Genomic DNA, 54,738 nt, shown 5'->3' with positions numbered 1-54,738 from the left:
CCATCAGTGCCTCCGCCACGTGATTCCACGCGATCACGTCGTAGCTGGCCGCGGTGACGATCGCCGCCGTGTCCGGCATCCGCTCCAACAGGCTCGCCACGTAGGGGCGGACCCGGCGCGGGGGTCCGGCCGGTGCCGGCAAGGCCACGCCAGCCAGCCGGAACACGTGTGCCCGCTCCGCACGCGTCAGCCGCAGCGCGTTCGCGACGCCGTCCAGGACCGGTGCCGACGGTCGCGGCCCGCGCGCCTGCTCAAGCCGCGCGTAGTACTCCGCCGATATGTTCGCCAGCCCCGCGACCTCCTCGCGCCGCAGGCCCGGCGTACGTCGGCGAGCACCTGCGGGTAGGCCGACGTCAGCCGGGTGTAGCGCCTCCCGCCGGTCGCGTAGGAAGCTGGCCAGTCCCTGTCGTGCCATCTGCCATTCTCCTGACCGATCAGCCGCCCAGCCTCGTACCAATGATGCCTGGATGCGCGACCAGACCATGGGCACCCTGGATCACATGAACAAGTCGATCGCACTGGTCAGCGGGGCTAACAAAGGTATCGGCAAGGACATTGCCCGGCAGCTCGCGGCGGCGGGGCACACCGTGTACGTCGGCTCGCGGGACGCCGAGCGGGGCAAGGACGCTGTCGCGGACATCGACGGCGACGCACGGCTGCTCGTCCTCGATGTCACGAGCGCCGACGGCATCGCGGCGGCGGCACGGCAGGTGCCCTCCCTGGACATCCTGGTCAACAACGCCGGTATCTCCTCCGGCGCCCCGAGGCAGGTGACCGAGGAGGATCCGGACACGTTCCGCCGCGTCTATGAGACCAACGTATTCGGCGTGGTGGCCGTCACCAACGCGTTTCTGCCAGTGCTGCGGCGCTCCGCGCACCCCAGGATCGTGAACATCTCCAGCGGCACCGCCTCGCTCGCGGCCTCCGCCGGCCAGGCTGAGGGCATCATCGTCTTCGCGAACAGGCCGACGGGCGCTCTGGGCGCATACCGGTCGTCGAAGACAGCGCTGAACGAGCTCACCGTCCTGTACGCCAACGCCCTGGCCGACGACGGGTTCAAGGTCAACGCGCTCGCGCCCGGCGCGCGGCGCACCGACCTGAACGGGCCAGGGCGCGCCTCGTCCCGCGCCGGCGACCCGGCCGAGGGCGCCGCTGGTGCCGTCCGCCTCGCCCTGCTGCCCGACGACGGCCCGACCGGAGGCTTCTTCTCCTGGGACGGCACCCCCGTCCCCTGGTAACCCCGCGCCTTCCGCAGCCGCATCCGTCTGCGGCGGGACCCATTCCCCGGCATCGGCAGGTAGCGGTTGCAACGACGAGGCGACGAACGTGACGGGTGCCGCGGCCGGTCGCGGAAGAATCGCCGATGTGCCGCTCAGCGTTCCCTCTCCGCTCCTCGCAGCCTGGCTGACCACGGCGGGCCGGGACCGGCAGCCATGACGTCCGTAGCCGACAGTGAAACGACGTTGGAGATGACGAGGTATCTCAGCCTCATCGGTGATCGCGACGACAAGATCTCGGCAGGCTGGCCTACAGGGGGTTCACCCCCTGTAGGCCGTCGGGGTTCCGGCCGGACTCGCTGATCAGCGGAAGCGACGGCCGTTGCGTTCGTAGCGCGGCGTCAGCCGGCAATAACAACCCAGGGTTCTGTCGGCCTTCCATCGGTGTCGGCCGAGGCGTTCGGTGGACTGGCTCCGCTCAGTTGACGGCAGGAATCAGTCCCCCGTCGATGCGGAGATTGGCGCCGTTGATGGAGGCGCCGAACGGGCTGGCCACGAAGGCCACCAGGGCGGCGATCTCCTCCGGAACGGCCAGCCGGGCGGCGGGGCTGGCCAGCGGACCGTCGATCAGCATACGGATGGCCGCGGCCTCGTCGGCAAGCCCGTGGTGGCGGGCAAACGTCCGGGCGAACTCCCGGAACCCCTCTGTCAGGGTCGGGCCGGGGCTGACGGTGTTCGCGGTGATCCCGGTGCCGGCGAGTTCCTTGGCGAGGCTCACCGTGAGATTGGTCAGCGCCGCCTTGGCCGCGCTGTAGGCGGCCCGGACGGGCAGCGGGTGGGTGCCCGCCGCGCTGCCGATCTGGATGACGCGCCCCCAGGTGCTTTCCCGCATCCGCGGTGTCAGCGCGAGGATCAGACGGACCGCACCGACGACATTGGCGTCATACAGGGTGCGCCAGTCGGCGGCGGTTACCCCGACCCAGCCGGCGTCGTAGGCCGCGCCGGCGTTGTTGACCAGGATGTCGATACCGCCGAGGGCCGCGGTGGCCTCGGCGGCGACCCGGGTCGCGGCCGCTTCGTCGGCCAGGTCGCCGAGCACCACCGCCGCCGTACCACCGGCGGCGACGATGGCGTCCGCGGTGGCCTGTGCCCGTTCGCCGTCCCGGCCGTGCACCACGACGGCAGCGCCTTCCTGGGCCAGAACGAGCGCGATGGCTCGGCCGATGCCACTGGAGCTGCCGGTAACCAGCGCTCGTCTGTCACGCAACTGCAGGTCCATGAGAGCTCGATTCTTCCGTCGGAGTGCGAGAGCAGAAGGTGCGCGACGAGGCCCGCCGGCCACTCGACGGATCGCAAGCCCGGTCGGCCGTTCGTCAGCTGCGATGCTCACGGTAGGACCACCGGCATGCGACGAACAATGTCCGGAACGACCATATTCATGTCCGATCATCTCAGTGAGACATCCAGAACGGATATGATCGGCTGGTGGATGTCCTCACCGACGTGCTCGCGGTGTTGGAAAGCGGCCCGACCCTGTGCGTGCGTACCCGGGCACACGCCCCGTGGGGGCTCCGGTTCGGCGGCAATCAGGGTTTCGGCTTCCACGTGGTCCTGCGGGGCACCTGCTGGCTGACGGTCGCCGGCGAGCAGCCGCTGGCCCTGCGCGCCGGCGACGTCGTGTTGCTCACGGGTGGCGGGGAGCATGCTCTGGCCGACGACCCGGCCACCCCGGCCGTCACCTTTCGCATGGACCCCGACCGGCAGGCCAGGCGGATCGGCCACCAGCATCTCGCCGGGTCCCCCGCCGGAGCACAGACGGTCCTGCTCTCGGGCGCCTACCGGATCGATCCCCGCCGGCCACATCCGATGCTGGCCGCTCTTCCCGACCTGGTGTACCTGTCGAACCGGCGCCGGCACGGACTGCACACGGCGGTGGATCTACTCGGTGCGGAGGTCGAGGAGCAGGCGCCGGGCGCGGAGGCCATCATCACCACGCTGGTGGACGCCCTGCTCGTCTACATCCTGCGCGCCTGGGGGGACGAGCACCCCACCGGCTGGAGCCGGGCGCTGACCGACCCGGCGATCGGCCCCAGCCTGCGTCGCATCCATCAGGATCCGGCCCGCTCGTGGACGGTGGAGCAGCTGGGTGCCGAAGCCGGGCTCACTCGGGCCACGTTCGCCCGGCGGTTCACCGCGCTGGTCGGTGAACCGCCGCTGACCTACCTCACCCGATGGCGGCTGACCACCGCGGCCCGCCTGCTGCGCCAGCGGGACCTGCCGTTGTCCGCCGTCGCGCACCACGTCGGCTACACCTCCGAGTTCGCCTTCGCCAAAGCCTTCAAACGGGAGTACGGCCTCGCCCCCGGCGCCTACCGTCGCCTCGCCCGAAGCAGGGCCGAGCCCCACGAACCGCCGCCGCCTCGCCAGCCGCCGGCCGCCCCGGCGGAGATTCCCTGAGCCGCAGGACGGCGACGCCGTCCGCGCACCGGCTCAGGATGCTGCCGCGAGCAGAGCCCTGGCTGCGGCCCTGGCATCCCTGGCCGGCTGGTCGGAGCTGTCGCTCAGACCGCGCGCCTTGACGCCGTCGAACAGCACGAGCAGCTGACGGGCGAGCAGGACCGGCTGTCTCGCCCCGGCCGCCCGGCCCAGCCGCTCGAACTCCTCGATCATCCGGGCGTCCAGCGAGAGCAGGACGGCATGGGCCGGATGGTCCGTGCGCGGGAACGACGCGGCGGCGTTGATGCAGATGCAGCCGTGGTACTCCGGATCGGGCAGGCCCTTGGCCAGCAGGTCGAACGGGGCCAGTAGCTGTGCGACCGGATCGCCGTCGTGCCGCGTGACCTCCAGAGCGAGGTCAGCGAAGAACTCCTCGACCCCGCGGACGAGAGTGGCCTCGATCAGCGACTCCTTCGAGCCGAAGTGCGCGTAGACCGTCGGCTTGGCGACGCCGGCCTGCTGGGCCACCGCATCGATCGTGACGCCGTAGCCATCGGCGTAGAACAGCTGGCCTGCCGCCGTGATGACCCGGTCGCGCAGGGATGGAACCGCAGCGTCTGCCATGCGTCAAGACTAACCGGTGAGTTCAGGCCGTGCTAGCCTCTGAACTCACCGGTTAATTCAGGCGAAGGGTGGCTACCAGGCATGGATGTCGCGACACCGCAGGGGTCCGCCGTCGCTCCGGCGTCGCTGAGGGGTCGGCGGATGCTGCTTCTCGTGCTGTGCGGAGCGCTGTTCCTCGACGGGCTCGACGTGTCCATGGTCGGCGTCGCCCTGCCCTCGATCCGGGCCGACCTGTCGATGTCGAACGCGTCGCTGCAGTGGGTCGTCAGCGCCTACGTACTCGGATACGGCGGCTTCCTGCTCCTGGGCGGCCGGGTGGCGGACATCGTCGGCCGGCGCCACACCTTCCTCGTCTCACTCGCGGTGTTCGTCGTCGCCTCCGGTCTCGGTGGGGTCGCCACCGGGGCGGCGACCCTCATCGCCAGTCGTTTCGTCAAGGGCGTCAGCGCCGCCTTCACCGCACCCGCCGGCCTGTCGATCATCACGACGACCTTCGACGAGGGTCCCGTCCGCAACCGGGCGCTGGCGATCTACACGGCGACCGGCGCGAGCGGCTTCTCCCTCGGGCTGGTGATCGGCGGCGGGCTCACCCAGATCGCCTGGCGCTGGACGTTCTTCCTGCCGGTGATGGTCGCGGCGGCAACGCTGCTCGCAGCGGCGCGGCACGTCCCGCGAGATCAGCGGTCGACCGACGGCGGCCCCTTCGACGCGGCGGGTGCCCTCGCCCTGACCACGGCCATGCTGCTGGCGGTCTTCGCCGTCGTCGAGGTCCCGCAGGGACATCCGGTGCTCACCTGGGCAGCGGGTGCCGCTGCAGCCATCGGGTTCGTTGCCTTCGTCATCCGGGAGCGCAGGGCCGCACATCCCCTGGTACGCCTGGGGATTCTGCGGTCGGCCGATCTCGTCCGAGCCAATCTGGGCGCGGCGTCGCTGTTCGGCGCATGGGTCGGTTTCCTCTTCATCGCCACGCTCTACCTGCAGCAGCTCCGCGGCTGGTCGGCCATCGAGACCGGCGCCGCGGTGTTCCCCAGCGGCGTCGTCGTCGTGGCCCTGGCGTCGCAGATCGGCAGGCTTGTGGGCCGCTTCAGTACCACACCGCTGATCACTGCGGGTCTCACGTCCGCCGTCGCGGCCTACGCCCTGTTCCTCCGCATCGACGAGAACACCGCCTACCTGTCCGGCATCCTTCCCACCGTCCTGCTGGGCGGGCTGGGCTTCGCGCTCGCCTTCGGGCCGCTGAACATGGCCGCCACGAACGGCATCGTCCCGGCCGAGCAGGGCCTCGCCGGGGGCCTGGTCAACACGTCGTTCCAGTTCGGTGGAGCGCTCGTGCTGGCCGTCGTCACAGCCGTCGACAACGCCGCCACACACGGCAGTTCGTCAGCCGCACTGCTGTCCGGTTTCCGCGCGGGCATCGCCGTCACGCTCGTCACCGCCGCACTCGGCGTCATCGCTACCAACGTCAAGGAGCATTCGTGGACCTGAACCTGCAGGGCACAACCGCCGTCGTCACCGGCGGCAGCAAGGGCGTGGGACTGGCCACCGTGCGGGCCCTGCTGGCCGAGGGGGTGCGGGTGGTGAGCGGTTCACGGTCCGCGACGACCGAGCTGCTGGCGACGTCGGCGGTCCCGGTGCTGGTCGACCTGTCGACACCGCAGGGCGCCGCCGAACTCGTCCGACGGGCGCTCGACGAGCTCGGCGGGATCGACCTGCTGGTCAACAACGTCGGAATCGGGGATCCGGCCGAATCGGTCCGCAAAGCGACGGCGACAGTGGCCACGCTGCCGGACGAGGCGTGGGCGGACACCTTCAACCTGGTCTTCTACAGCGCACTGCGGATGACCAGAGCCGCGTTGCCGAGCCTCGTCGAGCGCGGCGGCACGGTCATCACCATCTCCTCCGCCGGGGCCCGGCTGGTGAGTGCCGGACCGTTTGACTACAACGTGTCCAAGGCGGCGCTCAACGCGCTGGGAAAGGTGATCTCAGAGCAGTACGCCCCGCAGGGCGTGCGGGCGGTGACCGTCTCGCCGGGCCCGGTGAGCACCGATGTATGGACCTCGCCCGACGGGTTCATCGCCCGCCTGGCGCAGGCCCAGGGGCTGGAGCACCAGGCGTTCGCCCAGCAGCTGATGGACACGATGGGCTCCTCGACCGGCCGGATCACCACCCCCGAGGAGGTCGCCCGACTCGTGACCTTCCTTGCCTCGCCCACGAACATCACCGGTGCGGAGTACCTGATCGACGGCGGTCTGATCAAGAACCTCTGACCGGGCCCCACGGGCGGTCCGATGCCGGTGCCGGCTGGATCACCGGTGGAGACCTGGGCCGGGTCGCCGGGGGCGACCGCTGTGACGACCCTGCGGCGCTACGCCAGCTGGTCGCGGCGGCGGGTCAGGTAGGCGGTCTCGGCGGTGTTGCCGGCCAGTTCGATGGCCCGGTCGTACGCGGCGCGCGACTGCTCGCTACGGCCCAGCCGGCGCAGCAGGTCGGCGCGGGTCGCGTGGTAGGCGTGGTAGCCGGCCAGGCTGTCCTCGAGCCGGTCGACGGCGGCCAGCGCCGCCTGCGGTCCGTCCAGTTCGGCGACCGCGACAGCCCGGTTGAGAGCGACGATCGGCGACGGGTCGAGGCGGACGAGCTGGTCGTAGAGCGCGAGAACCTGCGACCAGTCGGTGTCGCGGATGTCGCGGGCGCTGGTGTGCACCGCGTTGATCGCCGCGAGGATCTGGTAGCGACCAGGAGCCACCCCGGTGGCCAGGCGCTCACGCACCAACCGGTGCCCCTCGGCGATCAGTGTGCCGTCCCAGGCTCCGCGGTCCTGCTCGCCGAGGGCGACGAGTTCGCCGCTGGCCGACACCCGGGCAGCGCTGCGGGCCTCGGTCAGCAGCATCAGCGCGAGCAGTCCGGCGACCTCGCCGGACTGTGGCAGGAGGACACGCACCAGGCGGGTGAGCCGGATCGCCTCGGCGGTCAGGTCACGGCGGATGGGATCGGTACCGGGGCCGCTCACCAGGTAGCCCTCGTTGAAGACGAGGAACAGGACGGCGAGCACGCCGGACACCCGGGCCGGGAGATCCTCCGCGGACGGCACCCGGTACGGGATGCGGGCGGCCTTGATCTTGGCCTTCGCGCGGGTGATCCGCTGTCCCATCGCGCCCTCCTCCACCAGGAAGGCGCGGGCGATCTCGGGCACGGTCAGACCGCCGACCATGCGCAGGGTCAGTGCCACCCGGGTCCGCATCTCGAGCGCCGGATGACAGCAGGTGAAGATCAGTCGCAGTCGGTCGTCGTCGATGGCACCGAGGGGCTCGGGTGGCCCGTTGTCGTGCAACATCCGAGCTTCCCTCTGTTTCTGGTCACGCTTGTTCTCCCGCCGGATCCGGTCGAGGGCCTTGCGGGTGGCCGTGGTGGTCAGCCAGGCACCGGGGTTCGCAGGTATGCCCTCGGCCGGCCACCGCTCGACGGCGGTCGCAAACGCCTCGGCCGCTGCCTCCTCGGCGAGGTCAAGGTCACGGAATCGCCTGGTCAGGGCGGCGATCACCCACGCCCACTCCGCGCGGTGGACGTGGGTGATCGCTTCCCGGACGTCGGGGGTGCTCAATGGAACGGCCGAACTTCGATCTTGCGGTTGCAGGCCTTCGATCCCTCGGCGGCGAGCTTCAGCGCGACGTCGAGGTCGGGCGCGTCAATGATCCAGAAGCCGGCGAGGTACTCCTTCGACTCCAGGAACGGCCCATCGGTGACCACCGCCTCCTCGCCGCGGTTGTCGATGACCGTGGCGTTGTCGGGCACCCCGAGACCGCCCGCGAAGACCCAGTGGCCCTCGGCCTGCAGCCGCTCGTTGAACACGTCGATGGCAGCCTGCTCGGCAGCCTCCTCCTCGGCGGTGATCAGGTTGTGGGTGTTGTCGATCACGGAAACCAGGTACTGCATCTCGGCTCGTCTCCTCTGCTTCGGGATGCCCCCGCGGGCGCCGCTCACCACTCCTACGAACGCCTCCACCCCGATCCGACACCGGGCCCGAACTTTTTTCGAGCCCTCTTCGCCAGCCAGGCGGGGTGACTCCGAGTTGTTTGCCAAGCAGCGCCACGGAGGTCCTCGCCCTCCGCGCGGGCCTTGAGCGCATCCGCCGACGACGCCGACGCCCGTACCGAGACAACGATCCGTGGCAGTTGTGGCCACGCCCCGGAGGGCGGCGTCAAGGTTGACGGTGAAGCCAGACAGATCAGCAGTGATGGGGCTGATCAGCCAGTTGCCATCCCAGCAATCCCCGGCTTCCGGGTACATGCGCCCGACGACCCGGATCAGGAAATGATCAGATTCCCTCCGACCGAGGACGATTTCCAAAGGTTCGTCCTGCCTGTCGAAAGTAGGCCAGCCTACGACGCGCAGGGCATAACCCATGCCCTCAATTATCGCCGTGCAAAGAGTCAGTTCGGTCCGTCCGCCGATGTCCGGGCTCGTCCACAGGCAGCCGGGCCTGGGGCCGGTTCCGCTGCTGGCCGTCGTCGTCCGTGAATCTCCGCGGGCTTGGCTACATGGTTGGCTACCGCTGTTCGGTTAGCTGACGGTGGCCCTGACCAGCGGTCGCTGCTGCTCGCTACGGACACGCTCCGTCGTTCATCGTGCGCCGGCGTGCCGGGCTCCACTTCGGCAGGCCGATCATCCCGTCGTCAGTAGAGTCTTGGCGATCGAGCGCCTGTTCTCGATCGCCGTGTGAGCCTGGGAGGCTTGAGCGAGTGGGAACATCTGTCCGATGACCGGGCGTACCTGCGCGGCGAGCTCGGTCAGCAGGTGCCCGGCGAGGCGGGCTCGTTCGGCGGTTGAAAGCTGTAGCTCGCCAATGCCGGTGATCGTGATCCCGCGACCGCGGGCACTATCGGGGTCGACCTGGGTGAAGGCGCCGCTGGGTGCGCCATGGGCGGAAAAGAGGCCGTTGTCGGCGACCAGGGCAAAGGCCTCCAGGCCGAGCTTCCCGCCCACTCCGTCGAGGACCACGCCGGGACGCGTGCCTCCGGTCGCCTCCAGCATCTGGTCGGTCCAGGCCGGGTCGCTGTAGTCGACGACTGCCTCGGCACCGGCGGCGGTCACGGCATCCAGCTTCACCGTGCCGCGTGCCGCGCCGATGACGCGTGCTCCGCGGCGACGAAGAAGCTGAACGAGCAGGATGCCCATAGCTCCCGCCGCGCCCAGAACCAGAATCCACTGCCCCGGTTCGGCTCGGGCAAGCTCGGTGATCCTCAGGGCGGTCGGCCCGTCGTGGAGCACCGCCACGGCGTTGGTCAGATCAACGCTGTCCGGAACCGCCACAAGCTCGTTTACGGCGGCAACGGCCTGCTCGGCATAGCCTCCCCATCCGCCAGGCCCTCCCGTGTGCGCGATGACCCGCCGACCCAACCAGTCGGCGTCAACCCCGCCTCCCACCCCGACGACTTCTCCGCCGACACCGTTGCCTGGAATGTAGGGAGGCTCGATCGGGAAGATTCCCACTCCCGCGCCAGCTCGGATCATGACATCGACGAACATCACGTCGATGTCACTGACCGCGATGACGACCTCCCCCGAGCCCGGGACACGATCGGGAACCTGTGCGGGAACCAGGACCTCCGGGCCGCCAAAACGGCTTACCTCGATAGCACGCATCGGGTCACGCCCCCGCGGTCTGGTCGGTGACGTTGCGGGCATACAGACCGGGCTGGTCGGGACCAACATTGTAGGCGATCACGCGCAGCGGACGAATCCGGATAATCTCGGGATCGAGGTGCGGGTCGGTAGACACGTGCGTAACCGTCTCGGCGATGCCGCGGATCTCCAGGAAATGCGCGCCCTGAGCAGTCGGCTCGGTCACCTCGTCCACCACGAACGCGACGCGCGGAACGGCCTGGACGTTGCGGTACTTCGCGCTGCTGGCCATGGCGTACCCCGTGATGTCGATCGTTTCCAGGGCAGCGTTGTAGGCGAAGCCGAGCGGCTTCACCTGCGGCCAGCCCGCTGCGCCGATGGTCGACAGGTGGCCGCGTTCCTGGCGAGTCAGAAACCGACTCTCAGCATCCGTAAAGATCATACAGACGAGGTTAGGACTTCAAGCTAACTTAAGGTCAACACCCGACATCGAACTCACTGACCGCGACTTCGCGGTAGCGCGCTCGCTCCGGCTGGGGTGACCCTGGCTCCCGTCAGACCGGAACCGGGGAGCCGGTGCAGATCAGCAGCGCCAACGGGTCGTTGGTCAGCAGCTCGTCCGCCTCGGCGATCTGACTCAGGTGCAGTCCGACGCCTTCACCGTAGTCGACCTGTGTCGAGTCGGAGGCGATGAGGACGCGTTTGCGGCGGAGGCCGCATTTCGCTCGACCGTACATCTGTCGTGTGAGCGGCGTAGTGATGCAGGTGCGGCGGCGAGCGCGATCAGGCAGGCCCAGGCGAACCAGTCACCGAGCTTGGCGTACAGGGTGGGGGCGGCAGGGGAGGGCAGCGCGGTGACCACGGCGGCGATGGGGGCCGCGTCGCTGCGTGTCTCGCCCAGCACCCGGCCGGTGGGGTCGCTGACCGTCAGGTCGCCCCTGCGGGCTGCCCGGGCGACAGCGACGCCGCTCTCGACGCCCCGGGTGACGGCGATGCGGCTGTGCAGCCACCCGTCACTGCCGAAGTCCCACGCGGGCACGAGGACGCCCACCGCGCCGCGCCGCCGGTAGTCGCGGACCAGGGTGGGGAAGTCCATGTCCTTGCAGATCGCGAGCGCCCACTCCCCTGCGGGGCCAGGGACGAGAACCGGTTCGTCACCAGGACGCAGGTCGTCCTCGGCTCCGGGAATGAGGTGACGCTTGTGGTAAACGGCCGGCCGGCTCTGGCCGGCCTGGAACTCGATCGCGGCGTTGTGGGCTGACCCGCCGCGGGTGAGCACCAACCCGACGACCACGTCGACCTTCCGTTGCGCGGCGAGGCGAACCATCGGTTCCGAGAGCACGCGCAGGCTGCTGTCGTCCGCGGCGAAGACCTTCTCCGGGATGACCACGACGCGAACCCCGTTCGCGGCCACGTCCCGGACGCGGGCAAGATAACGGTCCAGCAGATCGCGACCGGCGGGAGTGGCGAGGGAGATCGGGTCGTCGGGCTGGTCGGCGGCGATCAGCGCCACCTTTCCCGGCTGCCGGCCGGGGGCCCGGGCCAGGTGCCAGCCGCCGTATCCCAGTGCCACGGCCAGCAGGGTCACGGCGACCGTGGCGACACGCACGCGGCCGGCCACGCCTGGCACGAGCAGTACCGCCGCCGCGCTCGGGACCAGCAGGACCAGGAAGGTCACGCCCCACGGGCCGGTAACCGACACGGTCTGCAGCACCGGGAGCAGGTCGGCTTGGGTGTAGGCCAGGCTCCACCACGCACCATGCGGCATCGTCAAGGACAGCAGGTACTCGAGGCCGACCCACGTCACGGGCAGGAAGCACGCCGCGGTCAGCGTCCGCCGCCGCACGAGCAGGGTCCTGGTCCCGACGACCGCGAGCCCGAACGCCAACGCCGTGCCGATGAGGATCGACGCGACCACGGGTGGCGGCATATCCAGCGTTCCCAGAAAGTAACCCCACAGTTGGCTTTCCCCGCCGAGCCACGCGATGAATGCGATGGCGAACGCTGCACGGGCGCTACGGCGAAGGGCCACCGAGAGCACCGGCAGGGGCGCGAGCCAGATGAGCCAAGGGTGGGGCCGCAACCCAGTACCCAGGTGGAACAGGAGCGCCGACGCCATGGCCGCCGCCACAGCGGCGGCCAGCCGACGCGCCGCGGTCATCGCGGGTGCCGACACCGGCGCCGTCATCGTTGTCGTTGTTTTCATCGAAGTCTTCATGGCGGCAGGTCCTTTCGCTGGAGCCGCCTTTGATGCTTCGTGTCCGCGGGCGCCGCCGCATCGCCGGTGCGAGCGGTCCAGCGGGTCATGCGTGCGGACTACTCGTCACCCGTCCCCGGGGACGACGAACCCCGACTCGTACGCGAACACCACCGCCTGCACCCGGTCGCGCAGTCCGAGTTTCGTGAGGAACCTGCTGACGTGTGTCTTCACCGTGTGCTCGCTGACGACCAGTTCCGCAGCGATCTCGGCGTTGGACATCCCGCTCGCGACCAGCCGTAGGGTCTCGGCCTCCCGGTCGGTCAGCTCCTTCAGCCGGACGGCCAGGCGCGGCACGACTCCGTGGCTGGGGCGCCTGATCAGACTCTCCACCAGACGTCGGGTTACCGACGGGGCGAGCAGGGAATCACCGGCGGCCACCACACGCACGGCCTGCACCAGCTCGTCCCGGCGGATGTCCTTGAGCAGGAAACCGGAGGCGCCCGCGCGGAGCGCGTCGTAGACGTACTCGTCCACGTCGAACATCGTCAACACGAGCACCTTCGCGGACGAGGCCGCGCAGATCTGGCGGGTGGCCTCGATGCCGCTCAGGACCGGCATCCGGATGTCCATCAGGACGACGTCCGGCCGCAGTTCGGCCGCACGGAACACGGCGGTGGCCCCGTCGGGGGCCTCCCCTACGGCGGTGATGTCAGGCTGGGCGTCGAGGATCATGGCGAAGCCGGCGCGGATGAGGTCTTGGTCGTCGGCTATCAGGACTCGCAGCACAACTCCTATCCAAGCGGCTCTCTATCCCAGCGGGAGTGTGGCTGTCACGACGAATCCCCTTTCCCGCGGGTTCTCCGGCGGACCCGCGCGCAGCGATCCACCACAGACCGCCGCCCGCTCACGCATCCCCGCCAGGCCATACCCGCCGACCGGGTCGCCCGGGCCACGGCCGTCGTCGGTCACCTCGACCGTGAGGGTGGTCTCGGTCCAACGTAGCCACACGTGCGCGTGGCGGGCGTCCGCGTGCCGAAGCACGTTGGTCAGGGCCTCCTGGGTGATCCGGTAGGCCGCCACGCCGACATGGGCCGGGACGGGCCGTTCGGGGCGGCGGCCCTCGGCCGCCAAACTGATCTCGAGGCCCGTCTGTCCAGCCCGTTCGACGAGCATGGGCATGCTGTCGAGACCCGGTAGTGGTTCGACGGCATGGGTCCCGCCGTCGTCTCCGGTGACGCGCAACGCACCGAGCAGGCCGCGGAGCTGCGCCAGAGCGCCTCGGCCGGTGTCCGCCACCGCGTCGAACGCGGCCTCCGCGCGATCCGGGTGCGACCGCACCACCAGGGGGCCGGCCTCGGCCTGCACAATCATCAGTCCAACCGCGTGCGCGACGATGTCGTGCATGTCCCGGGCGATGCGGACCCGCTCACCCGCCGCCGCGGCGGCGTGCTCCTCCGCCAGTCTGCGAGCGCGTTCGGCCAGTTCCGCCGCGTGCGCTCGACGCGCCCGGGCGCTGGTGCCCAGCGCATAGGCGGCGATGAACGCGGTACCGACGCCGCGATAGACATCGGCGTCCTCGTGCGGCAGCGCGAGCGAGACGAACACCGTCGACCCGATGACCGGCACGGCGGCCATGCGCACCAGGGGCGGGCTTACCGCGGCGATGGTGTAGACGCAGACCAGCGGCCCGAACGGAAGCAGCGGCTTCTCCCACAGCACCAGCAGCGTCATGGCCAGTCCGGCGACCAGCGCCGTCCGTATGGGGGCACGTCGCCGCCACCGGACCGGAACCGACGCGAGGACCGCCAGCCCGACGATCCACCAGGCTCGCGGGTGGGGGGCAACGGTGGGAACGACGGTCGCGGCCGTCACCACGAGGGTGACCGCGACGTCCATCTCCCGGGACCGCGACCGCCCGATCCGGTCCCACCAGTCGCGCGGCCCCGTCCGGTCCCACCATGCGAGAAGCCCGCCGGGTGACGACATCCAGCCCGATCGGATCAACCCACGTGGCGGTGACATCGGCATTTCGCCTAGTCTCCCGGACCGCCCACCACACGGCGTCCCTCCCACGAGGGATTGCGCGTATCACTCCGGCCACCGACGCGCGAGGGCGAGGACACGGTTCTCCCAGATGGGGCCCGCCGCGTCTGGGTGAGTGCTCTCCGCGTTCCGATCCGGGAGGCCGAAACGTCCGCCACGTCTTCACCCGGATGGCGATGGGGCGTGCCACCGGAACGTCGGCGCTCAGCCGGTGGCGGCCAGGTCGGTCGTGCGGGCGACGTCGTGGACCACCTGGCGCAGGGCGTCGAAGGCCGGTGGGGGCGGCGCGCCGGCGCGCCGGACGAGGACGACCTCGGTCTCCTCGCCGGCGAGCGGGACGAAGACGACCCCGCTGTCGCGCAGGGAACGAGACGAGCAGGGCAGACGGGTCACACCCACGCCCGCCGCGACCAGCGCCAACAGGCCCTGCGGGCTCGTCCCACGCTCGACGATCCGGGGGGAGAAGCCGGCCCGGCGGAAATCGTTCTCGTACATGCGGTGCCACGGCGGCCAGGAACTGCTCGGCGTGAGCACCCACGGCTCGTCGGCCAGGTCGGCCATCCGCACCTCGTCGCGGCCGGCCAGCCGATGGCCCACGGGCAGGACGGCGGCGACCGGCTCGCGCAGCACGACCTCGCTCTCGAGGTCGTCGACCAGCGGGGGCCGGGTGAGGGCGGCGTCGAGCCGGCCCTCCCGGACGCCCGCGACCAACGCGGCGATCGGCAGGTCCTCGGCACGCACGGCGATGTGCGGGTGGCGCTCGCGCACGGTCCGCACCACCGGGGGCATCAGGTAGTTCGCCACCGTGACCAGGAACCCGACCCGAAGCGGCGACCGGTCGCTGCGCGCCGCGAGCCGGGCGGCCTCGATCGCCCGCTCGGCCTGCGTCAGCAGAACTCGGCTCTCCCGCAGCAGCGCGGTCCCGGCCGCGGTGGGCGTCACTCCCTGGCTGCTCCGGACCAGCAACGCGGCCCCGATCTGACGTTCCAGGGCGCGGATCTGCTGCGACAGTGACTGCTGGGCGAGGTGCAGCCGAGCCGCCGCCCGGGTCAGGCTGCCCTCTTCGGCGGCGGCCACGAAGTAGCGCAGCTGGCGAAGTTCGGGCGTCACCGGCTCCCACGTCACCGCTCCAGCCTAAGCGGCCACAGTCCGGGCCTGTGGCCGCCCGAGGTAACACCTGTTTTTCTGCAGCGCCGCCCGCTCCTACGGTCAAGACCATGACGACTTCCGACATCCACGGGGCGGGTCCGGCCGGGCGCGTGTGGTTCATCACCGGCGCGTCGACCGGCTTCGGGCGTGAGATCGCGCAGGCCGCGCTACGCCACGGCGACGTCGTCGTGGCGACCGCCCGCCGCCCCCGGACCCTCGACGACCTGGTCGCCGCGGCCGACGGCCGGGTCCTGGCCCTGCCGCTCGACGTGACCGACCCGGCCCAGATCCAGGCGGCGCTCGACGCTGCGACCGCCCGGTTCGGCCGGGTCGACGTGCTCGTCAACAATGCCGGGTACGGCTCCGTCGGCGCGGTCGAGGAGATCGACCTGTCCGACCTGCGGACGCTCATGGAGACGATGTACTTCGGCCCGGTCGCCCTGACCCAGGCCGTCCTGCCCGGGATGCGGGCGCGGGGCAGCGGCGTGGTCGTCCAGATCAGCTCGATGGGCGGCCAGGTGACGATGCCCGGGTTCGGGGCGTACTGCTCGGCCAAGTTCGCCCTTGAGGCGCTGTCCGAGTCGCTGGCGGCCGAGGTGGAACCGCTGGGCATCCGGGTACTGATCGTCGAGCCGGGGGCGTTCCGGACCGCGTTCGGCGGGCGCGGGATGCACCACTCCCGCCGCATCGACGCCTACGAGTCAACCGTCGGCCCGACCCGCGCCGGCGTCGACTCGATGGACGGCAGCCAGCCCGGCGACCCGCGCAAGGCAGCCGACGCGATCGTCGCCGCCCTCGCAGCGCCGGCCGCGCCGCTGCACCTTGCCCTGGGCGCAGACGCAGTCGAGTCGATTCGGGTCGCCCAGGACCGGCGCCGGGCCGACCTCGACTCCTGGGAAGCCGTCAGCCGCTCGACCGATGTCAACGCGGCGGCCCATCGGACGCTCTGAGATGTCGCGGTCCCCGTATCGTCCGACAGGCTCCAGTTCCTGGCTGACGCCGGGTTTCTGGCGGGCCCTGCTCGATGAAGGTGGCGTGGGCTCAGCGAGCCCGCCGCTCATGCACCGGCGCTGTGCCTGCCGCGGACAAGCGCCACAGCGGTACGTGCGACCCGCTCGAAAGGATCGAGGTTCCCGGCGGCACGGCACATGATGTGCGCACCCTCGAGCAGTGTGATCAACGTGGTGGCCAGATCCGCGGCCTCGGCTCGCGGTAGGCCGGCGGACTCCAGCAGGTCGGCCAGGGCCTGGCTCCACGACGCGAAGATGTCGGCGGCGATCTGTCTGAGGTCGACCGTGCCGAGATCACGTCCCCCGGCGCCGACGGTGATCGCGGCTATGGCACAGCCGCCGCCGGTCATGGAGGTGGCGAGCACCGGCCGGACGGCTGCCAGGAACGCCGTGACCACGACCACCGGGTCGCCGGCCGGCAGGGCAGCCAGGGCCGCGCACACGTCCGCACCGTTACGCTCCGCCGCCTCGGCGACGAGCTGTGCCTTACCGCCCGGGAAATGATGGTAGATCGCGCCGCGGGCGGCACCGCTGTCCCGGAGAACATCGGTGAACGACATGCCTGCGACGCCCTGACGCTGCAGCGCGTCCACGGCGGCAGCGACCATCCGGCCACGCGTGTCGGCCACGAGGCAGCTCCTCTCGGCTTGACTAGTACGGCCATCCTATGCCAGGGTCGTTATAGTACGCACGTCCTAGCGCGATCTTGGAGGCCACCCCGTGCCCATCACCGTCACCGCGCCTCACGGCGAGCTCACCGACATCGGCCAGCGGGAGATCCTGCCTCGACTGACCACTGCCCTGGTCGAGGCGAGCGGCGCCGCCGGCAACGAGTTCCTGACCGCCCTCGTCGGCGGCACCGTGCAGATCCTGGACCCAGGCCACATCTACGCGGGGGGAACCAACCGGCGTGTCGTCATGGTCGAGCTCAAGCTGCCGAACATCGGTCTACCGGAGCCGGCCAGCCGCGCGGCGTTCATCACCGCGGCGACCGACATCGTCGACGCGCTCACGGTGGACGACCACGACCGGGCGGACACCTGGGTCAATATTCTGAACGCCCCCGACGGCGGCTGGGGCATCGGCGGCATCGCCTACAGCGGTGACGCCCTGGTCGCGGCCGTCGGCTCGGCCACCCGGGCCACCGGCCCCGCGACAGGCAAGGCCTGATCCCAGCTCGTCCTGGACTGTGCGACACGCGGGAAGGCACGACGGCGGCGGACAACGGCCCGTGGTCCTCACCGCGGAACCTGGGGAAAGGTCCGCGCGCAGGCGACGCACTCGGCCGGGGTGCTCGCCGCGCCGCGCGCGGGACTCACGCAAGCAGAGTTCGCAGTTCCTCGGCGTCCATGCCGGCCGGGCGAAGGATCGAGGCGAGAGTGCCGGTGGCCAGGTCGCGGTGAAGCGGCACGATCACGGTACGAGCCTCAGCCCTGTGCCGGAGCTTGCAGTGCGAACCTCTGGTCCTCACCTCGTCAAAACCGGCGCGACGTAACGCGCGGACGACATCCACACCGGAGACTCGAGGCAGCGCGGGTGTCACGCTGACAGGCGGACATCGACGGACGCGACGATCGGCCCGTCATCCGAGACCGCCGGAACCGGCTCATCCTCGAAGTAGAGTTCCAGCGCCTCACGCAGGTTCGTCAGCGACTCCTCGACGCTTCGTCCCTGGCTGGCCACCTCGACTTCGAGGGCGCGAGCCACGTACCAGTCGCCTTCGTGCGTGACGACCGCAGTCAGCCGGACAGCTCGCTCCATAGAGATCATTCCAGTACTGCCGAACGCGCATCGCCCGAGTTCGTACCGGCGACGCGCGCACCCGGGCCGCCGACAGATCACGTGATCCATGGGACGCGGGCCGAGAGACGACGGTGACCTCGACACGGCGTTCGGCGATGCCCGCCCCGCAGGCATCGCCGACGACGCACCGCTGGTCGACCTGGAACGCCACTACGGGGCGCGCCTGGGCGTCTTCGCCTGTGGACGACTGGCCGCCCGAGTCGTCGACATCGGCCGCCGGCCACGAGCACGGACGATGGACCTGCTGATCGCGGCAACGGCGCACGCGCACGGAGCCAGCGTTTATACCCGCAGCGCCGCTGGCCTGGCCGGCCTCGAAGATCTCATTACAATAGTGACAATCTAGAAAAAGTCTTTTTTCCGTATGCGACGCCGAATATACAAGCAAGTCAGCAACCTTCGATCTCATCCAACCGTAACGCTCTCCGCTGAGAGAACGGGCGGCGCGGCCCACCTGACCGACGAGCGGCGAGTAGGACGAAGGCTGGGCGCACCCGGCGCCCGGGAGGGACGCACACGGTGAGCGACCCGCGATTCGCGCCGGATCTGTACCGGGGAAGCGCCAGCTTCTACGACCAGTACCGGATTCCCTACCCCGCGACACTGATCGACGATCTCGTCCGGCGCACCGGGCCATCCGGATGCGGCAGGCTGCTGGATCTGGCGTGCGGGACGGGCCAGCTCACGTTCCCGTTGCGCCGGTGGTTTCGCGACGTATGGGCCGTCGACCAGGAAGCGGACATGATAAAGGCCGTCCGCTCCGCGGTGGCTGCCGCGAACGCGGTCGAGGTCCGGCCGATCGTGTCGAGCGCCGAGACACTGCACGCCGAGACGGGGTCCGTTGAGCTGGCGGTCATCGGCAACGCATTCCACCGACTCGATCGGGATCTGGTCGCTGGCCGCCTCCTCGGCTGGCTCAGACCGGGCGGACACGTGGCACTGTGCTGGTCATCCTCGCCCTGGGCGGGCGAGGCGAGCTGGCAACGGGCGCTTTCAGCCACGGTGGAGAGATGGACGGCGGCGCTTGGGGCCGCCGAGCGCGTCCCCTCAGGCTGGAACCGGACACGCCAGCGCCGGCCCGATCTCCACATCCTGTCCGAAGCCGGCTTCGAGACACGCGGACGCTCGACGTTCAGCCTCGAGCATCAATGGACGCTGCCGGACCTGGCTGGCTACCTCCGGTCAACCTCATTCCTGCCCGCCACGGTGCTCGGCGACCAGGCCGCGGCCTTCGACGCCGACCTCGAGGCCAGCCTTCGGTCCCACAGCCCCGACAACACCTTCGTCGAGACCATCAGTTTCGCCTATGACCTGGCCCGTAAGCCTTCGTGATCAGGCTCGGCCGGTCGACGGCCTCAGACCCCGCCGGCTGTCGCGGCGTCAGGCGGATCCTGCCTTGGCGGCGGCCTTCATCGCCTTCTTGTACTCCCGGACCCGGTCACGGGTGGAGACGTCGGTGATGTCCGCGATGGAACGGAACGTGCCCGCGTCCCCGAACGGCGCGCACGCCTCCCGCCACCCCGGCGGGGTCACGCCCAGCTGCTTGCCCAAGAGCGCCACAAAAATCTTGGCCTTCTGCTGGCCGAACCCCGGCAACGCCGCCACCCGCCCCAGCAGCTCCTTGCCGTCGACCGCGGTCGTCCACACCCGGGCCGCGTCGCCGTCGTAGGCGTCCACGACGAGCTGACACATCGCCTGCACCCGCCTGGCCATCGACCCCGGGAACCGGTGCAGCGCCGGCACCTGCGAGAAGATCGCACCCAGCGCATCGGGGTCGTACTTCGCCAACTCCTCCGCATCCAACGCCTGCCCAAGACGCCGGGCCAGCTCACGGGGAGCGGCGAACGCCCGCTCCAACGGGATCTGCTGGTCCAGCACCATCCCGATCAGCAGCGCCAACGGATCGTTCGTCAGCAGCTCGTCCGCCTCGTCGATCTGGCTCAGGTGAAGTCCCACGACATCACCGTAGCGGGCCGAACGCGGACGCCGAGGATCGCCGCCGTCACCTGCTCACCCCGGATCTCGACCCGCCGTGGTTCGCGACACGGATGGGCCGCGCTCAACGGGACCGCTGAGAACTGGTCGTCGACTGAGAGCCGGGACCGGTCGGGCCGGTTGGCCTGACGGTGGAGTACGCGACCGTCAGTGGTCACGTCCCAGGCAGTCCAGAACCAGGCGGAGGGCTTCGGGTAGGTCCATATGGTCGTCGGGGGTCGCACCGAAGTGGGCGCCGGTGGGGGTGACGACAGCGGTGGCTCCGAGTCCGGTAACGAGATCCTTGACGTGCTCGACCGGGTCGGGGACGTTCACCGGGTCGTCGACGGCTGCCAACACCCGGAACTGCCCGGCCGCTCGGCGGATGCGGGGCCAGTCGAAGGGTTCGGCGAAGAACTCCGCGAGCGCGTCGTAGCCGACCTCGTGGGAGGCGGTGGAGACCAGGACCGCTCCAGCGAACGCGCCCTCGTTGTCGACGTCGTGCTGTTCGAGCAGCCGGAGCACGTTGACTCCGCCGAGGCTGTGGCCAACCAGGACGGTGTCGCCCGCGGAAGCTACGCGGGCGCGCGCGGCCAGAACCGTACGCCACGGTTCCAGGCGCGGAGCCGCGGTGTCGGGCAGGTGTGGGATATCGACTCGGTGCCCCCGGACCTCGAGCGCGGCCCGGAGATAGGGGAACCAGACGCTGTCGTCGCTGGAGCCGTAGCCGTGGGACACGATGATCGTGCTCATGGGTTCCCTCCTCAATCGAAACGCTTCGTAGCGTTTGAATTGAGACTCTAGCAGATTGATACCGTGCGTCGGTGGCCAGACCTGCCGCCTCGGAACGCCCGGGGCACCCGCGCCGCACCGGGGGGCGGATCCGGAGTCAGGACGCGCACGACGACGTCCTGCGCGCGGCAGTCGAGATCCTGGAAGAGGTCGGCTACGGCGGGGTCACCATCGAGGGCGTCGCAGCCCGATCCGGGGTCGCCAAGAGCACGATCTACCGCTGGTGGACGTCCAAGGCCGCGCTGGTGATGGACGCTTACGGGAAGATCGTCGCCGGACGCATGCCGCGACCGGACACGGGCACCGTCGCAGACGACCTGACCGACTTCGTCGCGGAGTTGTACCGCGTGGCGGACTATCCGCTGCGTGGCAAGGCTCTGCGCGGCCTGATGGCCGAAGCCCAACTGGACCCGGCCTTCGAGGAGTCCTTCCGCTCCTGGGTGCAGAGCCGGCGTGACGTCGTCGCGGGCCTGCTCATTCGCGGGATCGATCGTGGGGAGCTGGACGCCGACCTCGACCTCGACCACGCCGTCGACCTAGTCTTCGGCCCCTTCTGGTACCGACTACTCGTCGGACACGTGGCCTTGGACGCCGCGCAGGCGCGCGGCCATGTCGACCGCCTTCTGCAAGGACTGCGCCACCCGCCGGAACAGTAGGCCCCCGGACGACCCGGAGCCGACGCGGCGACCGGTCACACATCCAGGGAAGATCGGGTACGGCAGTGCAGCAATGATCTCGGTTGGCTCTCCCAGCACCAGCGCCGGATCGGCACCAGGCGTGACCGGCAAGGGTTACCACCGACAGACGTAGATCGTCCCACTCCACCTTTACGACATCTTCTGGTCCAGCACCATCCCGATCAGCAGCGCCAACGGATCGTTCGTCAGCAGCTCGTCCGCCTCGGCGATCTGGCTCAGGTGCAGTCCCACGTCATCACAGTAGCCGGACCAACGCAGTCGTCGCGCCGTCGGCCGGGCCGCCAGCCAGTCGGTCGGCCGGCATCGCGCCTCGTCCACAATCGTCGGCGTCCAAAACAGCGGCCTCGCGGTCGCCGCGAGCCCGGGAGGCCGCCTCCAGAGCCGACTAGTCCGCGCGACCACATTCCCAGCCGGTGGCCGGCCGTCAGGCGGCGATGAGTGTGGCGCTCGCGGGCCCAGCGACGGCGGCCCGGCCCGAGGTGCGCTGGTGGTCGGCGATCGTTCTTCTCATCCTGCCCTACCGCCTACGCGGCACGAGTCCGGTCTCGTAGGCGATGATCGCCAGGTGGACGCGGTCCCGAGCCTCGAGCTTGGCGAACAGGCGCGCGACATGGGTCTTCGCCGTCGCCGCGCTGATCACCAGCCGCTCGGCTATCTCAGTGTTCGACAGCCCCTGTCCGACCAGTGCCAGCACCTCGCGCTCCCGGTCGGTGATCTCTGCGATGAGATGTGAGTCCTGGGCGGGCTCGGTGTCCGGTGCGGGGGTGGCGGATGTTCCAGCGAAGTCGGCGATCAGCCGTCGGGTCACGCTCGGGGCGATCAATGCGTCGCCGGCGGCCACCACGCGGATCGCGTCCAGGATCGCGTTCAGGGCCATGCTTTTGAGCAGGAACCCGCTGGCCCCGGCGCGCAGTGCGCCGTAGACGTACTCGTCGTCGTCGAAGGTCGTCAGCACCAGCACCTTGGGCGGTTCCGGCTCGGCGGTCGCCTGCCGGGTCGCCTCGATCCCGTCCATGCCCGGCATCCGGATGTCCATCACCACGACGTCCGGCCGCAGCTCACGCACCAGGCGCACCGCCTCACGGCCGTCGCCGGCCTGGCCGACCACCTCCAGGTCGTCGGTGTCGCCGATCAGGATCGCGAGCCCGACCAGCATCAGGGGCTGGTCGTCGACCAGCAGCACCCGCACGCTCATGCCGGGAGCCTCGCCGCCACCCGGAATCCGCCCTCCGGACGCCGGCCCGCGCTGAACTGGCCGGACAGCAACGTCACCCGCTCACGCATGCCGAGCAGGCCGAAGTCGCTCCCGCCGGGCGCCGTCGAGTGCCTGGAACGGCCCGGCCCGCCGAGACCGTCGTCCCCGTCGTCCACCACCTCGATCGTCACTCCCTCCGGCTCGTATCCGACCGCGACCCGGCACGTCCGCGCCCCGGAATGCCGCACCACGTTCGTCAGCGACTCCTGGATGATCCGGAACGCCGACAGTTCGATCTCCGGCGGCAGTGGACGCCGCTCGCCCTGCCAGGTCACGTGGACCCGCACCCCGGCGTCGGCCGTGCGTTCGGCGAGTTGCGGGACGTCGGCCAGGCTGCTGGTCGGCGCCAGCGGAGCGGCCTGCAGCATGGCGTCGTCCGGCTCGGCGCGGCGGAGCGCCCCGAGCATGCGCTGCAGCTCGAGCAGCGTCTGGCGGCTGGTGGTCTCGATGCCGGTCAGCGCCTGCCGCGTCTGCTGGGGCTTGGTGTCCACGACCCGCGCCGCCGCTCCCGACAGCACCGTGATGATCCCGATGCTATGCGCGACGCTGTCGTGCAGTTCGCGGGCGATCCGCAGCCGCTCGCTGATGACGGTGCGGGCTGCGGTCTGCTCGTGCAGGGCTTCGAGGTATTCACGACGTTTGCGATACACCCCCCCGAATACCCACGCGACCGCGAACCACAATGCGTACTGCCCCGCCCACTGGGCCGTGTCGCCGACGTTCTCCCCGGGGTAGACGTGGATGTTGTTGACGAACACGGCCGCGACGGCCGCGGCGGAGCCGACGGCGGCAGCCTTCGGCCGCCGGACGGCGAGGTGCCCGCCCAAGAAGACGAGCAGGACGAACACGGCCTCGGCCCGCACGCCGAAGATGTAGCCGAGGACCGATTCGCCCAGGATCGCCGCGAAGACCGCTGCCGGCAGACGGCGCATCAGCAGAACCGGAAGGGCGAGCACGACGCACAGACCCATCATCTGGAAGGGCCCGAGGCCGGGAAACCGGAACCGGCCGTCGTGGTCCGGAACCTGAGCGATCGACCAGCAAAGCATCACCGCGTAGAAGCAGGCGGTGGCCAACACCACGGCCTGTGACATCAGCCAGCTCACGCGCTTCGATGCCGAGAGACGCTGGAGAAGCTCTTCCATACGGAGATCGTATTCGGTGGCGTCGGCTCCGCGCGTCGGCCCGGGGGTGTACGCGCCGGTACACCCCCGGGCCGACGGCCTGGGGAACGGTGACATCCACCGGCCGACGCGACGGATAGCATTCTGTTCGTAGGTTCGTGACCATGATGAACGCACCGGTGATCAATCTTCGCGACACGACGAAAGAAATGCGACGGCGGCCCGCCCGCACTGGCCGGTGTGACCTTGTCCATGACGATGCGGATGATCCTCGGCCCGGACGCGCCCGATTCCGGCGCCCCTTTCGCCGATGGACGCCCCAAACTAGGCTCTACGACCCGCTCAAGCAGGTCTGGGCGCCAGTGGATGCCACCGCAACGAACCCGTCGCTCGAGCGCCCCGCACCTCACGTCCTGGCCGCAAGTAGCCTGGCATCACTGCGCTCTGGACCAGCGAGGTGCTGGCCGCTTCTGGCCTGTCCGGCATCGTGCGCCGCCATATTGGCGGGCTCTCGCCGGGCATGAAGCAGGGCCCGGAAGGTCGGACCACCAACAAGATCGAAGCGCTCGGCAGCGCTGACCACGTGCGCTGGTCGGCGGTGCCGGACAGACCTGGTACCCGAAGCCCGCGACGTCTCGGCAGGGCCTTCGCCACCGCGGGCCTGATTATGATCCCGTGGGTTCTCTATCTGTCGATGTCTTTGCCGAAGAAGGCGATGGATAGTCACTGGGCCCTGGCCTGGGTCGGTCTGGACAGTTGCGAGGCACTGGCCTTATTCGCCACCGGTCGATTCCTGAAGCGGGCGGACAACCGCTGCACGCTAACCGCCACAGCGGCCGCTGCGCTTCTCCTGACAGACGCCTGGTTCGACGTTACCGCGGCGACACCCGGAGGCGCGCTGGCTATCGCGATCGTGATGGCAGTATGCGCGGAAATTCCAATCGCCATCGTGTGCACCGTCTTGGTCTTGCGACTGATCCGCCGCCCATTCCCACCGTCCGAAACAAATGAACAGGAATCACTATGAACGCTAATATCAGTCGGATGCCGAACCGTACCTACCCAACACGCCACACCAAGATCGCGGCGGCGGCCGGTGCCGCTGCTTTGACGGCGGGAGCCTTGTGGTTCACTGATCAGGCACCCTACCCATACGCACAACGTCGACTGCTCGATATTCAGCTTCCATTCCTGACCAAGACAGATTTGGACTCGATGCTCCAGCCGCGAGCAGGAGAACGCATCCTGGAACTGGGCCCTGGCACCGGCCTGCAAGCGTTGCACGTCGCACCACAGTTGGGCCCGAACGGAGGCCTGGACATCGTGGACATCCAGCAGGAAATGCTGGACCACGTAATGACACAGGCAGGGCGGGATGAAATCTCCACGATCCACCCACACCGCGCGGACGCTCGTGAACTGCCCTTCGAGGACCACAGCTTTGACGCGGTCTACGTGGTTACAGCCCTTGGCGAGATCCCTGAACCGGAGCGAGTGCTAAGCGCGGCAACACGCGTACTGAGGCCCAGCGGGCGATTGGTGGTGGGCGAGTTCTTCGACCGGCACTGGATTTCGTTCGGCCGCCTACACCGGATGGCCGACCAAAACGGCCTGCACTTCACTGCGCGTCGTGGGCCCAGCCTGGCGTATATGGCCCGATTCCGCCCGTGCGGACGCACGGCCACCAGAGGCTAGAACACTTGGTCGCCGCGTTCCGATGGTGGATCTTCATTGGGCAAGCAGGTCAGCGCACACGCATCGGCCAGCCGTCGCTCCTTGTTTGTCCGACTTGCTGGTCCAGAATCATGCCGATAAAGAGCGCCAGCGGATCGTTCGTCAGCAGCTCGTCCGCCTCGTCGATCTGGCTCAGGTGCAGTCCCACCGCACAACCGTAGCCGACCGCGTTCGATGGCCGGCGACGCTGGTCAGCTCGCCGGGCGGCTCCGCGTCGTCCCGGCACACCTCGCAGTCGACGGCGCCCGAGTACTGGCACCACAGCCACTACGCGGCGCGGGCTGGCCCGTCCGACGCCGGGACCACGTCGGCTCCAGTCTGCCCGAGCCGTCGCCGGCTCGCGGAGTAGTACAAAGGCGCTGGTCGTCGCCCTGGCTCAGCCTTCGGTGACCAGCCAGCGCACGCCGTGCCCCGACAGGAAACCCAGGAACGATTCCGGATCGAATGCCTGCGACGGCGCCAGGACACCAGCCTTGGCCCCGTTCACCACCAGCCTGCGTGCCGCTTCCACCGCGATCACCGCGGTCTTTCCGTACCCGTCTGTGCCCTCGACCTCACCGCACGCGGCGCGTCCAGCAGCCGTGGCCGCCTCAACGCAGATCGTCCACTTTGACTGTCTCCGCTGCGCGTCGTCGGGCCCTTCCGGCAGCGAGTCGATGAACGCGGGGTCGATCCCGCCCGTCAGCTGGTCGAAAGACCCGCCGAGCAGACCCTCCATGCTCCTGACTGGCACGTGCCTCGGCACCGTCACCACCGGTGGAAGCGCGGCCTTCCCCACTCGCACGGCGTCGGCCGCGCCCGGGAAGCGCCAGCTCAGGCGACTCGGCTCGGCATATGTCGTCCAGCCGCCGTTCTCGTACCGCAGTGCGCCGTCGAACAGCAGGTCCGGGTCGAGCGATCGCAGCGTCCCGCGGCTGAAGCCACCGTCGCGGTACCAGAGGGCCGCTGTCATCACGTCCACCGTCCCGGCGGCCTCTCCGACCAGGTGGCCGATGAAGTCGCTCGGGCCGCCGTCGTCGGCCATCGCCGGAACGATCGTCACGCCAGCATCCGCGGCGGCGCTGGCAAAGGCGCCGAAGACATCGCTGATGTACTGCTGCTCGCCGGTCGTGTCGACATAGTGCGCCTCGGCAGCGATTGCGGCGCGCACGACGGGTGCGCCGAGTCGGGCAAACGGTCCGGCCGTGTTGACAACCGCGTCAACGTCACCGAACGCGGACCTCAATGCGTCCTGGTCGCCGATGTCCGCGATCCGGACCTCGAAGCCGGTACCGGCCGCGGCCGCACGCAGCCGTTCGGGGTCGCGCCCGACGAGCACCGCGTCGATGCCGCGGCGGGCGAGTTCCGCGACCGCCAGGCGGCCGGTGAATCCGCTCGCGCCATTGAGTGCGATCTTCATGTCGTCTCCCAGCTTCGGATGCCGCTGTCGAGATCGACCGTAGGACCGGCTCGGCGGGACGATCCACGTCTAGATGTCCCGCCTTCATGTTTGATCGTCCGGCCATGCGGATGCTGGGTAAGGTTCGGCGATGGATGTGCTGAGCGACGCGGTCACGATGTTGCGCGCGGGTCGTCCTCACTCGAACAGCAACCGCCTGTGGGCGCCTTGGGGCATCCGCTTCCCCCCGACCGACGGCGCGGGATTCCACATCGTGCTCATGGGCACCTGCTGGCTGCTGCGGGCGGGCGCCAGGCCACTCCGGCTCGCCGCCGGTGACATCGTGTTATTGCCTCGAGAACCAGGGCATGCCCTCGCCGATGATCCGGCCAGCCCGCTCACCGACTTCCGGGCCGACCCCCACGGGCCGATCCCCAGCGAGCATGCGGACGGATACGGCGGGCCCGGCCCGGGCGGCCGGACCGTCACCGAGTTGCTCTGTGGCGCCTACATGTTCGACCGCTTCCGCCTGCACCCGCTGTTGGCGGACCTACCCGACGTCATCCACCTGCCCGCGCGGGTCGGGCATCACCCGAGGCTGCGGGCCGCGGTGGATCTGCTCGGCGCCGAGCTCGCCGAGCCTCGCGCGGGTGCGGCCGCGAGCATGTCCGCACTGCTCGACCTACTGCTGCTCTACATGCTTCGCGCCTGGTTCGACGATCATTCGACCGGCTCGTCGACCGGCTGGTCCGCGGCACTCGCGGATCCCGCGGTGAGCGCGGCGCTGCGGGCGATGCACGCCGAACCGGAAATGCCATGGACGGTGCGTGAGCTCGGCGCGCGGGTCGGACTGTCCCGTACGGTCTTCGCGCAGCGGTTCACCGCACTCGTCGGCAAGCCGCCGTTGGCGTACCTGACCTGGTGGCGGATGACCATGGCAGCGAGGCTGCTGCGGGAGACCGACTCACCGCTGCCTGCGGTGGCCCGGCGCTGCGGCTATTCGTCGGAGTTCGCCTTCGCCAAGACCTTCAAGCGCGAGTTCGGCGTCCCGCCGGGCGCATTCCGGCGAGAGGGACGGCCACCATCCGGTTCACCCGCGGACGCCTCGCCACTGACGGCAACCTTGTCATGACGCGCGGCGGTCCCGCCCACTCCCACTCGTTCTTCCCGGGATCCGCTGGTCCAGCACCATCCCGATCAGCAGCGCCAACGGGTCGTTCGTCGGTGTCGCAGCCACCCGAGGCTGGGCCATCGGCGGCGTCGTGGGTCTGGCTGCGGGCGCCGCGGCGGCCCTGCGGGGACTGCGCCGGGCACAGCAGGCAGGGACGCACAAAGCCGACTCCCGTGTCGAGGACTGATCGACCCCTGCGAGTTCGGCGTTCCGCTCGTTCCTTCCGTGCCCCTCCGCGAGCTCTCCTCACGATCCGATCGTGCAGGCGACGACCCAGTCCGTGGGACGTCCAGAGCACCCGGAACACAACAGGGTCATGACGCGCCGAAGGCACGGCGGTGCCGGTAGGCCCAGCTCTGGAAACTGGTGGCGGGACGGTTCAGGATCGCGGCCACGTCGTCGGTCAGGACGGCGTTGTGGCCGGCGCGCGCCCAGGCGGAGCCGGTAATGATCACCTCGACGGTGGACCTGTCCATCCCGGCGGCGAGCATCTGATCGGCTGCCTGCTCGAGGCTCACGGCGACGGTGTCGACCCGGCGTCCCGTCACCCGCGACAGACAGTCGGCCTGTTCGGCCACGGTCAGCAGCCCTGGTCCCGTCAGTGTGTAGATCTTGCCGACGTGTGCTGGCGACAGGAGGGCCTCGACCGCGACGGCGGCGACATCGTAGGGGTCGACGACTCCCTGCCGGCCTGCTCCGGTGAGATCGGGCACGGGCTGTCCCTTGCCGATCGCGTCGACCCATTGCAGGGTGTTCGACGCGAAGCTGGATGGGCGTAGCACGGTCCACCCCATACCGCTGTCTCGCACCGCTCGCTCGGCCATCAGATGCCACGCCCCGACCACATCGGGGCCGATCTTCTCGCCAGTGCCGATGGCGGAAAGTTTCACCACCCTGCGCACTCCGGCCGATCGTGCCGCGTCGAGCACGGCCAGGTCGTGGCGCGGAGTGGGAGAGGCCAGCACGGTGAGCAGGAACATTGCCTGGACCGTGGCCACCGCCTGCCGGAGCGACGCGGGTTCGTCAAAATCGGCCCGGACAGCCTCCACTCCCGGACGCGTAGGTAGTTTTCTCGGATCACGGGTCACAGCCCGGACACGCTGGCCGCGAGCCGCCAGGATGTCGAGTACCTTGCCGCCTATGGTGCCGGTGGCACCGGTTACCAGGATCACGGCCATGACGATGTCCGGGCGGACGCCATAGCCGATAGGAAGTTTCGGCAGACCCGTTCCGGTACGCGGCCGGTTACGGTAGGCGCGTGCGCATCGACGAGCGTCGAATCCCGATATCAGGTGCCCTGCGGCCGTGGATCTCCGATATCAGCGTCACGACGATTCCCATCCACGACGGCGAAGGGACGGTCGTCGAGCCGCCGGATCATTCTGCCGCCCTGGCCCTGCGCATCTTCCCGGGGGAGTACACCGATCTGGTGGTCATGGGACCACGCACACGTGCGCTGTACCATGTCGGCAAGCCCGGTCCGTTCTGTGTCAGTGCCAGGATCCAACCCGGTCACGCCTCCTCGCTGCTGGGACACACAGTGGCTGGCCTTCGCGAGCGCATCGTTCCGTCGGTTCCGATCCCACCGGGATCGATGAACGCTTCCTACTCGGCCGGATCGAGCAGGCGCTCACGAGCATGCTCTCGGCCCTGCCGCCTCGACATCGGGCCCGCGCCGACCTGACGCACCGCGCGAGCCAGCTGCTGACCGACCACGGCACCACCGACGGCAGGCCGGAACAGGTGTCCGTTGACCGTCGGTCGATGGCCCGGGTAACGAGCGGCTTTCAGCACCTGTACGACGATATTCATCGCGTACCCGCCATCGTCGTACCGTGTGTCGAGGGACGCACTGACGGTGCCTCAGCGCTGACTCAGTCGATGACCTGGGGTTCCATCCTTCCGGCCGTGTGGAGCTTCATGCTTGCCGCCCGGTCCCGAGGGCTGGGGACCGTATGGACAACCGCCCAGGGGCCGCTGGAACGAGAGATGGCGCAGATCCTGGGAGTCCCGTATGACGAGGTCATGCTGGCCGCGTTCATACCACTTGCTTTCACCCTGGGTACAGATTTTCGGCCCGCGCTGCGGATTCCTCGCGATCAGGTGCTCCATCGCGATCGCTGGTAGCGGGGCCAGAAGGATCGTCCACCGTCGTTCCTATTTGTCTGACTTGCTGGTCCAGCACCATGGCGATGAGGAGCGCCAACGGGTCCTTGGTCAGCAGTTCGTCCACCTCGGGGATCTGGCTCAGGTGAAGTCCCACGCCAGTCACGGTAGCCGGGCCGGCGCAGCCGTCACATCGCCGGCCCGGCCGCCGCGCGGTCGACGTCGTCGCGCCCCGTTCCACCCGATCGCCGGCGCCCGGGCGGAGTCACCGCGGTCGCCGTGAGTCAGGGATTTCAGGGCAGCTTCGCGCCTTGCCGCGCCGACTACTACGCCATACGATGCATCGCATGGCGAGATTTGGCCGGGACGAGGGCTTGGCCCGCTTCGGCGAGCCGGGAGTTCTGATCCTGCTGTCACTGAGCGACGGCGCCAAACACGGCTACGCGATCACCGCGGATGTGCTGGAACAGACCGGAGTCCGGCTCGGTCCCGGCACCCTGTACGGCTCCCTGACCAAGCTGGTCGAACGCGGCCTGATCGCCGCGCTGCCAAGCGACGACCGCCGCCGCCCCTACGAGATCACGGCAGCAGGGAGAGCGGCCCTGGCCGCCCAGCTGGCGACCTGGTCCCGGGTCGTCCAGACCGGAAAGTCACGGCTGGCCCAGGCATGAGACGCATCCTTCTCGCCCTGTATCCCAGGAAATGGCGAGCGCGCTACGGCGACGAGTTCGCCGCGCTCCTCCAGGACACTCCCCTGACCCTGGTCGCCGTCATCGACGTCCTGCGCCACGCCGCCGGGCTCCGTCTTCAGGCCAGGCCGCGCCTCACCCAGGTTGCCGCATGGGCACTCGCGACGGCCGCCATCGAAATCGTGGCTTTGCGGGCAGGGCTGACCGACAACATCCTCTGGGCCCCCACCACCCCGCTCCGGACATTGGCACTGGCTGCGGTCCTGACACCATCAGCCCTGGTAGCCGGCTCCGTGGCCAGACTGCGCATCCAGCGCCGCAGACCTGAGCCGGCATGACGGGTCTGATCGTCGCGGCGCTGGTCGCGGCGGGCCTGATCGCGGCCGGTCGGACCGCCGCCCGCCGGTCCGCGCGACCGCCAGCCGACGGCCGGGGCTCCCGACTACTGCGCGCGGCGGCCCGCCTACTACTCCTGGCGGCCGGCGCCTTCCTCGTCGCACGGGCCGGATACATCCTCGCCGCCGAGCACCCCGGCAGGCCGGAGACCTACCGACACGCGTGGGGCGGCCCCTACTACATCGGGTTTATCACCGTGCACGTCGGCCCCGCCGTCCTCGCGCTCTTCCTGGCCGGTCTGTCGCTGTACCGCACGTTGACGGGACGTCGCCGACCATCCACCCGCACTCCCGGTCAGACCAACGTGTAATTCAGTGTCGTCGCGGCATGCCTCGTAGTCGTCGGCGCCCAGGTAGTGGCACCACGGAAGCTGAGAGCCAGGGAAGCGAATCCGGCTCGCACCAGCCCAGCTTGCGACCTCGACGTGGACAGCACCGGACTCGAGGCCGCGAACCGCTTCCAGGGCAGGCACCAGGTCGGTATCACGACTGAACAGGATGCCGACGTCATAGGCGTCCTCGCAGGCGAGGCGCACGAAGTCGACAGCCAGCGCCACGTCGATGCCCTTCTCCTGGGCAGGCTCAACCGGCCAGCCCTTCGGGTACCGCAACTGTCGACGTACCACCGTCACCAGATCACGGTGACGCGATCCGGGTCAAAACGGTTCTTCGGTCTATCGGCCTTGGACAGCACCACGGCCTCGATGACGGTGGCGATGATGTCGCGGCGCATCCCGGCGCCGCCCGCGTCGAGGCCCTGGCCGCATCCTGATTCTGCGTCTCGACGAGGCACGCGGATTCGCGTGGCGGCCATCTCGCGCTGCGTATGCTGATCTGGTGCCTTTCCGTCCGCCTTCGGGGTGGGACGAGGCACGACCACCGCCTCCGCGATGGTGGGATGGGCCGCTCGTGGGTCTGCTCGTCGCGGGTGCCATCCTCGAAGGGCTCCTGCGGCCGGGGGTACCTGACCGGGCCCTGACCGTCATCGTCGCCGCCGGTCTGATGCCGCCGTTGTTGCTGCGGCGGACCCGGCCGAGGCTTACGGCACTGATGGTCTTCGGCGCGATCGGCGTCAGCTCCCTCGCGGCGGGAACGCACATTCCGGATCTGGACGTCACGGCGGCGGCACTGCTGGTGCCGTTCTCGCTGACTCGGTGGGGCACCGCTGGTGACATCGCCGTGGGAGCCGTGGCCGTGGCCGGTGGCGTCATGTCCGCGCAGCTCGTCGGCAGCGATGGCCTGGGTGATCTTCCCGCTGGGTTCGGCGTGCTGTCGGCGGCGCTGGCGATCGGCGCGGCGTTGCGGTTCCGGGCCGCAGCGCGTCGGCGCGAGCTCGACCAGGCCGCGTTGCTGGAGCGGGAACGGCTCGCGCGCGACCTGCACGACACGGTGGCGCATCACGTCTCGGCGATCGCGGTCCGCGCGCAGGCCGGCCTCGCGACGGCGCATGCGCATCCGGGCGCGGCGACCGACGCGCTGCACGTGATCGCGGCCGAGGCGTCCCGCACGCTCGCCGAGATGCGCGGGATGGTCCACCTCCTGCGCCACGAGGGCCGGACCGGCGGGCCGGGCATCGCCGACCTTGCCAGTCTTGCCCGTCCCGGCGTGGGCGGTCCAGCCGTGGAAGTGGAGGTTCTCGGCGACATCGCGGGCGTCCCGCCCCTGGTGAGCACCGCGATCTTTCGGCTGGCCCAGGAGTCGGTCACCAACGCCCGCCGGCACGCGCGGCGCGCCACCCGCATCGAGGTACGCGTCGCCGCCGACGACAGGGAGGTATGGCTGCGGGTGCTCGACGACGGCGCCGCGGACGAGGCGCGCCCTGATGCCGCGCCAGGTTACGGAATCCTCGGCATGCGGGAGCGAGCACGCCTGCTCGGCGGAACCTGCGAGGCCGGGCCCGGCCCGCGGCGGGGTTGGCTCGTGACCGCGATGCTGCCCCGGACGGGCACAGTGGCGTGACCGATCATCCGGTCCGTGTGCTCGTCGCCGACGATCAGGAGATCGTCCGCACCGGGCTCCGCCTGATCCTCGACGCGCAACCCGGGATCGAGGTCGTCGGCGAGGCGGCCGACGGACGACAGGCCATCGCGCTCGCCCAGCGGCTGCGCCCTGACGTGTGCCTGCTGGACATCCGCATGCCCGGGACCGACGGTGTGGAGGCGACTCGTGCCCTGGCCGGACCGTCTGTCGAGGATCCGCTCGCCGTCGTCGTCATCACCACGTTCGACCTCGACGAGTACGTCTACGCCGCGCTTCAGGCGGGTGCTCGGGGGTTTCTCCTCAAGGACGCGGGGCCGACGCTGCTCGCTCAGGCGGTGCACGCCGCCGCGAGCGGCGACGCGTTGATCGCGCCGAGCGTCACGGCGCGGCTTCTCGGCGCCTTCGCGAACGCTGGGCCCGCCTCGCCACCCGCGCAGCCGCTCGACCCACTCACCGATCGCGAGGAGCAGATCCTGCTGACCGTGGCTCGCGGGCGCACCAACGGCGAGATCGCCGATGATCTCCACATCTCACTCAGCACCGTCAAGACCCACGTCGCGAGCCTGATGACCAAGATCGACGCCCGAAACCGGGTGGAGATTGCGATCTGGGCGTTCGCGACCGGCCGCGTCACGCACGGCTCCGAGCCGGTCGGTCCGCGCCGCCGTCCCAGACGTCGACGGTGATGGGTGCCCGGCAGCCTGACCTCGCCCAGCGGGGGACGCCTCGGCCGAAAGAACGAGTTCGCCTGGCCGCCAGGATGACGCGGGTCGAGCCTCGGGGCCGATGAGGCGCGGCCCGCGCGGCGCGACGATCGACCTCATGACGACGATCGAGCGGGCCGCGGGCTCGCGGCGCGCGAGGGTTGCGCGGGGCACCCAACGGGCCATGTCCCGGTGGGGCGGGCTCCGATGAAGGCGATCGCCCAGGAGCGGTACGGGCCGCCGGACACGCTCCAGCTGGCCGACCTCGACGTGCCGCGACCGGGCCCCGACGAGGTGCTGCTCCGGGTTCACGCCGCGGCCGTGAACCCGTACGACTGGCATGTCGTGCGCGGTGACCCCTACGTGGCGCGGCTCATGGGCGGCACCGGGCTGCGCCGGCCGAGATCCCGGGTGGCCGGCGTCGACGCGGCCGGGACCGTCGTGGACGTCGGCGCGGAGGTGCGGACGATACGGCCAGGCGACGAGGTGCTGGGCTTCGCCGACGGGGCGTTCGCCGAGTTCGCCCTCGCCTCGGCCGGACTCGTGGTACCCAAGCCGTCCGGTCTGACGTTCGAGGAGGCGGCGGCGCTGCCGCTCGCGGCGACGACCGCGCTGCGCGGGATCCGTGACGTCGGTGAGGTCGGACCAGGCAGCCGGGTGCTGGTCACCGGCGCCGGCGGCGGGATCGGAACCTTCGCCATCCAGATCGCGGCGGCGCTCGGCGCCGATGTGACGGGAGTATGCGGCCCCGAGAAAGTCGAGCTTGTGCGCTCGCTCGGCGCGGCCGACGCCATCGACTACACGTCGCGGGACTTCACCGACGTCGGCGACCCCTACACCGTGATTCTCGACAGCGCTGGATCCACGCCCCTGTCCCGGCTGCGGCGGGCGCTCACCCCGGACGGCATTCTCGTCCTGAACGACGGCGGCTCGCCGGGCCACCTGTTCGGGGCGGTGGGGACGATGCTGCGCGGCGCGCTCGTCAACGGCGTGGTCGGGCAACGGATCCGGATCCTCCCGACCAAGAAGGACCGGTCGGAGTTGCTCGCGCTCCGCGAGCTCGTCGACGACGGCAGTCTTCGTCCGGTCATCGGGCGCACGTATCCACTGGCCGACGCTGCCGAGGCCGTCCGCCACATCGAGCACGGGCACGCCCTCGGAAAGGCCGTCATCACCGTGCCCTGACGGACCGCGACCAGGACCGACCGGTCGAAACTCGCTCACCCACCGAGCACGCTCTGGCCGCGGCAAGTACACGATCTACGGCGGGTCTGGAGACACTCGTCGACCTGTTCCTTGTTTGTCCGATTTACGGGTCCAGCACCATCCCGATCAGCAACGCGAGCGGGTCGTTCGTCAGCAGCTCGTCCGCCTCGTCGATCTGGCTCAGATGCAGTCCCACGGCACCAGGGCAACGGCGCCTGGTCCGACCGACGAGACAGCGGCCGCCGGCGAGTGTCTCAACCGCCACATCTCCGGGCGCCGGGCAGCCGCGAACGTGACGTCGGAATCTCGCCAGAATTTCACGGTCACAGCGGGCACACTTCGGGGGAACCATATAGAAAGGAGCTCGCAGAAGTATGTCGAAAATTGCTCTCATCACCGGCGGAAACCGCGGCCTGGGATTTTCGGCGGCCAAGGCCCTGGCTCGGTCTGGTGCCCTCGTCATTATCGGCGCGCGCGACGAAGCAGCCGCACGCAAGTCCGTCAATATCCTGGACGAGGAGGGACTCACCGCAGACTGGGTCGAGCTCGATGTGACCAGCCCAGCAAGTGTACGAGCCGCCGCCGAGATCATCCGGGAACGTTACCGCCGACTCGACGTGCTGGTAAACAACGCGGGCATTTTGCCCGAGGCGACGGACATCATGGAGCACGAGTTCGCTGACACGAATATCTTCCGTCAAACGTTCGAGACCAATACGTTTGGGCCGGTGACGGTGACGGAGATCTTTCTGCCGCTGCTACGCGAGAGCGTCGCTGGTCGGATCGTCAACGTCTCGTCCACAATGGGATCACTCACAGACCAGAACAACCCTCGTTCGCCGTACTACTCGATGCTCCTGCCGGCGTACCGAAGCTCGAAGGCCGCGCTGAACAGCATCGCCGTCGAACTGGCGAAAAGCCTGAAGGGTACCCCGATCAAGGTCACGTCAGTGTGTCCCGGCTTCGTTCGGACTGATTTGACACCGATCAACAGACAGCAGGCGCCATTGACCGCCGACGAAGCGGCGCAGATCGTGGTCACGGCCGCGATGCTTCCCGCCGACGCAGATTCGGGAACCTTCATCGACGCCAACGGCCCAGTGGCCTGGTAGCCACGCCGGAGACCATGCACATCGCGGAAGACAGCGCCGCCGCTCCGCCTTCCGCGATGTGCCAATTTCAGTGCCACCCCGATCAAAAATATCATCGCGGCGGCGCTCCCCGTCACCTCCGGCGGGCGCGCCGGCGTAGAGGAGACCTCTGCGGCCGTCACCGCAGTTTTCCTTAACGGGAGAGGCGTTGGGCGTGCGGAGGGCGGCAGCCTCGGGGTCGCCGGACGGGTGGAGGGCCATGCGGGGACGCGTAGGCCCCTCCAGAGTGATGCGGCGGGACAGGTGGGCAGAGACTGGATGCCTCCTCACGCCGCACCAGCCGGCCCGCCGATGTGGTGCGTCGTTCAGCCGGGTCGGGCGATCTCGGCGGCGCGAGCGTATCGGCGAGCCAGAGCCGCGAAGGCGTCCGCGAGCTCGGTAGTCCGAGGACCTCGATGCCGGCGTCGAAGCGGCCGACGGTGGCGGCGAGGCTGGACCAGGAGCCGAGGACGAGCCTGCAGCGGTTCGGGCTGAGCTCTTCGACGATCCCGTCCGTTCTTCGACGATCCCGTCCGTGGAGTGCACGGAGACGAAGGCCCTAAGGCCGTCTGGTTGTGCGGGCCGGCGCTCCCGTCGAGGGCCCGCCGCCGTCAGGCATCGCGAGCTCACTGAGATACGACAGCACCGCGGCGATTTCGGCGTCGGTGCGCTTGGCGTTGAGCCGCTCAATCTGATCAATTTTGCCGGTGTAGTGTTCGGCGACCTCTGCCGCTCTCGAGGCCACGACCTCAATGGCGATCTTGCGGCGATCCGCGGGCACGAGGCTACGGACGATGAATCCGGCCGACTCCAGGCGGTCGAGCACCCGAGTGGTGCTGCTCGCCGCCAGTCCTGTGGCCGTCATGACCTCGGTGGGTGTGATCGGGCCGCCGTGGCGGGCGATGACACCGAACGCCTGCAGGTCGACGGCGTGGATCCCGAGCGACTTGGCGACCAGCTCGTTGAACAGGACCGCCTGGCCGATGAGCTCCGCGAGCAGCTCGGCCACGCGAGTGGTGGCCTGCGGGGCCGACGGGGGCCGATTTGGATGTCGCTGCATGACGCCCCATAGTAGTACTACCGAAACGGAACTATCGCGGAACGGAAGTACCGGATGACCAGCCCCGCACCGATGATCGAACACGCCGTGTCTGCCGACGGCACCCGCATCGGATTCGAACGACTCGGCTCCGGCCCGGCCCTCGTGCTTGTCCAGGGCTCGATGGGCACCGCCTACACCTACCGCGAGCTCGCCCAGGCGCTCGCCGACACGTTCACCGTCGTCGTCCCCGACCGGCGGGGCAGGGGGCTCAGCCCCCACCCGTTCACCGCCGAGTACACGGTCGAGGACGACGTGCGCGACCTCGACGCCGTGCTCCAGGCGACCGGCGCCCGCCTCGTGTTCGGGCTCAGCTCCGGCGGCGACATCACGCTCAAGGCGGCGCTGGCCATACCGAGCATCGAGAAGATCGCCGTCTACGAGCCGGCCATCTTCCCTGCCGGCGTCTCGCGCAAGGGCGTCGAGCGCTTCAACTCCTACGCCGCCAGAGCCGACCTCGCCGGCATGCTGGTGACCGGAATGAAGGTCGGGCAGTTCGGGCCAGCTTTCCTGCGAGCCGCGCCAGACTGGCTGGTCAAGCTCGCCGTCCAGTCCATCATGAGAAAAGAGGCGAAGTCAGGGTCCGGCGGGTACGCCTCGATGGCGGAGCTGGCGCTCGCCTTCCAGTACGACTTCGCGATCGTGCGGTCCATGGACGGCTCGATCCCGTCGTTCAAGGCTTTGATCCAGCCGGTGCTACTTCTCGGCGGCAGCAAGAGCCCGACGTATCTCGGAACGTCCCTCGACCAGTTGGAGCGGGTCATCCAGTCCGCGCGCCGCGTCACACTCGACGGCCTCGACCACTCCGCTGCGTGGAACATCGACCGGCAACGCAACCCGCACGGCAACCCGAAGGTTGTCGCTGAGCAGCTCAAGGATTTCTTCGCCACGCCGTAGTGCCTTCCGGCGCAGCGACAACGTCCATCCAGGCCGATTGCCAAGTGGGAGGAGCAGCTGGAGGTTGGAACGCAGAACGAAAAGACATTACCCGCTCGTCAGCGGGCGGAGCAGCTCGGCCGTCGCGGCCTGGCCGAAATGCTCGGCCCAGCCCAGGGGCGTCGCATCGAACCTCGCGTCGTGGAGGTCGGGGTCGGCGCCCAGGTCGAGGAGCAGGCGGACGCCATCCACCTCGCCGTCCCCGGCCGCGCTGTGCAGCGCGGTCTCCCAGGCCTGCTCCATCGGGATGTCGACGCGGGCCATGGCGTTCACATCGAATCCCAGCTTCACCAGCACCGGGATCGCCCCCCAGGCCTTCCGGCTGGCGGCCCAGACCACCAGGCCGGGCCGGCGCCGGCGCGCCTCGGCCGCGTGCGGGCGCAGCCGGTCGACGCCCGGCACATCGCCAGCGAGGACGGCGGCGATCAGGGCCTCCGGACCGGTGAGCTCCGGCGGCGACGCGCCGGCCGCTGTCAGGGCGTCACGCGCGCCAGGGCAGCCGCAGATCGCGGCCAGCTCGGCCGGCGTCCGGCCGTGCGAGGTGCGCAGGAACGCCGGCCGGCCGTCGGGTGCCTCGTAGGCGGCGTCGATGTCCGTGCCGTGCACGGCGAGCAGGTGGACCCGGCCGGCCATGTCGTGGGTGACGGCCCACCACAGCTGGCCACGCATGAGCTGGACCGGCGAGTCCTGTGCGTCGCCCAGCCGCGTCCGCCACGGGCCGCCGTCGCCGCGGCCGAGCCCGTGGGCGAGCAGCAGCTCCACGTGCGTGTCGTCGGCGGAGAACTGCCGGTTGTAGAGCGCCTGGCCGTCGTTGGCGTCGGCGCCGGCCGTCAGAAGCGCCCGGGCCAGGGTAATGGCGTGCGGGTGGGGCGGCGCCCCGCCCTCGCCGCCGCCGAGCGCGCCGGTCAGCGCGGTGAACGGCGGGATCAGCCCATGCCAGAGGTAGCCGGCGTTCGGGTCGGCGCCGGCAGCGAGCAGCAGGCGAGCCGCCTTGAGCGTCGCGGCCTCGCTGACCTCCGGGTCGTGGCGGGCGTAGGTCAGATACAGCAACGGTTCCCAGTGGTAGGGCCCACCGAGCGCTGTCGCCGAACCCGGCGCGGCGTCGAGCAGAGCGGCCAGGGCATCGGCGTCGGCCGCCGCCGCGGCAGCGTGCACGGAGGAGCGGACGGCCTCGGGATGCTCGGCGGCCAGCCGGCGCGCCCGCTCCCAGCGGGACGGGATGTCGTCGGCGCCGTAGCGCAGGCAGGCCAGTAGGAGGAACTCGTCGACGATGTCGTCAGCCGCGCTCACTTCGTCGGGGGCACGGCGGTAGAGCCCGATCGTCTCGACGTGCCGCCTGAGCGCCGCCCAGGACGGGAACCCGTGGTGACGGGCGACGACGAGCTGCGCCCCGGCGAGCGACACCGGTCCCGGCCCGTCCGGGTGGTGGTCGCCGACCAGCTCCAGGACACTCGGCTCACCGGCCCGGGCCAGGTCACGGATGTCCTTGGCCAGCTTCCGTAGCTGGGCGAGGTTCGGGTCGTCGGGGAGGCGGGCGGTCGCCAACGCGACCTCCTTTCACCGCCTGCGGTCCGCTACGTCGGGCTGAAAGGAGGCAGCTGACAGCCGTGCCGTGCCACGATCACTGCTCGGGTGGGCTCAGCCCTGTCCGCGGACCGGAGGCGCCCCGCGCGCCGGAGTGATCTTAGCACCCGGATGGTGCGGAGCCGGCCTGCCCAGTCACGGCGCAGACGGCGGTTACATCACCGCGGCCCTCATGATGACTCCGGCGGGCAAGTTCCTTGTTTGTCCGATCTACTGGTCCAGCACCATCCCGATCAGCAGGGCCAGCGGATCGTTCGTCAGCAGCGCGTCCGCTTCGGTGATCTGGCTCAGATGCAGTCCAACGCCCTAACCGTCGCGTCCTGGACGCGAGACCAGCGGCATGAGGCTGGTGGTCTCGACACCCAGGCGACCGGCTGCCCGAAACCTGTCGCAAAGCGATTCGATCGACTGGTGGCGTCGCTCAACCGGCTTTGGCCTCGGCGAGGACAGGATCGATGATGTGCTCGACGAGCCAGCTCACTGGACGTCCACCCAGCACAGCGCCCAGAACGATATGGGTGACGCCGGCATCGATCATTTCCAGCAGCAGGACGCGAGCCGCGGCGGGCGCGGCCGGGTCGTCGCAGCGGATGACCGTCTGCATTGAACGGGTGATCTCGTCCGGGTCTCGTCCGATCGCGGCGCAGTGGGACCTGAGGACGTCGTCGCGCCGCCGAAAGTCCTCCGACGGCGGACCGGGGTAGTTCCAGATGTCGGCATGTTCGGCGACGATGCGCAGCACCTCGTCACCCGAGCCACCGATCAGTATCGGGGGACGGGGCTTCTGCACCGGCTTGGGCGCGCAGACCGCGCCTCTGAGCCGGATGGCCGGACCGTCATGGTCGAACGGATCGGCTTCGGTCCACATCCGACGGATGATCACGCACGATTCGGCGAGGTCACGGACGGCCTGACCGGGCGAGACCAGGGGCACGCCGTAGGCCTCGAACTCACGTTCCGCGGGGTTCACTCCGAACGCCCGCACGGCGGGGCTCTCGGCGGCCAGCCGGCTCCCGCCGGCGCCGATGCCGAAATCGAGCCGGCCGCAGGCGATGACGTCGACGGTCGCGGCCATCTTCGCCAGAAGCGTCGGTGAGCGAAGCCGGTTGCTGGTGACGATGACCCCCAGGCGCAGCCGTTCTGTCTGGGCGGCCAGCGCCGCGAGCAGCGTCCAAGCCTCCAGCGCATCGGCAGTTACGTCACCGCGCAGTGGCACCAGGTGATCCCACAGCCAGGCGTGTTCGAAGACGGGCAGCCGGTCCGCCTCGCGCCAGATCGTCAGGATCTCCTGGTAGCTGTTGCCCATCTGGCTGGTCTTGATACCGAAGCTCACCGTTCCTCGCATGCCTACCTCCTACAGGGGGGGTCGTATCCCAATCTTCAGCCTAGCGGATCGTCAGTAAAACTGACGATCCGCTAGGGCGATAGAGTGACCGCTAAGGTGGTCGGGTGGGTGAGCAGTCCTTCACGCGTGAGTCGGCGCCGACCGGCCCCCCAGCCGCGCTGACCAACCGGCTCGGGTACCTCCTCAAGCACGCGCAACTTCGGCTCGCCGACCTCGGCGCATCGGCGCTGGCACCGTTCGGGATCAACGGGCGCGAATGCGCCGTTCTCATCGTGATCGACGATGTTCCCCCGCTGTCACAGCTCGAACTCGCCCGCCGCATGGGGGTCGACCGCACCACGATGGTGGCGCTGATCGACGAGCTGGAGGCAAAGGCACTGGTGGCGCGCCGCCCAGATCCGCACGATCGCCGCAGGAACGTTGTCGGCCTCACCGAATCCGGTCGGACCACGTTGCGTGCGGCCAGGAGCGCCCACGACCAGGCTGAAGAGCGTTTCCTGGAAGGGCTGCCCGAAGAGGACGCCGTGCATCTCAAACGCATCCTGCGGGCCGTCATGGGTCCTGTGTCCGATGACGGGAGACAGGAGCGCCCACAGAAACGCTAGGTGATCACATGCCTCGCTGGGAGTCCGTCACCCGCGGAGTAACAGGACGCGGTATCCGCCTTCGTTCCCTGTTCGTCCGATCTGCCAGTCCAGCACCATGCCGATCAGCAGTGCCAATGGGTCGTTCGTCGGCAGTTCGTCCGCTTCAGCGATCTGGCTCAGACGCAGGCCATGGCCAATACCGTAGCTGGGCTCAGGGGAGACCTGGCATCGCAGGTCAGGTCGCCGCGTGGTCGGTGTCATCCGAACCCGCCTCGGTGTGCGGTGAGTTCCAGCGGCCCGCCGCGGCGGTCTCGGCGACGTAGTCCTCGAACGGTTTGGGTGGCCGGCCGCGGACGTCCTAAGTGATCTGCTCCATCGTGCCCACGCCAGGAACGCGCTGGTCAGGCAACTGATCCAACGGAGCGTTGGGGCGCTGGGATACGGCCGGAGAAGAAGCTTTCCGGAGGAACGCCCATCATGATGTGAAAATCAGCGGTCATGTGGGACTGGTCGTAGTAGCCGGCCGTCACGGCGAGTTGAGCCTGCCGAGCGGGGTAAGTGCGGTCCGATGTGAGGACGGTGCGGACGCGGGCACTACGCGCGAAGCGCTTGGGTGGAAGCCCGACGCCATCAGTGAACACGTTGCGCACCAGAACTTCGTGCAGCGAATGAACGCTCAGCTCGCCGGCGCCCGCTGGACGATCGCGCTCTACTCCGCAGCGCATGTTCGCGCAGGCAGGCCTCGGTGAACTTCAGCACGTGCTTGTCGCCGTGCTCGACGGCCAGGTGGATCAGCTCCTCGTATCCGGGAACGTCGACGGCGGACGCCCGCGCGGTGAGCCTTGCTTTCCCCGCGATCGTCACCGGTGAACACCAGCAGCAGCACGACATGGATCTGCCACCTGGCAGCGGCGGAGGGCTCGTGCAGCTCGGCTGGCGACAGACCCGGGTCGATCGATGCCCGGGGCGCCGAGGCCACGGCGACGGCCACGGCGAGGCGTCCGTTGAGCCGGGGGGTTACCGGGCGGAGTGGTGCAGCGGGCGGACCAGTAGGCGAGGCCGTGGAGGTGCCGCCGCGGCTGCGGCGCACCTTCGACACGCGTCGTCCAGGCATCCGGCTCAGCTCGACCAGCCAACGCCCGGGTCCCCTGGCCGACCGCGACTGTCCTCAGGCGGTGCCGCGGTGGTGATGTGATCGGCGAGCGCGAGGGCCGCGTTGATGGCTCTCGGAAAGCCGGCGTAGGGGACTGTCTGCAGGATGATCTCACCGAGCTGGTCGCCGGTGATGCCGAGGCCGGCAGCGGCTTGGGCGTGGGCGGTGAGCTGGAGTCCGGTGTCACCGAGCGCGATGAGAGCCCCGAGGATGACAAGTTCGCGCTGGTCGGGAGTGAGTCCGGGCCGTTTGGCTATGGTGCGGTGCGCGAAGCTCTGGGCGAGTTCGGGCAGTGCCGGCAGGAACTCGGCGAGCCGGCGGTAGGTTGCCATGCGGTGCTCGTCGGAGGTGGAGTACCGAGCCGGCTGCCGGGCCGCCTGGCTGGTGCTGTGGGCTGCGACGAAGGCGAGGATCCGGCGCCAGGCGTCGGTGCAGGCCGAGCCCCACTCGTGGCTGCTCCGGTCGAAGAAGGAGTGCGGCGCGCCGTCGTAGATCGTTTGCTGGTGTGGCACGCCGCGTTGGGCAAGGTCGTGGGCGAACTGTTCGGACCGTTCTCTGGAGGTAGCGACGTCGGCACCGGCAACCAGCAGGAGCATCGGCTTGTGGAGCTCTGCGATCCGCGGTTCGACAAGGTCGGGGTCCCCGTAGAATCCGACGACGCCGTTCACTGGAAGATCGGTCGCCGAGAGCAGCCACGACTGGCTGCCGCCGAAGCAGAACCCGACCGTGAACAGGTCATGCGCGCCATCGCGGCGCAGCTGGTCAAGGGCGGCGGATGCCGCCGCCCTGACAGTGTCGGAGTCGACGTCGGGAAGTTTGGCCTGCCAGTCGAAGTCGTCGCCGCGCCGCGGGTCGTCGGTCAGGTGCCCGTAGTAGTCGATCACCGCGGCATGCAGACCCGCCTCGGCGAACCGCACGGCCAGGTCTCGGTAGTAGGCGTGCGCGCCCCGCACATCGGGGAGGATCACGACAGCCTGTCCGTTCGGGTGTGCGGGGTGGGCAAGGTATGCGGGGAAACGCACCCCGTCGGTGGTGGTCAGCGTCAGGGGGCCGTGATCCTCGGTGGGGATCACGTACGGCGGCGCCGGCGGGCGAGAATCCACTGCGTGGCACATGACGGGAAATCCTCTCTGCGGTTGTCTTGTCACGGGGACGCCGCGGTTCGGGTCGTTGCCAGCGTTACCGCCTCGGACGGGAGGTGGAAGGGCCGGGTTATACGTGTACTGGCAGGTCCTGGATGGCAACCGTGGAGGGGGTCAGACTGGGCACATGGCAGCCGTTTCCACGACTCTGGGCGAGTTCCTCGCCTTGCGACGGGCCAAGCTCGATCCGCGCGTCTTCGGTATCGGTATCGACCGTCGGCGGCGCGTGACCGGCCTGCGCCGTGAGGAGGTCGCCGCGCTGGTCGGCGTGAGCGCGGAGTACTACGCACGACTCGAACGTGGCAAGGCGAGTCGACCGTCGCCGCAGGTGCTGGAGGCCATCGCCGAGGCATTCTCGATGACCAGTACGGAACGCTCGCATTTGTTCGATCTTGCCCACGGCCTCGGGCGGGCCAGGCGCGCCGACGTCGCCCTCGCGCGGCCGGCATTGGCCGGCCTGGTTGCCGGCCTCGGAATTCCCGCGCTGGTCATCAATCACCGGTTCGATGTCATCACCTCGAACCAGCTGGCCCAGCGGTTGTTCTTCGACTTCGATGCGACGCACGAAGGCAACCTCGCCCGTTTTCTGTTCCTCGACCCGCTCAGTCATCGGCTCTACCGCGACTGGCGCCAGATTGCTCGTGCGACGGCCGCACAGCTGCGAGTTGCCTCGGCGCGTCACCGCCACGATTCCCGACTCGCCCGGCTCATCGGCGAGCTGATGCTGCGCGGCGATCACTTCGTCGATCTGTGGGCGGCAGGGGAGGTGATGGAGCGCTCGCACGGAGTCAAACGATTCTGGAACGCCGAGGTCGGCAATCTGGATCTTGCTTATGAGAACCTGGACCTGCCCGGCGATCGCCCCCTGCGGCTGGTCCTCTTCCATGCCGCACCGCAGTCAGCCGACCACGACAAACTCCGGCTTCTCGGCGCCCGACCGGCGGCCGCCCTCGACGTCCGAGTCCAAGGGTGCCCAACCGGCTCGTCCTCGAGTGTCTTGACCACCACATCTCCGGGCGCCGGGCAGCCGCGAACGTGACGTCGGAATCGCGCCGACATCTCACGGTCGCAGCAGCCACGCCTCGGGGAAACCGCAGGTAAAGGCGCTCACAGAAAAATGTAGAACATTGCTCTCATCGCCGGCGGCAACCGCGGCCCGGATTTTTCGGCAACCAATTTCGGCTCGCTTCAGCAGGTCTACCACCACGACGGCAACAAGTGCACCGCCGCTACCCGATGAATGACCGTCTCATACCCCAGGGGATGGATGCCATCAGCGCCCCGGTCGCCGCCCGGTCTCGGACGTCCCCAGCCCATGGTTCCGGTACTGACTGGTCCAGCCCCACCCCGATCAGTCGTGTCACGTTTCCGAAGCGGATATACCGGCGGTCACGGGAAGGGTGTGGAAGATCGGCCAGCCGATCTCGGTCCGCCACAGCGCGTTGTCGGGGGTATCTCGCTGGCCGACCAGGTAGTACTCCCGGATCGGGCCGTCGACGGTGAGAGCATGGCGTGCGACGTAGGCGGCCAGGGTGCCGTAGGTACGGTCGACGTCGGCGGCCGGTCCGGCGTGCTCGATGACCGCGAGTTCCACGGGCGGGATCGACCCGGCCACGACGCGGCCCATCGGCCGAACGGGTTCCGCGCAGGGGACGAAGATCGTCACCTGCCCGCGATGGTGTGTGAACACCTCGTCGGTGAAGAGGCCGCCCGCCGGACCGCTGGCGGGTACGTCCTGGGCGGTCAGGGTCGCGTGCAGCTCGCCGAGCGCGCCTTGCAGCCAGACGACCGATTCCTCGGCACCGACGACATCGGTGATGACAGCAGCCGGGATGGCCGGCACGCTGCGCAGTTCGATGCGCGCCGAGACGTCGCCGGGCCGCGGCGCTGTCAGCAGGTCCCGCAGTGCTGCGACGGCCGACTGCGTGCGGCCGAGTTGTTCTTCGAGACGGCTGAGATGGCCGGCGATTCGCTCGTTGCGTGCTCGCGGATCGGGGGCTGACAGCACGCCCTGGATCTCCGCCAGCGGCATATCCAGCGCACGGAGGCGGCTGATGACCTGCGCGACGGGGATCTGGCCGGTGCTGTAGCGCCGATAGCCGGTGTCCGGGTCGACCCTGGCTGGTTCGAGCAGGCCCGTCTGGTGATAGTGGCGCAGCGTCTTGACGGTCATGTGCGTGGCGCGAGCGAAGTCGCCGATCGACAGGTAATCCGGCACGTCGTCATTGTGCGGCCTCCTGCAGGGGGAGAGTCTCGCCCTACGTCCGGCTTGACCTTCCTGTCGCGGCAGCGGCGAGCGTCTTCCCGGTGGCCGCACGGGCCACCGGGAAGGGGAAAATCATGACAGAGATGACCAGAACGGCGACCGCGGTAATCGCCGGGCGCTATTTGGCAGTGTGGAGCGAGCCCGATCCCGCGGCCCGCCGCGCCGCCATCGAGGAGCTCTGGGCACCCGACGGCGCCGAGTTCGTGGAGGGCGTCCAGTTTCGGGGACACGAGGAACTCCAGGGCCGGGTCGCCCGTGCCTATCAGGAGTTCGTGGCCAGCGGCCGGTACACCGTCACCGCCGCCAGCGACGTGACCCGCCACGACGACATCGTCACCATGACCGTCCAACTGACCGATCCCGGCGGCGAGGTCGCCTGGGCCGCCCGCGTCTTCCTTCTTCTGGGCCAAGACGGCCGCGTCAGGGAGGACTACCAGCTGACGGTGAAACCCCTGGCCGCCTAGCGCGCCAGCCGCCGCGGCGCCCCACTCACCGCGGCCCACGAGGAACAGAGAACAGGTGCCAGGAAACCGCGTATCGCTACTTCCGACGGGACCAAGCTGTTCTACCGGAACCGGGGTGCGCGGTGCCCGGTCCTGTTCGTCCGCGGCATGCCGATGATCAGCAGCATGTGGACGACGGGCGCGGGGACGCCGTCATCTCCTTGAGCACCGCGTCAAGTGGAGTGGCATCGACGTCCAGTACCGCGCGGGTCCGCGAGGCGTCGAGCAGCGTCGGGCGGTCGAACAGGTAGAACATCTCCTGCACCTCCGCCAGCACCGAGTCGCCGCGTCCCCACTGCTCCAGCTCCGCCGCGGTCAGCGGTGACAGTGCGGGCGCCGGCGCGCCCGCCGCCGCGGCCAGGCGGCCGGCCAGCTCCCGAACCGACAGCTGCGAGGTCGACGGCACATGCCAGGCCCGACCCCAGGACTGCTCGTGCCCGGCCGCGGCGACCAGCGTCCGCGCCACATCGCCCACGTAGCTCCAGGCGTGCGGGGCATCGAGGTCCCCCGGGTAGACGGCCGGCGTACCGGCCAGCACCGCCGGCGCCACGGTCAGGGTGAACAGCGAGGCCGCACCGGCTCCCAGGAAGTCGCTGGCGCGCACCTCGGTCACCCGGACTCGGCCCGCGTCGTGCGCCGTCCGCGCGTCGTCCCAGATCCGCGCCCGTACCCGACCCTTCACCGAACTGGGCGCCATCGGACGGTCCTCGGTCACCGGGCCGTCCGTCGGTCCATAGCCGTAGATGTTGCCAAGCATGACGTAGTCGGCGCCCGCCTGCTCGGCGGCGGCCAGCATCCCGGCCGCCAGCGGCGGGAACTCCGCCGGCCATCGGTCGTACGGCGGGGCCGCGCAGTTGAACAGGGCCCTGGCTCCCATGGCCAGCTCCACGAGACGCGCGGTGTCGGCAGCGTCCACGGGGATCCGCTCGATCCGCTCGTGCACGGGCCCAATGCCACGCCGGGTGACGAGCCGCACCCACTCTCCGGCGTCGGCCAGTAGCCGCGCGGCGGCCGACCCCGTCGCTCCCGCTCCCACGATGACGTACATGCACACTCCCGGGTTGACGTGCTGGGTTGGGTGCCGCCGGGACGACCGCGGCGACAGCTCAACCCTCTGTCCTGGGCGGCGGCTAGAGTAGTGGCCCGATTGCCAGATATCCGGAGGTTCGGGCCATGGCGGCAGCCTGGATGGAACGCAGGCCGCACCGGATCGCCGTCGTCGCGGTACCCCCGGCGACCACCTTCGACCTGTCCATCCCCGCGCTGGTCTTCGGCGAGATGGAGATCGACGGCCGGGCGGGCTACCGGGTGACGGTATGCACCGCCCGACCTGGGCCGGTGACTCCCGCGGGCAGCGGCCTGGACGTCGTCGTCCCGTACGGGCTGGAGGCGATCGACGATGCCGACACGGTCATCGTCACCGGGACCGGCGCCCGCGACGACATCGACCCGCGCGTGCTCGACGCACTGCGCCGGGCGTCGGCCGCCGGCAGACGGGTCGCGTCCATCTGCACCGGCGCGTTCGTCCTGGCCCAGGCCGGCCTGCTCGACGGCCGCGCCGCCACCACCTACTGGGCCAGGTCCGCGGAGTTCACCGCCCGTTTCCCCGCCGTGGATCTGCGCCCCGACGTCCTCTATGTCGAAGACGGCAACATCCTCACCTCGGCCGGCCTGGCCGCCGGCATCGATCTGTGCCTGCACGTCGTCCGCACCGACTATGGTGCCGCCACCGCCAACGCGGTTGCCCGGCTGCTCGTCGCGGCACCGGTACGGCCTGGCGGGCAGACCCAGTTCATCGAGCGACCGCTCCCCACCACGACCGGCGCCACGCTGGCCGCAACCCGCGAGTGGGCACTCGACCGGCTCCAGGAACCGCTCACGCGAGCCGATCTCGCCGCGCATGCCCGGATCAGCGTCCGCAGCCTGGCCCGCCAGTTCCAGGCCGAGACCGGCCTCAGCCCACTGCAGTGGCTGCTCCATCAGCGGGTCCTGCGGGCTCGGGAACTCCTCGAGACCACCGACCTGCCGATGACCCAGGTGGCCCGCCTCAGCGGCCTGGCAACGACCGACTCCCTACGCCAGCACCTGACAAGACGGACCGGCCTCACCCCCAGCGCCTACCGAGCCACGTTCACCCAGTCCGCGGCCGGCTGACCCGACCCGTCACCGGCCTGCGGAGGCCTCACCGAACAGTGCCGCCAGGCCTGCGGCACGGTAGGGGTGTGGTGATCGACTGGCCAGGATTCACGCCCTTGACCAGCGTTTCGGCACTCAGCCTTTTGGCCGTGTCCCCCGCAGGCCCAGCATGCCGGCGAGCATCCGTTCACGCAGGCCGGCGGGAAGTCGCAGGACCACGCTGATGACGCGGGCGTCGCCGACGAGATAGCGCCGCCGGGGCCGGCGGGCGGACACCGCGGACACGATCGCGCGGGCAACCGGCCCGACCGGCCGCTGACGCAGTTTCGCCGCCGCCCGATCCACCGCGGCGAGCTGCTCCCGGTAGAGCGCGAGCCGGGTGGGGGCAACCAGGACGAGCGACTGTTTCGACGCAGCGCCGGCCTTGTCGAAGATCTCCGTCTCGGTGCTGCCCGGCTCGACCAGTACAACCGGAATCCGCCAGGCGACCAGTTCCAGCCGCAGCGCCGCGGACACCGCGTCAAGTGCCGCCTTGCTCCCGGACAACGACGCCATGAACGGCACCGGGACCCGGGCGGACGGCGCGGTGACGTTGACGATCCGGCCCTGGCCGGCCCGCAGCAGCGGCAGAAACGCCTGGGTGACGTAGATCGGGCCGAGGGTGTTCACCTCGAACTGTCGGCGCAGCTCGTCGGCCGACTGAAGCTCCAGCGGGCCCTGCACGATGACCCCGGCGTTGTTGACAACCGCACGCAGCCCCGCCTGGCCCGTCTCGGCCGCGACCAGGTCGGCGGCGGCGGTGACACCTACGGGATCCGTGACGTCCATCGTCAGCACCCGCACCCCGGGCAACTCCGCCAGCGCCCTGCTCGCCACGCCCTCCGAGCGCACGGCCGCGAACACCCGGTAGCCGCGGTCGGCGAGCGCACGCACGCTCGCCGCGCCGATCCCTCCGGCGGCGCCGGTCACGAGGACTCCACCGCGCGATCCACTGTCAGCCATTGGCCGCACCTCCACAGTAGATGTACTTGAGGACATGTACCGAAGTACATGTCCTTTGGTTCATCATCTAGAGGGCTCGCACCGCGTGTCAAGATGGCCGCACGGCTTCGACGGGCACGGATGGCGGGAGGGTGTGATGTCGCTGCGGTACGGGCTGCTCGGTCTGCTTGCCGAAGGCCCGGCGAGCGGCTACGACCTGGCCCGACGCTTCGAGGAGGTGCTGGGCCAGATCTGGCCGGCGCAGCACCCGAAGATCTACGCGGAGCTGCGCCGGCTCGCCGACGAGGGCCTGATCGAGGTCGACGCCGAGGGGCCGCGGCGCCGCCGGGCCTACCGGATCACCGACGCCGGGGTCGCGGAGATCCGCCACTGGCTCACCGCGGGAGACGTCGATCACACGATTCGGGTACAGCCGCTGCTGCGGTCACTGTTCTTCTGGCTCATGCAGCCCGACGACCTGCGCCGCCACCTCGACGAGGAGGCCCGGTTCTACGCCGAGTCGGCCGCTCGCTACCGCGCCTTCGCCGCCGCCAAGGACCGGGGAGACTACGGCGACAGCCCACAGGTCCGGTCCATGCGGGTGACAGTCGAGGCGGGCATCCGCCTCTACGAGGCCCTCGCCGACTGGGCCACCTGGGCAGGCACGGTCCCGCCCACCGGGGCGGGCGGCCCGCCGGCCGATGCCGACCCGGATCCAGAACTCACCTGACCCGCCCGGCCGCAGCCACGCGAAAACCGTTTGAGTGATCGTCCCAGGCCGACGAGGATCTGAGGTCGAGGTGATGGCCGCGGTGTCGACGCTGACCGACGGGTTTCATCCCCCTCCGAGGGGCGTTCCCGCGGGTCCTGGCCGACGAATGCCGTGCGATCCTGTGGCGCCTGACCGGTCTCGATCCCGCCGACCCGGCAGGCTGGACCCGCCCCGTCATCCGGATCGACGCCAGCGCGGAGAAACCCTTCCGGCAGGCCGCCACCACACCACGGCTGCATACCGCCTTCGATCAGCTGGTCGGGCCCGGTCGATGGCGGCCCCGCACCGGCCTGGGCACGTTCCCCCTCCGCTTCCCGCACCCCGGCGACCCCGGTGATACCGGCTGGCACATGGACGGTTCCTACCTGCCGGACGGTGAGACGTGGTTCTGGCTGAACATCAGATCCCGCGGTCGCGCCCTGCTGATGCTGTTCCTGTTCTCGGACGTCGGCCCCGACGACGCACCCACCCGCATCAAGGCCAGATCACACCTCGACGTACCGCCGTTTCTGGCGCCGGCGGGCGAACGCGGCCGCAACGGCCTGGAGCTGTCCACACAGATGGACGCCGCAGGCAGACTCGACAGCCCCGACCGCCCGGTGGTCCTCGCGACCGGGCAGGCCGGTGACGTCTACCTCTGCCACCCGTTCCTCATCCACGCCGCGCAACGACACCGCGGGTCCGTGCCACGCTTCCTCGCCCAGCCCCCACTGGACCCGGCAGGCCTGCTCGACCTGGACCGCACCGACAACACCTACTCCCCCGTCGAACTCGCCGTCCGCCAAGGGCTGGGCAGTGCCGACACGACCGGCAGCCTTCCCGGTCTCCCTCGGCAGCCACCAGGCGGATGACGATGGCGGCCGGTCCCCCGCTTCTCCGGCCTGCTTCCATGGTGCACAACACGGTGGAACGGACCACGTGCTGGGCGAGGAGGCTGGGGCGCTGTGCTCAGGGTGGCGACGGTCAACGTGAACGGCATCCGCGCTGCCAGGCGGCGGGGAATGGATGCGTGGCTGGAGGCCCGACACCCGGACATCCTCTGCCTCCAGGAGGTCCGCGCCGACGACGCCGTCCTGGCGGACTCGGTCGGGCCCGACTGGCACATCGTCCATGAGGCTGGGGCGGCGAAGGGCCGGGCGGGAGTCGCGATCCTGTCCCGAATGGCTCCCGCGGATGTCCGCGCGGGGCTCGGTGACTTCACCGGCGCTGGCCGATGGGTGGAGGCGGACTTCGCCCTGGAGGGCGATCCGGGGCTGCTCACGTGGCATCGGTGTACGTCCACACCGGCGAGGCGGACACGCCGGTGCAGGAGGAAAAATACCGCTTCCTGGCCACGATCCGTGAACGGATGGCAAAGCTTGCCGCCGACGGCCGGCACGTGCTCGTGTGCGGTGACCTCAACATCTGCCATCGCGAGGTCGATTTGAAGAACTGGAAGGGCAACCTGAAGAAGGCCGGCTTCCTTCCCCAGGAACGAGCCTGGCTCGACCGGCTGTTCACCGAGGACCGCTTCGTGGACCTGGTGCGCAATGCCGTAGGTGAGCAGCCGGGCCCATATACATGGTGGTCGTGGCGCGGCAAGGCCTTCGACACCGACACCGGCTGGCGCATCGACTACCTGATCTCCAGCATTCACCTTGCCGGACGAGTCCTGTCCACCGCCGTGGATCGAGCACCCACCTACGACCAGCGCTGGAGCGACCACGCACCGGTCTACGCCGATCTCGACGCATGGACTTCTGGAGCTCCACTGACCGTCCATAACGCCAGTCATGAAAAGGATGCGTTGCACGCGAGGTAGCAGTCAGGTTTTACGGGCGAGCAGGCAGCTGCGCCTCGTCAGGGTGTCAGCAGACCGCGCATGACCGTGCGTACTGCCACCGCCGGGTCGAAGTCGGCAGACGGCCGGGCCAGCTGGTCGGCGAGCAGCCCGTCGAGATAGGCGAACAGCAGCCGACTGCGTGTCCCGGGATCGGGCACGCCCAACCCTCGGAGGAACGTCTCCCCCACCTCCCACCACGGCGCCGACTCGGCCAGCAGATCGGGCCGCAGCCGCGGGTCGAGCGCGGCCTCCAGGAACAGGGCGTGCCGCGCCAGGGTCAGCGTACGGCCCGGGCCCAGCAGGAAGCGCAGCCGCTCGGCGATCACGGCGACGAGCTGCTCGGCGTCGGTCGGTACGGCGGCCGGACTCGTCGACGGTGCGCTCTCCCGTCGGGCGATACGAGCCAGCACGCCTGCGACCAACGCCTGCCGGGTGCGGAAGTAGTTGGAGGTGGTGCCCTCCGCGACGCCCGCGCGGCGGTCGACCGCGCGGTGAGTGAGAGCCCGGGAGCCGCCGCTACCGAGCACCTCGATCGCCGCATCGAGTACCGCCTCGCGTCGGCTGCGCTGGGTGGACACGAGACGACTGTAGTTTTACTACAGGCGTAGTACCCTTGGGGCATGGCGAAGCAGGCACTGATCGTGGGCGCGGGTGTCGGTGGTCTGAGCACCGCGATCGGCCTGCGGGACGCGGGATGGTCGGTCACCGTCTGGGAGCGGTGGCCGCGGGTCGTCGGGGTGGGCGCCGCCCTGGGCGTCTGGCCCGAGGCACAGGACGGGCTGGCGACGATCGGTCTGGCTGATCAGTTTGCCCAGGCGTCCGTGCCCGTCGCCGAGGCGGCGATCTACCGCCACGACGGCCGCAGGCTGCTCCAGCTACCCGTGGACTCACCGCGCACTCCACGCGTGCGCCTGATCAGCCGCCGCACGCTGATGGACCTCCTACTGACACACGCGAACGACATCGACATCCAGACCGGCGTGCAGGCGGACCAGACCGCGTTGCGCGCTCGACTCACCGAGACCGACGTCCTGATCGGTGCCGACGGGCTGCGCAGCGCAGTGCGCCAGACGTTCTTCGGCGACCGCACCGCACCCCGCTACAGCGGGCTGATCGGCTACCGGGGCACCGTCGACTTCGAGTCGGGCGCCTACGGCGAGACGTGGGGCGACGGCGCCCTGTTCGGCAACACCCCGATGGAACCGGGCAGGACGAACGTCTATGCGGCATTCCGTGCGCAGCCGCAGGACACCCCGGGACTCGACGGACTACGTGAACGGTTCGGAGCCTGGCGGGAGCCCATTCCGACCATCCTCGCCGCGGTCCAGGAGACGGATCTTCTTCGCAACCCGATCTACGACCTGCACCCGCCGCTGCCCGGTTTCGTCACCGGCCGGGTCGCACTGCTCGGCGACGCCGCGCATGCCATGACCCCGCACGCCGGACGAGGAGGATGCGAGGCGATCATCGACGCGATCAGTCTCGTACACCATCTGACGGCTGCCACCCGTGACGACGGCGACGACGGCGTCACCGCCGCGCTGCGTCGCTATGACCGCGAGCGCCGCAAGAAGGCACAGCAGATCGCGGCGCGGTCACGACGGATCGGAATCGTCTCGCACGCCCGCAGCGGCGCGACAGCCCGCAACCTCATGCTGCGCGGGCTCCAGCCCCTCGTCCGCTGACACCTACGAGCAGCTACCAGGCGTCGAGCCGACCAGGTTCTCCATCACGATCGCTGGTAGCCAGGCCGCTGCGCGCCGCTGGTCACCGCGGCTCGCCGGCGCGGACCGCACAGGCCGTGGCCTGCATCGAGGGTCGCCGAGCAGCAGAAGCGACGGAACGCGGCAGTCCACGATCCGACCGGCGCACCTGCCCCGCGTGCCGCAGTGGTCGAATGAAGCTGCCCCGGTTTCGTTCACAGGTAGGGCTTTGAACGGTTAGGCGGCTTTATCGTACTCCTGGAAGCGGGTTT

General features: G+C 69.7%; 59 protein-coding genes and 7 pseudogenes (1 of these 66 only partly in view). 30 read left to right on the top strand and 36 right to left on the bottom strand.

The annotated features are described in order from the left end of the window. Positions 1-415: the start of a helix-turn-helix transcriptional regulator gene (locus ND747_RS18125; protein ID WP_251734813.1), read on the bottom strand. The gene continues 437 nt to the left of window position 1, outside the view; the window shows 415 of its 852 coding nt (coding positions 1-415); the start codon lies at positions 413-415; its stop codon lies beyond the left edge, outside the window. 85 nt (positions 416-500) lie between these two features. Between ND747_RS18125 and ND747_RS18120 the strand changes: the two genes are divergently transcribed. Then, on the top strand, positions 501-1,238 hold the full coding sequence (locus ND747_RS18120; RefSeq protein ID WP_374216261.1) for an SDR family NAD(P)-dependent oxidoreductase: 738 nt from the start codon (positions 501-503) through the stop codon (positions 1,236-1,238). Between the two features lie 348 nt (positions 1,239-1,586). Here the strand turns inward: ND747_RS18120 and ND747_RS30175 are convergent. Then, positions 1,587-1,688 (bottom strand): annotated as a pseudogene (locus tag ND747_RS30175) (IS5/IS1182 family transposase); the annotation flags it as partial. A 7-nt stretch (positions 1,689-1,695) separates the two neighbouring features. Beyond that, positions 1,696-2,484, bottom strand: coding sequence for an SDR family NAD(P)-dependent oxidoreductase (locus ND747_RS18115; RefSeq protein ID WP_251734809.1), 789 nt, complete (start codon positions 2,482-2,484; stop codon positions 1,696-1,698). Positions 2,485-2,702: 218 nt separating this feature from the next. Between ND747_RS18115 and ND747_RS18110 the strand changes: the two genes are divergently transcribed. Next, positions 2,703-3,674 carry an AraC family transcriptional regulator gene (locus ND747_RS18110; RefSeq protein WP_251734807.1) on the top strand — a complete coding sequence of 324 codons (972 nt, stop codon included), beginning with the start codon at positions 2,703-2,705 and terminating at the stop codon, positions 3,672-3,674. 33 nt (positions 3,675-3,707) lie between these two features. On the opposite strand, the gene ND747_RS18105 is transcribed toward ND747_RS18110, so the two are convergent. After that, positions 3,708-4,277, bottom strand: coding sequence for a TetR/AcrR family transcriptional regulator (locus tag ND747_RS18105; RefSeq protein ID WP_251734805.1), 570 nt, complete (start codon positions 4,275-4,277; stop codon positions 3,708-3,710). A gap of 141 nt (positions 4,278-4,418) precedes the next feature. On the opposite strand from ND747_RS18105, the gene ND747_RS18100 reads away from it, so the two are divergent. After that, positions 4,419-5,762 (top strand): MFS transporter, encoded by a 1,344-nt coding sequence (locus ND747_RS18100; RefSeq protein ID WP_251734804.1) that lies wholly within the window; start codon positions 4,419-4,421, stop codon positions 5,760-5,762. Beyond that, the gene (locus tag ND747_RS18095) at positions 5,753-6,544 is read left to right on the top strand and encodes an SDR family oxidoreductase (protein ID WP_251734802.1); all 792 of its coding nucleotides are present in this window, start codon (positions 5,753-5,755) and stop codon (positions 6,542-6,544) included. Before ND747_RS18100 ends, ND747_RS18095 begins: the two co-directional genes overlap by 10 nt. Before the next feature lie 98 nt (positions 6,545-6,642). On the opposite strand, the gene ND747_RS18090 is transcribed toward ND747_RS18095, so the two are convergent. The 8 genes from ND747_RS18090 to ND747_RS18055 all read right to left on the bottom strand — a co-directional run bounded on the left by ND747_RS18090 (position 6,643) and on the right by ND747_RS18055 (position 15,249). Then, positions 6,643-7,875: an RNA polymerase sigma factor gene (locus tag ND747_RS18090; RefSeq protein ID WP_251734800.1), complete on the bottom strand. Its 1,233-nt coding sequence runs from the start codon at positions 7,873-7,875 to the stop codon at positions 6,643-6,645. Continuing rightward, positions 7,872-8,207 (bottom strand): YciI family protein, encoded by a 336-nt coding sequence (locus ND747_RS30170; protein ID WP_374216260.1) that lies wholly within the window; start codon positions 8,205-8,207, stop codon positions 7,872-7,874. The genes ND747_RS18090 and ND747_RS30170 overlap by 4 nt, the downstream gene beginning before the upstream one ends. A 729-nt stretch (positions 8,208-8,936) precedes the next feature. Next, positions 8,937-9,917 (bottom strand): zinc-binding dehydrogenase, encoded by a 981-nt coding sequence (locus ND747_RS18080; RefSeq protein WP_251734797.1) that lies wholly within the window; start codon positions 9,915-9,917, stop codon positions 8,937-8,939. Positions 9,918-9,921: 4 nt separating this feature from the next. Next, the gene (locus ND747_RS18075; protein WP_251734795.1) at positions 9,922-10,338 is read right to left on the bottom strand and encodes a PPOX class F420-dependent oxidoreductase; all 417 of its coding nucleotides are present in this window, start codon (positions 10,336-10,338) and stop codon (positions 9,922-9,924) included. 195 nt (positions 10,339-10,533) lie between these two features. Further along, positions 10,534-12,114, bottom strand: coding sequence for a nitrilase-related carbon-nitrogen hydrolase (locus ND747_RS18070; protein ID WP_251734793.1), 1,581 nt, complete (start codon positions 12,112-12,114; stop codon positions 10,534-10,536). A gap of 105 nt (positions 12,115-12,219) precedes the next feature. Continuing rightward, positions 12,220-12,828, bottom strand: coding sequence for a response regulator (locus ND747_RS18065; RefSeq protein ID WP_374216259.1), 609 nt, complete (start codon positions 12,826-12,828; stop codon positions 12,220-12,222). Positions 12,829-12,903: 75 nt separating this feature from the next. After that, positions 12,904-13,992: a sensor histidine kinase gene (locus ND747_RS18060; RefSeq protein WP_251734790.1), complete on the bottom strand. Its 1,089-nt coding sequence runs from the start codon at positions 13,990-13,992 to the stop codon at positions 12,904-12,906. A 351-nt stretch (positions 13,993-14,343) separates the two neighbouring features. Next, entirely contained in the window at positions 14,344-15,249 is a 906-nt protein-coding gene (locus tag ND747_RS18055) for a LysR family transcriptional regulator (RefSeq protein WP_251734788.1), read from the bottom strand. A gap of 107 nt (positions 15,250-15,356) precedes the next feature. Here ND747_RS18055 and ND747_RS18050 point away from each other — a divergent pair, with 107 nt between their 5' ends. Continuing rightward, entirely contained in the window at positions 15,357-16,238 is an 882-nt protein-coding gene (locus ND747_RS18050) for an oxidoreductase (RefSeq protein ID WP_251734786.1), read from the top strand. 107 nt (positions 16,239-16,345) lie between these two features. Here the strand turns inward: ND747_RS18050 and ND747_RS18045 are convergent, their stop codons facing one another. Continuing rightward, complete coding sequence (locus ND747_RS18045; RefSeq protein ID WP_251734784.1) at positions 16,346-16,927, bottom strand: TetR/AcrR family transcriptional regulator; 582 nt, start codon at positions 16,925-16,927, stop codon at positions 16,346-16,348. 91 nt (positions 16,928-17,018) lie between these two features. On the opposite strand from ND747_RS18045, the gene ND747_RS18040 reads away from it, so the two are divergent. Next, the gene (locus tag ND747_RS18040; RefSeq protein WP_251734782.1) at positions 17,019-17,468 is read left to right on the top strand and encodes a hypothetical protein; all 450 of its coding nucleotides are present in this window, start codon (positions 17,019-17,021) and stop codon (positions 17,466-17,468) included. Positions 17,469-17,613: 145 nt separating this feature from the next. On the opposite strand, the gene ND747_RS18035 is transcribed toward ND747_RS18040, so the two are convergent. Beyond that, positions 17,614-17,811: a type II toxin-antitoxin system HicA family toxin gene (locus tag ND747_RS18035; protein WP_308204654.1), complete on the bottom strand. Its 198-nt coding sequence runs from the start codon at positions 17,809-17,811 to the stop codon at positions 17,614-17,616. A 26-nt stretch (positions 17,812-17,837) separates the two neighbouring features. Further along, complete coding sequence (locus ND747_RS18030; RefSeq protein ID WP_251734778.1) at positions 17,838-18,059, bottom strand: type II toxin-antitoxin system HicB family antitoxin; 222 nt, start codon at positions 18,057-18,059, stop codon at positions 17,838-17,840. Between the two features lie 88 nt (positions 18,060-18,147). On the opposite strand from ND747_RS18030, the gene ND747_RS18025 reads away from it, so the two are divergent. Beyond that, the gene (locus ND747_RS18025) at positions 18,148-18,447 is read left to right on the top strand and encodes a hypothetical protein (RefSeq protein WP_251734777.1); all 300 of its coding nucleotides are present in this window, start codon (positions 18,148-18,150) and stop codon (positions 18,445-18,447) included. A gap of 173 nt (positions 18,448-18,620) precedes the next feature. Further along, on the top strand, positions 18,621-19,433 hold the full coding sequence (locus tag ND747_RS18020) for a class I SAM-dependent methyltransferase (protein ID WP_251734775.1): 813 nt from the start codon (positions 18,621-18,623) through the stop codon (positions 19,431-19,433). A gap of 48 nt (positions 19,434-19,481) precedes the next feature. Here ND747_RS18020 and ND747_RS18015 read toward each other — a convergent pair whose 3' ends face one another. Both ND747_RS18015 and ND747_RS18010 read right to left on the bottom strand, forming a co-directional pair. Beyond that, positions 19,482-20,057: an HhH-GPD-type base excision DNA repair protein gene (locus ND747_RS18015; RefSeq protein WP_251734773.1), complete on the bottom strand. Its 576-nt coding sequence runs from the start codon at positions 20,055-20,057 to the stop codon at positions 19,482-19,484. 186 nt (positions 20,058-20,243) lie between these two features. Beyond that, positions 20,244-20,828 (bottom strand): alpha/beta hydrolase, encoded by a 585-nt coding sequence (locus ND747_RS18010; RefSeq protein WP_251734771.1) that lies wholly within the window; start codon positions 20,826-20,828, stop codon positions 20,244-20,246. A 71-nt stretch (positions 20,829-20,899) separates the two neighbouring features. Between ND747_RS18010 and ND747_RS18005 the strand changes: the two genes are divergently transcribed. Then, positions 20,900-21,523: a TetR/AcrR family transcriptional regulator gene (locus ND747_RS18005; RefSeq protein WP_251734770.1), complete on the top strand. Its 624-nt coding sequence runs from the start codon at positions 20,900-20,902 to the stop codon at positions 21,521-21,523. A gap of 559 nt (positions 21,524-22,082) precedes the next feature. Here ND747_RS18005 and ND747_RS18000 read toward each other — a convergent pair. Then, positions 22,083-22,760, bottom strand: a complete 678-nt coding sequence (locus ND747_RS18000; RefSeq protein WP_251734769.1) for a response regulator transcription factor — start codon at positions 22,758-22,760, stop codon at positions 22,083-22,085. Next, positions 22,757-23,965 (bottom strand): sensor histidine kinase, encoded by a 1,209-nt coding sequence (locus ND747_RS17995; protein WP_251734768.1) that lies wholly within the window; start codon positions 23,963-23,965, stop codon positions 22,757-22,759. Before ND747_RS17995 ends, ND747_RS18000 begins: the two co-directional genes overlap by 4 nt. Before the next feature lie 436 nt (positions 23,966-24,401). Between ND747_RS17995 and ND747_RS17990 the strand changes: the two genes are divergently transcribed. Both ND747_RS17990 and ND747_RS17985 read left to right on the top strand, forming a co-directional pair. Continuing rightward, positions 24,402-24,971: a hypothetical protein gene (locus ND747_RS17990; protein WP_251734767.1), complete on the top strand. Its 570-nt coding sequence runs from the start codon at positions 24,402-24,404 to the stop codon at positions 24,969-24,971. Beyond that, positions 24,968-25,639: a class I SAM-dependent methyltransferase gene (locus tag ND747_RS17985; protein ID WP_251734766.1), complete on the top strand. Its 672-nt coding sequence runs from the start codon at positions 24,968-24,970 to the stop codon at positions 25,637-25,639. Before ND747_RS17990 ends, ND747_RS17985 begins: the two co-directional genes overlap by 4 nt. Positions 25,640-25,688: 49 nt before the next feature. Here the strand turns inward: ND747_RS17985 and ND747_RS17980 are convergent, their stop codons facing one another. Continuing rightward, positions 25,689-25,826 carry a hypothetical protein gene (locus tag ND747_RS17980; protein ID WP_285900732.1) on the bottom strand — a complete coding sequence of 46 codons (138 nt, stop codon included), beginning with the start codon at positions 25,824-25,826 and terminating at the stop codon, positions 25,689-25,691. Between the two features lie 228 nt (positions 25,827-26,054). Further along, entirely contained in the window at positions 26,055-27,077 is a 1,023-nt protein-coding gene (locus ND747_RS17975; RefSeq protein WP_251734765.1) for a trans-acting enoyl reductase family protein, read from the bottom strand. A gap of 130 nt (positions 27,078-27,207) precedes the next feature. On the opposite strand from ND747_RS17975, the gene ND747_RS17970 reads away from it, so the two are divergent. Further along, positions 27,208-28,188: an AraC family transcriptional regulator gene (locus ND747_RS17970; protein ID WP_251734764.1), complete on the top strand. Its 981-nt coding sequence runs from the start codon at positions 27,208-27,210 to the stop codon at positions 28,186-28,188. Between the two features lie 353 nt (positions 28,189-28,541). Here ND747_RS17970 and ND747_RS17965 read toward each other — a convergent pair whose 3' ends face one another. After that, complete coding sequence (locus ND747_RS17965; protein ID WP_251734763.1) at positions 28,542-29,405, bottom strand: NAD(P)H-binding protein; 864 nt, start codon at positions 29,403-29,405, stop codon at positions 28,542-28,544. 80 nt (positions 29,406-29,485) lie between these two features. On the opposite strand from ND747_RS17965, the gene ND747_RS17960 reads away from it, so the two are divergent. Both ND747_RS17960 and ND747_RS17955 read left to right on the top strand, forming a co-directional pair. Further along, complete coding sequence (locus ND747_RS17960) at positions 29,486-29,911, top strand: hypothetical protein (RefSeq protein ID WP_251734762.1); 426 nt, start codon at positions 29,486-29,488, stop codon at positions 29,909-29,911. A gap of 98 nt (positions 29,912-30,009) precedes the next feature. Further along, positions 30,010-30,354: pseudogene (locus ND747_RS17955) on the top strand (nitroreductase family protein); the annotation flags it as partial. A gap of 40 nt (positions 30,355-30,394) precedes the next feature. Here ND747_RS17955 and ND747_RS17950 read toward each other — a convergent pair. Continuing rightward, positions 30,395-30,490, bottom strand: a pseudogene (locus ND747_RS17950) (Fe-S cluster assembly protein HesB); the annotation flags it as partial. A 190-nt stretch (positions 30,491-30,680) separates the two neighbouring features. Here ND747_RS17950 and ND747_RS17945 point away from each other — a divergent pair. The 3 genes from ND747_RS17945 to ND747_RS17935 are packed head-to-tail and all read left to right on the top strand — an operon-like array spanning position 30,681 to position 31,728. Further along, positions 30,681-31,004 carry a PadR family transcriptional regulator gene (locus ND747_RS17945; protein ID WP_251734760.1) on the top strand — a complete coding sequence of 108 codons (324 nt, stop codon included), beginning with the start codon at positions 30,681-30,683 and terminating at the stop codon, positions 31,002-31,004. Continuing rightward, positions 31,001-31,360 (top strand): hypothetical protein, encoded by a 360-nt coding sequence (locus ND747_RS17940; RefSeq protein ID WP_251734759.1) that lies wholly within the window; start codon positions 31,001-31,003, stop codon positions 31,358-31,360. Before ND747_RS17945 ends, ND747_RS17940 begins: the two co-directional genes overlap by 4 nt. Continuing rightward, a complete protein-coding gene (locus tag ND747_RS17935) occupies positions 31,357-31,728 on the top strand; it encodes a hypothetical protein (RefSeq protein ID WP_251734758.1) in 372 nt (123 codons plus the stop codon). The genes ND747_RS17940 and ND747_RS17935 overlap by 4 nt, the downstream gene beginning before the upstream one ends. A 159-nt stretch (positions 31,729-31,887) precedes the next feature. Here the strand turns inward: ND747_RS17935 and ND747_RS29850 are convergent. Continuing rightward, a pseudogene (locus ND747_RS29850) lies at positions 31,888-31,953 on the bottom strand (NYN domain-containing protein); the annotation flags it as partial. Positions 31,954-32,045: 92 nt separating this feature from the next. Then, entirely contained in the window at positions 32,046-32,231 is a 186-nt protein-coding gene (locus ND747_RS17925; RefSeq protein WP_251734757.1) for a hypothetical protein, read from the bottom strand. A gap of 95 nt (positions 32,232-32,326) precedes the next feature. Between ND747_RS17925 and ND747_RS17920 the strand changes: the two genes are divergently transcribed. The 3 genes from ND747_RS17920 (at position 32,327) to ND747_RS17910 (ending at position 35,286) form a co-directional block, all read left to right on the top strand. Beyond that, a complete protein-coding gene (locus ND747_RS17920) occupies positions 32,327-33,376 on the top strand; it encodes a histidine kinase (RefSeq protein ID WP_251734756.1) in 1,050 nt (349 codons plus the stop codon). Next, positions 33,373-34,083 carry a response regulator transcription factor gene (locus ND747_RS17915; protein WP_251734755.1) on the top strand — a complete coding sequence of 237 codons (711 nt, stop codon included), beginning with the start codon at positions 33,373-33,375 and terminating at the stop codon, positions 34,081-34,083. The genes ND747_RS17920 and ND747_RS17915 overlap by 4 nt, the downstream gene beginning before the upstream one ends. A 225-nt stretch (positions 34,084-34,308) precedes the next feature. Next, positions 34,309-35,286: an NAD(P)-dependent alcohol dehydrogenase gene (locus ND747_RS17910; protein ID WP_251734754.1), complete on the top strand. Its 978-nt coding sequence runs from the start codon at positions 34,309-34,311 to the stop codon at positions 35,284-35,286. A gap of 130 nt (positions 35,287-35,416) precedes the next feature. On the opposite strand, the pseudogene ND747_RS17905 reads toward ND747_RS17910, so the two are convergent. After that, positions 35,417-35,503 (bottom strand): annotated as a pseudogene (locus ND747_RS17905) (Fe-S cluster assembly protein HesB); the annotation flags it as partial. A 178-nt stretch (positions 35,504-35,681) separates the two neighbouring features. On the opposite strand from ND747_RS17905, the gene ND747_RS17900 reads away from it, so the two are divergent. Next, on the top strand, positions 35,682-36,419 hold the full coding sequence (locus ND747_RS17900; RefSeq protein WP_251734753.1) for an SDR family oxidoreductase: 738 nt from the start codon (positions 35,682-35,684) through the stop codon (positions 36,417-36,419). 344 nt (positions 36,420-36,763) lie between these two features. Here ND747_RS17900 and ND747_RS30165 read toward each other — a convergent pair. After that, positions 36,764-36,951, bottom strand: a pseudogene (locus tag ND747_RS30165) (transcriptional regulator); the annotation flags it as partial. A gap of 45 nt (positions 36,952-36,996) precedes the next feature. Continuing rightward, a complete protein-coding gene (locus tag ND747_RS17895; RefSeq protein ID WP_251734752.1) occupies positions 36,997-37,446 on the bottom strand; it encodes a MarR family winged helix-turn-helix transcriptional regulator in 450 nt (149 codons plus the stop codon). A gap of 105 nt (positions 37,447-37,551) precedes the next feature. On the opposite strand from ND747_RS17895, the gene ND747_RS17890 reads away from it, so the two are divergent. Then, entirely contained in the window at positions 37,552-38,433 is an 882-nt protein-coding gene (locus ND747_RS17890) for an alpha/beta fold hydrolase (RefSeq protein ID WP_251734751.1), read from the top strand. An 87-nt stretch (positions 38,434-38,520) separates the two neighbouring features. On the opposite strand, the gene ND747_RS17885 is transcribed toward ND747_RS17890, so the two are convergent. Together ND747_RS17885 and ND747_RS17880 are read right to left on the bottom strand one after the other, a co-directional pair. Further along, entirely contained in the window at positions 38,521-40,017 is a 1,497-nt protein-coding gene (locus ND747_RS17885; RefSeq protein ID WP_251734750.1) for an ankyrin repeat domain-containing protein, read from the bottom strand. Positions 40,018-40,477: 460 nt separating this feature from the next. After that, entirely contained in the window at positions 40,478-41,401 is a 924-nt protein-coding gene (locus ND747_RS17880) for an LLM class flavin-dependent oxidoreductase (RefSeq protein ID WP_251734749.1), read from the bottom strand. Between the two features lie 104 nt (positions 41,402-41,505). On the opposite strand from ND747_RS17880, the gene ND747_RS17875 reads away from it, so the two are divergent. After that, the gene (locus tag ND747_RS17875) at positions 41,506-42,006 is read left to right on the top strand and encodes a MarR family winged helix-turn-helix transcriptional regulator (protein ID WP_251734748.1); all 501 of its coding nucleotides are present in this window, start codon (positions 41,506-41,508) and stop codon (positions 42,004-42,006) included. A 27-nt stretch (positions 42,007-42,033) separates the two neighbouring features. Here the strand turns inward: ND747_RS17875 and ND747_RS30160 are convergent, their stop codons facing one another. Together ND747_RS30160 and ND747_RS17865 are read right to left on the bottom strand one after the other, a co-directional pair. Continuing rightward, positions 42,034-42,249 (bottom strand): hypothetical protein, encoded by a 216-nt coding sequence (locus ND747_RS30160; protein ID WP_285900731.1) that lies wholly within the window; start codon positions 42,247-42,249, stop codon positions 42,034-42,036. Between the two features lie 858 nt (positions 42,250-43,107). Continuing rightward, a complete protein-coding gene (locus tag ND747_RS17865) occupies positions 43,108-44,256 on the bottom strand; it encodes a dienelactone hydrolase family protein (protein ID WP_251734747.1) in 1,149 nt (382 codons plus the stop codon). A 103-nt stretch (positions 44,257-44,359) separates the two neighbouring features. On the opposite strand from ND747_RS17865, the gene ND747_RS17860 reads away from it, so the two are divergent. Continuing rightward, positions 44,360-45,322, top strand: coding sequence for a helix-turn-helix domain-containing protein (locus tag ND747_RS17860; RefSeq protein WP_251734746.1), 963 nt, complete (start codon positions 44,360-44,362; stop codon positions 45,320-45,322). A gap of 321 nt (positions 45,323-45,643) precedes the next feature. On the opposite strand, the gene ND747_RS17855 is transcribed toward ND747_RS17860, so the two are convergent. Further along, positions 45,644-46,501, bottom strand: a complete 858-nt coding sequence (locus tag ND747_RS17855; protein WP_251734745.1) for a MerR family transcriptional regulator — start codon at positions 46,499-46,501, stop codon at positions 45,644-45,646. Between the two features lie 131 nt (positions 46,502-46,632). Between ND747_RS17855 and ND747_RS17850 the strand changes: the two genes are divergently transcribed. Further along, complete coding sequence (locus ND747_RS17850) at positions 46,633-47,013, top strand: hypothetical protein (RefSeq protein WP_251734744.1); 381 nt, start codon at positions 46,633-46,635, stop codon at positions 47,011-47,013. 157 nt (positions 47,014-47,170) lie between these two features. On the opposite strand, the gene ND747_RS17845 is transcribed toward ND747_RS17850, so the two are convergent. Further along, on the bottom strand, positions 47,171-48,100 hold the full coding sequence (locus tag ND747_RS17845; protein ID WP_251734743.1) for an NAD-dependent epimerase/dehydratase family protein: 930 nt from the start codon (positions 48,098-48,100) through the stop codon (positions 47,171-47,173). A 125-nt stretch (positions 48,101-48,225) separates the two neighbouring features. Here ND747_RS17845 and ND747_RS17840 point away from each other — a divergent pair, with 125 nt between their 5' ends. Next, on the top strand, positions 48,226-49,206 hold the full coding sequence (locus ND747_RS17840; RefSeq protein WP_251734742.1) for a GlxA family transcriptional regulator: 981 nt from the start codon (positions 48,226-48,228) through the stop codon (positions 49,204-49,206). Positions 49,207-49,323: 117 nt separating this feature from the next. On the opposite strand, the gene ND747_RS17835 is transcribed toward ND747_RS17840, so the two are convergent. Then, a complete protein-coding gene (locus ND747_RS17835; protein WP_251734741.1) occupies positions 49,324-50,190 on the bottom strand; it encodes an SDR family NAD(P)-dependent oxidoreductase in 867 nt (288 codons plus the stop codon). A gap of 136 nt (positions 50,191-50,326) precedes the next feature. On the opposite strand from ND747_RS17835, the gene ND747_RS17830 reads away from it, so the two are divergent. From ND747_RS17830 to ND747_RS30155, 3 genes and pseudogenes are all read left to right on the top strand, one after another. Next, complete coding sequence (locus ND747_RS17830; RefSeq protein WP_251734740.1) at positions 50,327-50,899, top strand: PadR family transcriptional regulator; 573 nt, start codon at positions 50,327-50,329, stop codon at positions 50,897-50,899. A gap of 107 nt (positions 50,900-51,006) precedes the next feature. Further along, positions 51,007-51,792, top strand: coding sequence for a phytanoyl-CoA dioxygenase family protein (locus ND747_RS17825; protein WP_308204653.1), 786 nt, complete (start codon positions 51,007-51,009; stop codon positions 51,790-51,792). Positions 51,793-51,942: 150 nt separating this feature from the next. Then, positions 51,943-52,670, top strand: a pseudogene (locus ND747_RS30155) (exodeoxyribonuclease III); the annotation flags it as partial. 110 nt (positions 52,671-52,780) lie between these two features. Here ND747_RS30155 and ND747_RS17810 read toward each other — a convergent pair. Further along, positions 52,781-53,341: a TetR/AcrR family transcriptional regulator gene (locus ND747_RS17810; RefSeq protein ID WP_251734737.1), complete on the bottom strand. Its 561-nt coding sequence runs from the start codon at positions 53,339-53,341 to the stop codon at positions 52,781-52,783. A 42-nt stretch (positions 53,342-53,383) separates the two neighbouring features. On the opposite strand from ND747_RS17810, the gene ND747_RS17805 reads away from it, so the two are divergent. Then, positions 53,384-54,448 (top strand): FAD-dependent monooxygenase, encoded by a 1,065-nt coding sequence (locus tag ND747_RS17805; RefSeq protein ID WP_251734736.1) that lies wholly within the window; start codon positions 53,384-53,386, stop codon positions 54,446-54,448. The last annotated feature ends 290 nt before the right edge of the window (positions 54,449-54,738 follow it).

This window comes from Frankia sp. R82 (assembly GCF_023716925.1).
In the GTDB taxonomy this organism is placed as follows: Bacteria; Actinomycetota; Actinomycetes; order Frankiales; family Frankiaceae; genus Frankia.
The sequence above is the reverse complement of the archived record's forward strand: the minus strand, read 5'-3'. Positions and strand labels throughout refer to the sequence as shown.

Excerpts from the sequence above, each read along its gene's own strand:
- ND747_RS18120 (WP_374216261.1), top strand. The coding sequence starts at position 501 with ATGAACAAGTCGATCGCACTGGTCAGCGGGGCTAACAAAGGTATCGGC.
- ND747_RS18105 (WP_251734805.1), bottom strand. The coding sequence starts at position 4,277 with ATGGCAGACGCTGCGGTTCCATCCCTGCGCGACCGGGTCATCACGGCG.
- ND747_RS18100 (WP_251734804.1), top strand. The coding sequence starts at position 4,419 with ATGCTGCTTCTCGTGCTGTGCGGAGCGCTGTTCCTCGACGGGCTCGAC.
- ND747_RS30170 (WP_374216260.1), bottom strand. The coding sequence starts at position 8,207 with ATGCAGTACCTGGTTTCCGTGATCGACAACACCCACAACCTGATCACC.
- ND747_RS18080 (WP_251734797.1), bottom strand. The coding sequence starts at position 9,917 with ATGCGTGCTATCGAGGTAAGCCGTTTTGGCGGCCCGGAGGTCCTGGTT.
- ND747_RS18075 (WP_251734795.1), bottom strand. The coding sequence starts at position 10,338 with ATGATCTTTACGGATGCTGAGAGTCGGTTTCTGACTCGCCAGGAACGC.
- ND747_RS18070 (WP_251734793.1), bottom strand. The coding sequence starts at position 12,114 with ATGAAGACTTCGATGAAAACAACGACAACGATGACGGCGCCGGTGTCG.
- ND747_RS18065 (WP_374216259.1), bottom strand. The coding sequence starts at position 12,828 with ATGATCCTCGACGCCCAGCCTGACATCACCGCCGTAGGGGAGGCCCCC.
- ND747_RS18060 (WP_251734790.1), bottom strand. The coding sequence starts at position 13,992 with ATGGACGTCGCGGTCACCCTCGTGGTGACGGCCGCGACCGTCGTTCCC.
- ND747_RS18050 (WP_251734786.1), top strand. The coding sequence starts at position 15,357 with ATGACGACTTCCGACATCCACGGGGCGGGTCCGGCCGGGCGCGTGTGG.
- ND747_RS18030 (WP_251734778.1), bottom strand. The coding sequence starts at position 18,059 with ATGGAGCGAGCTGTCCGGCTGACTGCGGTCGTCACGCACGAAGGCGAC.
- ND747_RS18025 (WP_251734777.1), top strand. The coding sequence starts at position 18,148 with ATGGGACGCGGGCCGAGAGACGACGGTGACCTCGACACGGCGTTCGGC.
- ND747_RS18010 (WP_251734771.1), bottom strand. The coding sequence starts at position 20,828 with ATGAGCACGATCATCGTGTCCCACGGCTACGGCTCCAGCGACGACAGC.
- ND747_RS18000 (WP_251734769.1), bottom strand. The coding sequence starts at position 22,760 with ATGAGCGTGCGGGTGCTGCTGGTCGACGACCAGCCCCTGATGCTGGTC.
- ND747_RS17995 (WP_251734768.1), bottom strand. The coding sequence starts at position 23,965 with ATGGAAGAGCTTCTCCAGCGTCTCTCGGCATCGAAGCGCGTGAGCTGG.
- ND747_RS17985 (WP_251734766.1), top strand. The coding sequence starts at position 24,968 with ATGAACGCTAATATCAGTCGGATGCCGAACCGTACCTACCCAACACGC.
- ND747_RS17975 (WP_251734765.1), bottom strand. The coding sequence starts at position 27,077 with ATGAAGATCGCACTCAATGGCGCGAGCGGATTCACCGGCCGCCTGGCG.
- ND747_RS17970 (WP_251734764.1), top strand. The coding sequence starts at position 27,208 with ATGGATGTGCTGAGCGACGCGGTCACGATGTTGCGCGCGGGTCGTCCT.
- ND747_RS17965 (WP_251734763.1), bottom strand. The coding sequence starts at position 29,405 with ATGGCCGTGATCCTGGTAACCGGTGCCACCGGCACCATAGGCGGCAAG.
- ND747_RS17945 (WP_251734760.1), top strand. The coding sequence starts at position 30,681 with ATGGCGAGATTTGGCCGGGACGAGGGCTTGGCCCGCTTCGGCGAGCCG.
- ND747_RS17940 (WP_251734759.1), top strand. The coding sequence starts at position 31,001 with ATGAGACGCATCCTTCTCGCCCTGTATCCCAGGAAATGGCGAGCGCGC.
- ND747_RS17935 (WP_251734758.1), top strand. The coding sequence starts at position 31,357 with ATGACGGGTCTGATCGTCGCGGCGCTGGTCGCGGCGGGCCTGATCGCG.
- ND747_RS17925 (WP_251734757.1), bottom strand. The coding sequence starts at position 32,231 with ATGGCCGCCACGCGAATCCGCGTGCCTCGTCGAGACGCAGAATCAGGA.
- ND747_RS17910 (WP_251734754.1), top strand. The coding sequence starts at position 34,309 with ATGAAGGCGATCGCCCAGGAGCGGTACGGGCCGCCGGACACGCTCCAG.
- ND747_RS17900 (WP_251734753.1), top strand. The coding sequence starts at position 35,682 with ATGTCGAAAATTGCTCTCATCACCGGCGGAAACCGCGGCCTGGGATTT.
- ND747_RS17890 (WP_251734751.1), top strand. The coding sequence starts at position 37,552 with ATGACCAGCCCCGCACCGATGATCGAACACGCCGTGTCTGCCGACGGC.
- ND747_RS17880 (WP_251734749.1), bottom strand. The coding sequence starts at position 41,401 with ATGCGAGGAACGGTGAGCTTCGGTATCAAGACCAGCCAGATGGGCAAC.
- ND747_RS30160 (WP_285900731.1), bottom strand. The coding sequence starts at position 42,249 with ATGACACCGACCACGCGGCGACCTGACCTGCGATGCCAGGTCTCCCCT.
- ND747_RS17865 (WP_251734747.1), bottom strand. The coding sequence starts at position 44,256 with ATGTGCCACGCAGTGGATTCTCGCCCGCCGGCGCCGCCGTACGTGATC.
- ND747_RS17850 (WP_251734744.1), top strand. The coding sequence starts at position 46,633 with ATGACCAGAACGGCGACCGCGGTAATCGCCGGGCGCTATTTGGCAGTG.
- ND747_RS17845 (WP_251734743.1), bottom strand. The coding sequence starts at position 48,100 with ATGTACGTCATCGTGGGAGCGGGAGCGACGGGGTCGGCCGCCGCGCGG.
- ND747_RS17840 (WP_251734742.1), top strand. The coding sequence starts at position 48,226 with ATGGCGGCAGCCTGGATGGAACGCAGGCCGCACCGGATCGCCGTCGTC.
- ND747_RS17835 (WP_251734741.1), bottom strand. The coding sequence starts at position 50,190 with ATGGCTGACAGTGGATCGCGCGGTGGAGTCCTCGTGACCGGCGCCGCC.
- ND747_RS17830 (WP_251734740.1), top strand. The coding sequence starts at position 50,327 with ATGTCGCTGCGGTACGGGCTGCTCGGTCTGCTTGCCGAAGGCCCGGCG.
- ND747_RS17805 (WP_251734736.1), top strand. The coding sequence starts at position 53,384 with ATGGCGAAGCAGGCACTGATCGTGGGCGCGGGTGTCGGTGGTCTGAGC.